The organism is Corynebacterium sp. HMSC22B11 (genome assembly GCF_001815965.1).
Classification (GTDB): Bacteria; Actinomycetota; Actinomycetes; order Mycobacteriales; family Mycobacteriaceae; genus Corynebacterium.
Map to the genome: position 1 here is coordinate 56635 of NZ_KV823516.1, position 43758 is coordinate 100392.

At 65.9% G+C, this 43758-nt stretch carries 37 protein-coding genes (1 of these 37 only partly in view); 18 read left to right on the forward strand and 19 right to left on the reverse strand.

Going from position 1 to position 43758, the window contains the following annotated elements:
* Together HMPREF3088_RS08695 and HMPREF3088_RS08700 are read right to left on the reverse strand one after the other, a co-directional pair.
* Positions 1 to 116 carry the start of a GNAT family N-acetyltransferase gene (locus HMPREF3088_RS08695; RefSeq protein ID WP_070759470.1) on the reverse strand. The gene continues 448 nt to the left of window position 1, outside the view, so 116 of the gene's 564 nt are visible here — the first part of the coding sequence; its start codon is at positions 114 to 116; its stop codon lies off the left edge, out of view.
* A gap of 175 nt (positions 117 to 291) precedes the next feature.
* Positions 292 to 1755, reverse strand: coding sequence for an FAD-dependent oxidoreductase (locus tag HMPREF3088_RS08700; protein WP_070759472.1), 1464 nt, complete (start codon positions 1753 to 1755; stop codon positions 292 to 294).
* Positions 1756 to 2044: 289 nt separating this feature from the next.
* Here HMPREF3088_RS08700 and HMPREF3088_RS08705 point away from each other — a divergent pair, with 289 nt between their 5' ends.
* The gene (locus HMPREF3088_RS08705) at positions 2045 to 3724 is read left to right on the forward strand and encodes a nitrite/sulfite reductase (RefSeq protein WP_070759474.1); all 1680 of its coding nucleotides are present in this window, start codon (positions 2045 to 2047) and stop codon (positions 3722 to 3724) included.
* Positions 3721 to 3930, forward strand: coding sequence for a hypothetical protein (locus HMPREF3088_RS08710; protein ID WP_015381947.1), 210 nt, complete (start codon positions 3721 to 3723; stop codon positions 3928 to 3930). The genes HMPREF3088_RS08705 and HMPREF3088_RS08710 overlap by 4 nt, the downstream gene beginning before the upstream one ends.
* 225 nt (positions 3931 to 4155) lie before the next feature.
* Here the strand turns inward: HMPREF3088_RS08710 and HMPREF3088_RS08715 are convergent, their stop codons facing one another.
* Positions 4156 to 5445 carry a D-serine ammonia-lyase gene (locus HMPREF3088_RS08715; protein WP_070759476.1) on the reverse strand — a complete coding sequence of 430 codons (1290 nt, stop codon included), beginning with the start codon at positions 5443 to 5445 and terminating at the stop codon, positions 4156 to 4158.
* Between the two features lie 10 nt (positions 5446 to 5455).
* A complete protein-coding gene (locus HMPREF3088_RS08720; RefSeq protein ID WP_083317381.1) occupies positions 5456 to 6529 on the reverse strand; it encodes an alpha/beta fold hydrolase in 1074 nt (357 codons plus the stop codon).
* A gap of 909 nt (positions 6530 to 7438) precedes the next feature.
* Between HMPREF3088_RS08720 and HMPREF3088_RS10515 the strand changes: the two genes are divergently transcribed.
* The 8 genes from HMPREF3088_RS10515 (at position 7439) to HMPREF3088_RS08755 (ending at position 15807) form a co-directional block, all read left to right on the forward strand.
* Positions 7439 to 7648 (forward strand): hypothetical protein, encoded by a 210-nt coding sequence (locus HMPREF3088_RS10515; RefSeq protein ID WP_168167049.1) that lies wholly within the window; start codon positions 7439 to 7441, stop codon positions 7646 to 7648.
* Positions 7649 to 7850: 202 nt separating this feature from the next.
* The gene (locus HMPREF3088_RS08725; RefSeq protein WP_210401517.1) at positions 7851 to 8702 is read left to right on the forward strand and encodes a phosphoadenylyl-sulfate reductase; all 852 of its coding nucleotides are present in this window, start codon (positions 7851 to 7853) and stop codon (positions 8700 to 8702) included.
* Complete coding sequence (cysD, locus tag HMPREF3088_RS08730; RefSeq protein WP_083317382.1) at positions 8699 to 9661, forward strand: sulfate adenylyltransferase subunit CysD; 963 nt, start codon at positions 8699 to 8701, stop codon at positions 9659 to 9661. Before HMPREF3088_RS08725 ends, cysD begins: the two co-directional genes overlap by 4 nt.
* Positions 9661 to 11010, forward strand: coding sequence for a sulfate adenylyltransferase subunit 1 (locus HMPREF3088_RS08735; RefSeq protein WP_070759478.1), 1350 nt, complete (start codon positions 9661 to 9663; stop codon positions 11008 to 11010). The genes cysD and HMPREF3088_RS08735 overlap by 1 nt, the downstream gene beginning before the upstream one ends.
* On the forward strand, positions 11010 to 11777 hold the full coding sequence (locus HMPREF3088_RS08740; RefSeq protein WP_070759480.1) for a sirohydrochlorin chelatase: 768 nt from the start codon (positions 11010 to 11012) through the stop codon (positions 11775 to 11777). The genes HMPREF3088_RS08735 and HMPREF3088_RS08740 overlap by 1 nt, the downstream gene beginning before the upstream one ends.
* A complete protein-coding gene (locus tag HMPREF3088_RS08745; protein WP_070759482.1) occupies positions 11774 to 12844 on the forward strand; it encodes a sulfite exporter TauE/SafE family protein in 1071 nt (356 codons plus the stop codon). The genes HMPREF3088_RS08740 and HMPREF3088_RS08745 overlap by 4 nt, the downstream gene beginning before the upstream one ends.
* Before the next feature lie 296 nt (positions 12845 to 13140).
* A complete protein-coding gene (gene pta / locus HMPREF3088_RS08750) occupies positions 13141 to 14502 on the forward strand; it encodes a phosphate acetyltransferase (protein ID WP_371441316.1) in 1362 nt (453 codons plus the stop codon).
* A gap of 63 nt (positions 14503 to 14565) precedes the next feature.
* Positions 14566 to 15807: an acetate kinase gene (locus HMPREF3088_RS08755; protein WP_070759486.1), complete on the forward strand. Its 1242-nt coding sequence runs from the start codon at positions 14566 to 14568 to the stop codon at positions 15805 to 15807.
* A 259-nt stretch (positions 15808 to 16066) separates the two neighbouring features.
* Here HMPREF3088_RS08755 and HMPREF3088_RS10895 read toward each other — a convergent pair whose 3' ends face one another.
* From HMPREF3088_RS10895 to HMPREF3088_RS08795, 7 genes are all read right to left on the reverse strand, one after another.
* Positions 16067 to 17362, reverse strand: coding sequence for a molybdenum cofactor biosynthesis protein MoaE (locus tag HMPREF3088_RS10895; protein ID WP_083317383.1), 1296 nt, complete (start codon positions 17360 to 17362; stop codon positions 16067 to 16069).
* Complete coding sequence (moaC, locus tag HMPREF3088_RS08770) at positions 17355 to 17867, reverse strand: cyclic pyranopterin monophosphate synthase MoaC (protein ID WP_070759488.1); 513 nt, start codon at positions 17865 to 17867, stop codon at positions 17355 to 17357. The genes HMPREF3088_RS10895 and moaC overlap by 8 nt, the downstream gene beginning before the upstream one ends.
* A 69-nt stretch (positions 17868 to 17936) precedes the next feature.
* Positions 17937 to 18743 carry an ABC transporter permease gene (locus HMPREF3088_RS08775; RefSeq protein ID WP_070759490.1) on the reverse strand — a complete coding sequence of 269 codons (807 nt, stop codon included), beginning with the start codon at positions 18741 to 18743 and terminating at the stop codon, positions 17937 to 17939.
* Positions 18740 to 19642 carry a molybdate ABC transporter substrate-binding protein gene (gene modA / locus HMPREF3088_RS08780; RefSeq protein ID WP_141759458.1) on the reverse strand — a complete coding sequence of 301 codons (903 nt, stop codon included), beginning with the start codon at positions 19640 to 19642 and terminating at the stop codon, positions 18740 to 18742. The genes HMPREF3088_RS08775 and modA overlap by 4 nt, the downstream gene beginning before the upstream one ends.
* A gap of 46 nt (positions 19643 to 19688) precedes the next feature.
* Complete coding sequence (locus tag HMPREF3088_RS08785; RefSeq protein ID WP_070759492.1) at positions 19689 to 22295, reverse strand: tetratricopeptide repeat protein; 2607 nt, start codon at positions 22293 to 22295, stop codon at positions 19689 to 19691.
* 3 nt (positions 22296 to 22298) lie between these two features.
* Positions 22299 to 23447: a transporter substrate-binding domain-containing protein gene (locus HMPREF3088_RS08790; RefSeq protein ID WP_070759494.1), complete on the reverse strand. Its 1149-nt coding sequence runs from the start codon at positions 23445 to 23447 to the stop codon at positions 22299 to 22301.
* Positions 23447 to 24868 (reverse strand): hypothetical protein, encoded by a 1422-nt coding sequence (locus tag HMPREF3088_RS08795; protein ID WP_246818138.1) that lies wholly within the window; start codon positions 24866 to 24868, stop codon positions 23447 to 23449. The genes HMPREF3088_RS08790 and HMPREF3088_RS08795 overlap by 1 nt, the downstream gene beginning before the upstream one ends.
* Positions 24869 to 25064: 196 nt before the next feature.
* On the opposite strand from HMPREF3088_RS08795, the gene HMPREF3088_RS08800 reads away from it, so the two are divergent.
* The 3 genes from HMPREF3088_RS08800 to HMPREF3088_RS08810 all read left to right on the forward strand — a co-directional run bounded on the left by HMPREF3088_RS08800 (position 25065) and on the right by HMPREF3088_RS08810 (position 28193).
* Positions 25065 to 26075 carry an ABC transporter ATP-binding protein gene (locus HMPREF3088_RS08800; RefSeq protein WP_070759498.1) on the forward strand — a complete coding sequence of 337 codons (1011 nt, stop codon included), beginning with the start codon at positions 25065 to 25067 and terminating at the stop codon, positions 26073 to 26075.
* A gap of 7 nt (positions 26076 to 26082) precedes the next feature.
* Positions 26083 to 26904, forward strand: coding sequence for an ABC transporter permease (locus HMPREF3088_RS08805; protein ID WP_070759500.1), 822 nt, complete (start codon positions 26083 to 26085; stop codon positions 26902 to 26904).
* A gap of 80 nt (positions 26905 to 26984) precedes the next feature.
* Positions 26985 to 28193: a multidrug effflux MFS transporter gene (locus tag HMPREF3088_RS08810; RefSeq protein ID WP_070759502.1), complete on the forward strand. Its 1209-nt coding sequence runs from the start codon at positions 26985 to 26987 to the stop codon at positions 28191 to 28193.
* A 117-nt stretch (positions 28194 to 28310) separates the two neighbouring features.
* Here HMPREF3088_RS08810 and HMPREF3088_RS08815 read toward each other — a convergent pair whose 3' ends face one another.
* The 5 genes from HMPREF3088_RS08815 to HMPREF3088_RS08835 all read right to left on the reverse strand — a co-directional run bounded on the left by HMPREF3088_RS08815 (position 28311) and on the right by HMPREF3088_RS08835 (position 33264).
* On the reverse strand, positions 28311 to 28856 hold the full coding sequence (locus tag HMPREF3088_RS08815) for a MarR family winged helix-turn-helix transcriptional regulator (RefSeq protein WP_070759504.1): 546 nt from the start codon (positions 28854 to 28856) through the stop codon (positions 28311 to 28313).
* A gap of 151 nt (positions 28857 to 29007) precedes the next feature.
* Positions 29008 to 30519, reverse strand: coding sequence for a cardiolipin synthase (cls, locus tag HMPREF3088_RS08820; protein WP_070759506.1), 1512 nt, complete (start codon positions 30517 to 30519; stop codon positions 29008 to 29010).
* Positions 30520 to 30540: 21 nt separating this feature from the next.
* Complete coding sequence (locus HMPREF3088_RS08825; RefSeq protein WP_070759508.1) at positions 30541 to 31317, reverse strand: exodeoxyribonuclease III; 777 nt, start codon at positions 31315 to 31317, stop codon at positions 30541 to 30543.
* A 91-nt stretch (positions 31318 to 31408) separates the two neighbouring features.
* A complete protein-coding gene (locus HMPREF3088_RS08830) occupies positions 31409 to 32575 on the reverse strand; it encodes an N-acetylglutamate synthase, CG3035 family (protein WP_070759510.1) in 1167 nt (388 codons plus the stop codon).
* Positions 32576 to 32586: 11 nt separating this feature from the next.
* The gene (locus HMPREF3088_RS08835) at positions 32587 to 33264 is read right to left on the reverse strand and encodes a peptide deformylase (RefSeq protein ID WP_070759542.1); all 678 of its coding nucleotides are present in this window, start codon (positions 33262 to 33264) and stop codon (positions 32587 to 32589) included.
* A 57-nt stretch (positions 33265 to 33321) separates the two neighbouring features.
* Here HMPREF3088_RS08835 and HMPREF3088_RS08840 point away from each other — a divergent pair, with 57 nt between their 5' ends.
* The 3 genes from HMPREF3088_RS08840 to HMPREF3088_RS08850 all read left to right on the forward strand — a co-directional run bounded on the left by HMPREF3088_RS08840 (position 33322) and on the right by HMPREF3088_RS08850 (position 36173).
* Positions 33322 to 33558, forward strand: a complete 237-nt coding sequence (locus tag HMPREF3088_RS08840; RefSeq protein WP_041628622.1) for a DUF3263 domain-containing protein — start codon at positions 33322 to 33324, stop codon at positions 33556 to 33558.
* A gap of 144 nt (positions 33559 to 33702) precedes the next feature.
* Positions 33703 to 34860: a LytR C-terminal domain-containing protein gene (locus HMPREF3088_RS08845; RefSeq protein ID WP_246818139.1), complete on the forward strand. Its 1158-nt coding sequence runs from the start codon at positions 33703 to 33705 to the stop codon at positions 34858 to 34860.
* 128 nt (positions 34861 to 34988) lie between these two features.
* A complete protein-coding gene (locus HMPREF3088_RS08850; RefSeq protein ID WP_070759513.1) occupies positions 34989 to 36173 on the forward strand; it encodes a glutamate--cysteine ligase in 1185 nt (394 codons plus the stop codon).
* 321 nt (positions 36174 to 36494) lie between these two features.
* Here HMPREF3088_RS08850 and HMPREF3088_RS08855 read toward each other — a convergent pair whose 3' ends face one another.
* The 3 genes from HMPREF3088_RS08855 to HMPREF3088_RS08865 all read right to left on the reverse strand — a co-directional run bounded on the left by HMPREF3088_RS08855 (position 36495) and on the right by HMPREF3088_RS08865 (position 40806).
* The gene (locus tag HMPREF3088_RS08855; RefSeq protein WP_070759515.1) at positions 36495 to 37094 is read right to left on the reverse strand and encodes a 2-isopropylmalate synthase; all 600 of its coding nucleotides are present in this window, start codon (positions 37092 to 37094) and stop codon (positions 36495 to 36497) included.
* A 366-nt stretch (positions 37095 to 37460) separates the two neighbouring features.
* Entirely contained in the window at positions 37461 to 39389 is a 1929-nt protein-coding gene (locus tag HMPREF3088_RS08860; RefSeq protein WP_070759517.1) for a carboxylesterase family protein, read from the reverse strand.
* Between the two features lie 4 nt (positions 39390 to 39393).
* A complete protein-coding gene (locus HMPREF3088_RS08865) occupies positions 39394 to 40806 on the reverse strand; it encodes a dipeptidase (protein ID WP_070759520.1) in 1413 nt (470 codons plus the stop codon).
* 219 nt (positions 40807 to 41025) lie between these two features.
* Between HMPREF3088_RS08865 and groL the strand changes: the two genes are divergently transcribed.
* Positions 41026 to 42669, forward strand: coding sequence for a chaperonin GroEL (gene groL / locus HMPREF3088_RS08870; protein ID WP_070759522.1), 1644 nt, complete (start codon positions 41026 to 41028; stop codon positions 42667 to 42669).
* Positions 42670 to 43129: 460 nt separating this feature from the next.
* Complete coding sequence (locus HMPREF3088_RS08875; RefSeq protein WP_070759524.1) at positions 43130 to 43360, forward strand: hypothetical protein; 231 nt, start codon at positions 43130 to 43132, stop codon at positions 43358 to 43360.
* Positions 43361 to 43758 lie beyond the last annotated feature (398 nt).

The window sequence follows — 43758 nt, forward strand, 5'->3', positions numbered from 1 at the left end:
CGCAGCTTGTAGAGGGCGTGGACCTGGTACGCAGGCATGGACAGCAGGGTTCGCCCGGTGATGTAGACCTTTGGGCCTTCTTCTACGGCGTCGTTTTCCAGAGTCATGAATCGCATGTTACCTAAGCCACACGGGCTCTGAGAGAGAAAAGAAACCCCCACGCAATACGGGGGTAGAGCTGTACCTTTGCAGTCAAAATGTTAGTTTTGACTAGCTACCGGAATTGAGCTTTCTCCGAAAGCGTGGGGGTAGCCGACGCGGGGTTTGGGGCCGCGCCGGCCGAGGGGGTGTTTACTCCCCGGTGTACTTGGAGTGGTGGTGCATCTCGTCCCACTCGCGGACCTTCTTGCGCTCGCGACCCTCGGCCTCGCCGAGTTCGCGCTCGTGCTTGTCCAGGGCGTACCAGCCCTCCCAGTCGGTCCAGGAGATGTTCTTGGATTGCAGCAGCTCCTCAACGCTCTCCAGCTCCGGCTTGGCTGGCTGGAAGCCGATGCCCTTTGCGACGTCGGTCAGCAGGTTGTCGACGGCCTCGTTGGCGTCACCCTTGGTGTTACCGATCAGGCCGACGGGGCCGCGGCGGATCCAGCCGGTGGCGTACACGCCCGGCAGGGTCTCGCGCTTCTCCGCCTCCGGGTCAGCGCTGCCCGGCACGCCCGCGATGCCGTCTGCGGTGGGGCCTTCGGCGAGGACGCGGCCGCCGACGTTCGGCAGGACGTTCTCGTTGGCGTCCCACGGCAGGTCGGCCTGCTGGTCAGACTTGTAGCCGACGGTGCGGTAGACCGCGCCGACTGGCCATTCGCGGGTCTCGCCGGTGGTGGAGACGGAGCCGTCGCCGTTGAGCTTCGTGCGCTCGGTGACCAAGGCGGTGACATTGCCCTGATCGTCGGTCTTGATCTCCTTCGGGGATTCGAAGAAGTGGATGTAGACGCGGTGCGGCTCCTCGCCTGGGTCGGCGATGGCGTACTGCTCCAGCAGGGAGCAGACCATGTCGGTGATCTTGGAGCCGCGGCGAGCTTCCTCGGAGGCAGCGTCGTACTGGATGTCCTCCGGGTCGACGATGACCTGGATGGTATCGGAGTAGCTGAGCTCCTTCAGTTCCAGCGGGGTGAACTTCGCCTGGGCGGGGCCGCGGCGGCCGAAGAGGTGGACCTCCTTGGCCTTGTTCTTCTTCAGGGATTCGTAGACGTTGTCCGGGATTTCGGTGGTGAGCAGTTCGTCGCCGGTCTTCGCGATGACGCGCGCGACGTCGAGGCCGACGTTGCCCACGCCGATGACGGCGACGGACTCGGCGTCCAGATTCCAGTCCTCGGAGAACTTCGGGTTGGCGTCGTAGAAGCCGACGAACTCCGCGCCGCCGTGGGAGGCCTCTGCTCCCGGCAGGTTGAGGTCGCGATCCTTGGTCGCGCCGGTGGCGTAGATGACGGAGTCGTAGTGCTGCTTGAGCTCCTCGAGGGTGACGTCCTCGCCGATGTTGACGTTGCCGAAAAGGCGGATCTGCGGCTGGTCGAGGACACGGTGCAGGGAGCGGATAATGCCCTTGATGCGGGGGTGGTCGGGTGCGACGCCGTAGCGGATGAGCCCGAATGGGGCTGGCATGCGCTCGAAGATGTCCACGCTCACGCCGTCGAAGGTGGTGCCGCCGTTGCCCTCCGGGATGGTGGCCTTGGCGAGGGCGTTGGATGCGTAAATGCCGGCTGGGCCAGAGCCGATGACCGCGATGCGGAGCGGACGAGTGTTCTTTGCTGCGTCTGACACTTTTATTCAGGGTCCAATCGTTGGTTCTAAGTGCATATTCTTTACCCACCAAGCTAATCCCACTGCGGGGGGATTGCGAGATTCTGGGGGGTGGATCACAACAGAGTGTAGACAGCATTGTCTATTTTACGCAATTGAATTCGCTGAAATTGCTTGCGACCTTGTGGTCCGGCGGTTTAGTGTGTGCAGTTATAGACCGCACGGTCTGTCTAGTGTAGGTTGATCTGCAGCCCGCGCTGCGGATCCAGACAAGACCGCCACAACGCACGATCAACTGGAGAAATTCACCATGACCGCAACCACCACCACCCGACCGAGGCCGAAGCGTAAGCCCCGGCCGCAAGGCCAGTGGCTCGTCGACGGCACTACTCCGCTCAACGACGACGAGAAAATTAAGCAGGAAGACGCCGGCCTCGGCGTCATCGACCGCATTCGCGAGACCTACGCGAAGCAGGGTTTCGATTCCATCCCGAAGGAGGACCTCGCGCCCCGCTTCAAATGGGTCGGTCTTTATACCCAGCGCCGTCCCGGCCTCGACGGCGTGGCCACCTCCACGCTGAGTACCGAAGAGCTGCAGGACAATTACTTCATGATGCGCATCCGCCTCGACGGCGGACTAGTCAGCAGCGAGCAGCTGCGCGTCATCGGCGAGATTTCTAGCGACTACGCCCGCGATACTGCGGACTTCACCGACCGCCAGAACGTCCAGCTGCACTGGATCCGCATCGAGGACGTCCCGACCATCTGGGACAAGCTCGAGGCCGTCGGGCTGGATACCAACTTCGGCTGCGGCGACGTCCCGCGCGTCATTCTGGGCTCCCCGGTCGCCGGTATCGCCGCCGACGAGATTATCGACGCCACCCCGGCCATTCACACCATCAAGGAAGAACTACTTACCAGCGGCGAGTTCGACAACCTGCCACGCAAGTTCAAGTCCGCGATCAGCGGCAATTCCCGCCAGGACGTCACTCACGAGATCCAGGACCTGGCGTTTATCGGCTCGAACCACCCGGAACACGGCCCCGGCTTCGACGTCTGGGTCGGCGGCGGGCTGTCCACCAACCCGATGCTTTCCCAGCGCCTCGGCGCTTGGGTGCCCCTGGAAGAGGTCCCGGAGGTGTGGGCCGGCGTGGTCCGCATCTTCCGCGACTACGGCTACCGCAAGGTCCGCAACCGCGCGCGTCTAAAGTTCCTCGTCGCCGACTGGGGTATCGAGAAGTTCCGCACGGTGCTGGAGGAGGACTACCTCGGCCGCAAGCTCGTCGACGGCCCGGACCCGGGCGAGTACCCCGGCTACCGCGACCACGTCGGCATCCACGAGCAGCGGGACGGCAAGGTCTACCTGGGGGTGAAGCCCACGGTGGGGCACACCGACGGCGCCCAGCTGCAGCGACTCGCGGAGCTCGCCGAATCCTATGGCTCCACGCGCCTGCGCACGACCCCCGATAAGGAGCTGCTCTTCCTGGACCTGGCCCCGGAGAATGCAGACAAGCTCGCCGCCGAGCTGGAGAAGGAGGGCCTGTCCGCGAAGCCTTCGGCCTTCCGCCGCGACATCATCAGCTGCACCGGCCTGGAGTTCTGCAAGCTCGCGCACGTCGTGACGAAGCAGCGTGCCATCCAGCTGGTCGACGAGCTGGAGGAGCGGGTCGGTGACCTCGACGTCCCGCTGAAGATCTCCCTGAACGGCTGTCCGAACTCCTGCGCCCGTTCCCAGGTCGCGGACATCGGTCTATCCGGCAAAGTGCTGACCGACGAGGACGGCAACCGCGTCGAGGGATTCCAGGTGCACCTGGGCGGCAAGGTCGGCCTCGAGCCGGGCTTCGGCCGCAAGCTGCGCGGCAACAACGTGTTCTCCGAGGACGTCGGCGACTACGTGGTCCGCGTCGTGGAGAACTTCAAGGAGCAGCGCGAGGCTGGCGAGGAGTTCAGCTCCTGGGTCGCCCGCGCTGAGGAGGAGGCCCTGCGATGAGTGTTCCCGATACTGATTCCCTGCCACCGGTGAACCAGGCCATCGGTGGGAAGTCCGGGCACAGCAACGGTCGGCGTGCGACCGTGAACTTCTGCCCCTACTGCATGGGGGAGAACTTGTTTCCGACCACGGAAACGGATAATTCCTGGCAGTGCCGCGAGTGCCGTCGTGAGTTTTCAGTGAAATTCCACGGCCTGCTGGCCTAAACCAAAGCGCTGGTTACACGGTGAATCCCTGGCCTGCGGTACTTATACCGCGGGCCGGGATTCTTGGCACCTGGTACGCCGAGCACGCCCACGAGCTCCTCTACCGGGTGTCTGACCAGTCGGGCGCAGGTCTTTCGCCAGCGCTGTAATGGATGAGTAAGAACTCAATAGCGCAGTGGCCGCGGGTTCTCCCCGCGGCCCTTGCTTTATTTGGACGGGGTAGCCCTAGAGCAATTCCTCGCCGCGGGCGATGTAGCTAGCCATCTCGTCTTCTGGCACCATCGCCCCGCCCGTGATCCAGGCCAGGTGAGTACCCGACCGGCCAATGGCGCCGGGACCGAAGAAGCTGGTCGCGGAGCTCGGCTCGCACTGCACATCCTCGGAGCGGTCGAAGAGCGCCACGCCGCGGAACATGTTCTCGTCGCTGACGGTGTAGTAGCCGTCGATGAGGTACTGCATCCGCTCGCCGACGAAGCCGGAGGGCCGCCCCACGGCAAGCCCATCGGCGGCGGTGACGTTGTCGATGCCGAAGTCCTGCACTGCCAGCTGGTCGTGGGCGCCGGTGTGCACCCCGATGAACATGGCGGGGGAGTGGGTGGGCTCGGCTAAGTAGCAGCGCGCCGCGTCTCCGAAGATGGCCTTGATACCGAATGCGACACCACCCGGGCCACCGCCAACCCCGCAGGGCAGGTAGACGTGGAGTGGTTCCTTCTCGGTGATCCGGACGTCCATGGCCTGCAGCTGGCCGGCCAGCCGCGCCCCGGCGACCGCGTAACCGAGGAAGAGGGAGACGGAGTTCTCGTCGTCGACGAAGTAGACGCGCTCGTCGTCCTCGGCGGCTCTGCGACCAGCGGCGACGGCGACGGAGTAGTCCTGCTCGTACTCCACGACCTCCACGCCGTGGGAGCGCAGCAGGTCTTTCTTCCACTGCCGGGCATCCGCGCTCATGTGGACCGCGGCCTGGAAGCCCAGCTTGGCGCTCATGATGCCGATGGACAGCCCCAGGTTGCCGGTGGACCCCACGGCCACGCGGTGCTGGCCGAAGAGCTCGCGGGCCTCGGCGGAGTCGAGGAGCCGGTAGTCGCTGTCTAGGGTGATCAGGCCGTGGTCCAGGGCGAGGGCTTCAGCGTGCTGGAGGACCTCGTAGATTCCGCCGCGGGCCTTGATGGACCCGGAGATCGGCAGGTGGGAGTCGAGCTTCGCCCACAGCTGCCCCTTGATCTGCTGCCCGGTGAGGTCCTCGATCGCTTCCTTCATCGCGGGCACGTGGCGCAGCGGAGATTCGATGACGCCAGCACTCGGCGCGGTCTCCGGGAAGACCTGCTGCAGGTAAGGGGCGAAGCGCTTCAGCCGGTCCGCGGCGTCCTGGATCTGGTCCGGGCCGATCCCGACGTGCGCCAGTCCCTCTTCGGCGCGGGGCAGGTCGGGCTTCAGCCACAGGGTCTCCTCGAGCGCGACGAGTCGCTCAAGGAGGGGGTAGTCGGTGATCCACTCTTGCGGGGTTCGGGTTGCCATGGCGCCCAGCTTAGTGAGCTTTGTTGCACATCTCTGCCAGTCGCGCGATCGCCGCGTTGACCTCCTTCGGTGCCTCCAGAGGGAGCATGTGGCCCGCGTTGCCGACCTCGACCAGCTCCGCGCCCGGCCACACATCGATGATCTTTTTGGCCTGTTCGCGTGAGGTGACGTCGTCGTTATCTCCGACAAGGACGACCCCGGGCAGACCGGAAAGATACGGGACGGCGTCGTACTCATCGTGCCCGCGCAGGTCATCGAGGAAACCCAGGTACGTGTCCAACGGCGTTTCGTTGATCATGTAGGCGTGCAGGTCGATGACCTGGCGGTTCGTGGGTCGGGAGAACACCGCGATCGCGAGCGCCGGGGCGATCAGGCCGGCGATCTTGTCGCGCACCCGGCGCACCCGCTTCGGCGAGGCCTTCAGCAGCCCGGCCAGCCAGCCGACGATGCGCAAGTTCAGCAGCTCTGGGATACCGTTCGCAGCGAAGCGGTCGATCGCGGTGGATACCTGCACGAGCCCAGCGATGCGCTGCCGCACGTCCTCCGGGGCATGTCGCAGCGCGGCGAACGCAATTTGCCCGCCGAGGGAGTGGCCGACGAGGATCAGCTTTCCGGCCGGCGCACGCTCGGCGAGAACGGCCAGGACGTCCTCCGCAGCCGTTTCCGTCGAACACAACGAGGGTGGCACCGCACCAGTCTTGCCGTGACCGCGCAGGTCGAGGGTGAGGAGACGCACGCCCGGCAGCTTCTTACGCAGTCCGCGGAACTGGCGGTACCAGGAGTCCGCGCCGAGGGTGAAGCCGTGGATGAACACGATCGTCAGCGGTTCCGCGTTGCCCGTCTCTGCAGTCGAGCCGTGGCCGGGGCCGACCTCGTACCAGTGCAAGGGGATGTCCGTGCCGTGGTCGGCGACGGTGAGGACGCCGGTGGCATCGAGGTCACGGATCCCCGGCCTGACCTGCCGCGGTGTGCTGGACTTCGGGAAGAGGCGGGCTTTCTTCTCCTCGACCCGGGAGCGGACCTCCGTGGCTAGGCTGCTCACGGAGTTGCGCGCGATGCGGGCGAGGTTTTTGGCGTGCTTCATGGGCCTTGAACCTTATGGTGAGCGGATTGACCGCTTCAAGAATAGCGTGTGAGATTTCTCTGCTTTTCAGCAAGCGCGATGAGCGAGCTTGCCGATAGTGGCGCGAAGAGACAGTTGTTAAGACCAAGAACCCCTCGGGTCTTGCTGGTAAATGCGTCGCACTTTACTTCCTCGGAGAAACCAGCCGGGTATGTTTTCGTCGATTGCGGCGAGCACGGTGATCATGTCGTTCAAGCGTCGATTGACTCGGACATCCAAAAGGTTTTCGTGATGTGCCACACGGTTCCTGAGATCAGTGACCCGTCGGTAGTTATCCCCTAAGCTGATGCCATCCTGGGGAATGGAATGTCCGTCTTGTTGAGGAGCAAGTCTTAAACGCGGAAATGCGACTGTGTACGCGTTGGACCATAGCGATGCAGCCGCTTCCTGTTTCTTTGGGCTCATCTGATGACGGGGGAATGCTCCGAGCAAGGCAGCCCAGTTTCCCAGTGTCAATTGGGCGACGACATCGTCGTGAATGGGTTTCGCATTTTTCCGTGGATGCCGAGGAGGCCGGTTTCGAGCCGCCTTAGCGGTATTTTTTCGGGCATCAGTTGGAGAGCCTCTTAACTGGTCATGGGGCAGTGTATTCTCAGTGATGAGCATAGGACTTGCTCCTCGCAAATACCCCGCAGCGCCTGCTGATTTTTCAGCAGGCGCTGTTGTCATCTGCAGAACCCATCACCTTTCGTTAGTCGTGCGGGTGGCCAGGGTGCGGGCCAGATTCTCGGCCTTGGATTCGAGGTTTCTGGCTGTGCCAACGATTGCGGTGTGGAGTGGTTCCGGGCGTTGGGTATCGCCCGCAGTAGTCCGCGGGCGATGGTGGTAGCGGCCTCGCCCGTGCTGAGCGCTCCCTTGAAGGAGTCCGGCATGACGGCAAACGTCATGGCTTCGAGTGAAAATCCTTCATCAGACATGGGCGGGAAAGTACTAAGCCGAAGCCCTGAAGGGCCTCGGCTTGGGGGAGCTTCGGTGGTGAGGAGGATATTTGTGGGGTTGATGCTATCGGACGGCGGATTGCTTCGTTATGGGGGCTATATTTTCGCCATTTTGAGCCGGGAAGTAGACCATGCGGTCTAAGTAAATGCGCAGGTAGTGGTCTTTTTCTCGGGCGTGCTTTTGCGCTTCTATTGCATGTGTCACAATTCCCGCCTAGTATGTGCCCTAATCCTAGACCGAGCGGTCTGTCTGGCTTTCTCCTCCTTCGAGGGGAGGCCGGGCTCACCACACGGCAGAACAAACGACGACAAGCACGACGACAAGAACCCACCGAGGAGCCGCAGTGCCGGAGCGCAATTCCCAGGCAGGCATCACTCAACAGTCTCAGCCCCTGTTGAGCCTCAACACCCACAACGAGAACTGGCGTGACCCCGAGATCAGCCCCGCCCAGGCAGATGGGCGGCCTGCCCAGACCACAACCACCCCGATCCCCGACGATCGCCGCCACTACCACGAGGAGCTGGTCGCCACCTGGAAGGATGAGCTGGAAAACGCCAGCGCCGCAGAGATCCTCTCCTGGGCAGCCGAGAAGCTCGACGGGCCCGTGGCCATCACCCTCAGCATGCAGGACACGATCCTCGCCGAGCTGACTCAGCGAGCCTTCGATGGCAAGCAGGCAGACGCTGAGCTCGTCTTCCTCGACACCGGGTACCACTTCCCGGAAACCCTCGACACCGCCGCCGCCGTCGAGGATCGTTACAACTTTCCGCTGCGCCGCATCACCCCAACCCTGAGCCGTGCGGAGCAGGACGACGTGTACGGGCCGAATCTGTACCAGCGCAACCCCACGGCTTGTTGCCGAATGCGCAAGGTCGAGCCACTGGCGAGGATGCTCGACCCCTTCGAGGCCTGGGTCTCCGGCGTCCGCCGCGTCGACTCCCCGCTGCGTGCCAACACCCCGGTCATCGAGGTGGACCGCACCGGCCGGTTGAAGCTCAACCCGATCGCGGCATGGACCGACGACGACGTCCAGCGCTTCATCGAAGACAACGACCTCATCATCAACCCACTGACTAAGCAGGGCTACCCGTCCATCGGCTGCGCCACCTGCACCCTGCCCGTTGCCGAGGGGGAGGACCCCCGCTCCGGACGCTGGGCAGGAACCAACAAAACAGAATGCGGACTACACGTATGAGCACCACGACTATCACCCCAGAACAGACCAACCCAGAAGAGACCAACGCACAACAGAACACCGAGCTCTCCAGCCCGCACCTCGCGGAGCTGGAGGCCGAATCCCTCCACATCCTTCGGGAGGTCGCCGGCCAGTTCGACCGACCGGCACTGCTTTTCTCCGGCGGCAAGGACTCCGTCGTCGTCCTGGAACTAGCCAAGCGGGCCTTCCACCCAGCACCGGTGCCCTTCGAGCTGCTGCACGTGGACACCGGCCACAACTTCCCGGAGGTTCTCGAGTTCCGCGACCGCATCGCTGCCGATCCGTGCATCAACCTGCACGTCGCGCACGTCCAGGACTGGATCGATAGCGGTGCGCTGCAGGAGCGCCCGGACGGTTCCCGCAACCCGCTGCAGACCGTCCCCCTCGTCGAGACCATCCAGCAGCGCGGTTACGACGCAGTCCTCGGCGGCGCTCGCCGTGACGAGGAGAAGGCACGCGCTAAGGAGCGCGTGTTCTCCATCCGCGATGGCTTCGGTGGCTGGAACCCCCGCCGTCAGCGCCCCGAGCTGTGGGGTCTGTACAACGGCAAGCTGCAGGCTGGCGAGAACATGCGCGTCTTCCCGATCTCCAACTGGACTGAGGCCGACGTGTGGCACTACATCCGCGACCGCAAGCTCGAGCTGCCGCCGATCTATTACTCCCACCAGCGGGAGGTCTTCAACCGTGGCGGCATGTGGCTCTCCGCCGGCGAGTGGGGTGGGCCCCGCGAGGGCGAGGAGACGGTCACCAAGACGGTCCGCTACCGCACCGTGGGCGACATGTCCTGCACCGGCGCGGTGCTTTCCGACGCCACCACCCCGCAAGAGGTGATCGAGGAAATCCTCACCTCCACCACCACCGAGCGCGGCGCGACCCGCGCCGACGACAAGCTCTCTGAATCCGCCATGGAAGACCGCAAGAAGGAAGGCTACTTCTGATGACCGCCCCGACCACCCTCACCGAATCCACCACGACCACCGGGGCCGAAAAGGCGAGCGCAACCACGGCGACGTCCTACGAGGAAGCTCCGACCCTGCGCCTGTGCACCGCCGGCTCCGTCGACGACGGCAAGTCCACCTTCGTGGGCCGCTTGCTGCACGACACCAAGTCCATCCTGGCCGACCAGTTGGAGTCCGTGGAGCGTGTCTCCGCCGCCCGTGGCCTGCAGAACCCCGACCTCTCGCTGCTGGTCGACGGCCTGCGCGCCGAGCGCGAACAGGGCATCACCATCGACGTGGCCTACCGCTACTTCGCCTCCGACCGCCGCAGCTTCATCCTCGCGGACACCCCGGGCCACGTTCAGTACACCCGCAACACCGTCACCGGCATGTCCACCTCCGACCTGGTGGTCATCCTCGTCGACGTACGTAACGGCGTGATCGAGCAGACCCGCCGCCACCTCACCGTCGCCGCCCTGCTGGACATCCCGCAGGTCGTCGTCGCCGTGAACAAGATCGACGCGGTGGACTACTCCCAGGAGGCCTTCGAAACCACCGCGGGCCAGGTGCGTGAGCTCGTCGACGAGCTGCGCGGCGCCTTCGGCGAGGAGAAGCTGCCGGTCGTGGACATCGTCCCGATCAGCGCGCTGGTGGGCGACAACGTCGTCTCCAAGTCCGAGAACACCCCGTGGTACGAGGGCGAATCCGTGCTGACGATCCTCGAGGACGCCCGTCCCGCCGCTGTGGCCACCGAGGAGTTTCGCTTTCCGGTGCAGTTCGTCATTCGGGACCACGCCACCGACTACCGGGGCTACGCCGGCCGCATCACCTCCGGCGAGGTCGCGGTCGGGGACGCGGTTCATGCTGGTTTCCGCAGCTCCCGCGTCGCTGGCATCGATACCCCGGACGGCCCGCAGCAGCGCGCCACCGCCGGGCAGTCCGTCACTCTCCGCCTGGAGGATGAGCTGGACATCTCCCGCGGCTCCATCCTTTCCGACGAGACCCTGCCCGAGCCGGTCACCCAGTTCTCCGCGCTGGCCTTCCACCTGGCGGACGCGCCGGTGCGCGTCGGTTCCAACCTGCTGCTGCGCTACGGTCCGGCAGAGGTCCGCGCCCGCGTGCTGGGCATCGACGAGCAGCTGAGCATCGCCGATGGCGCGGCTGCGGAGGCGGGGGCGGCCGGGGATCCTGCCACCGCCCTGGAGCAGAATGACGTCGCCCGCATCCGCGTGGCGGTGGCCGACCCGCTGCCAGTGGAGGCCTATGTCCGGGGCGGTCAGACGGGCTCCTTCCTGCTGATCAACCCCTCGACCGGGGATACATTGACCGCGGGCTTGGTGAGCAGCTGATGTTTGCCGAGTCTTTCGCCCAGCCTGAGCCGGTGATCGTGCTGGCTCATGGCTCGCGACGCCGCGGTGCTGAGGAGGTCGTGCACGCGATTGCCCGCGAGGTTGGCGCGCGTGCTGCTTTCCTGGACTTCTCCGAGTTCACCTTGGATGCCGTGGTCGGCGAGCTGCGAGCCGCTGGTCACCGTCGGGCTGTTGTCATGCCCTTGCTGTTCACCAGCGCCTTCCACCTGCGCAAGGACGTCCCCGCGGCGATCGCGGAGGCGGAGCGGAACCACGGGGTGGCCCTGCGCGCCACCGAGCCGATTGGCTTGGGCACTGATGTGGCTGGGCTCCTCGTGGGGCAGTGGCGAAAGGCTCACGGCCACCGCGCGGTGGCCGCTTCCGTGGGAGACGCGGTGGTGTACGCCGTCGGATCCTCTGTGCCGGGTGCCAACGAGGCGGTCGAGGATTTGGCCGCCGAGGTCGGCCGCTTGCTGGGGATTCCCGCCCGGGCGATCTTCGCCACCGGCGGGGGAATTAGCGTGGCCCAGCACCGCGAGGCGCTGGACCAGCGCGCTGGGGCGCAGGCCGCACCCACCGCGGTGCTGCCGCTGTTCTTCGCCCCGGGCCTGCTGCTGGATAAGGGAGTCGATGTGCCGGGCACCATCGCTGCGGGCCCACTCGGTACCGCGATCGCCCCGCTGGTGACCGCACGGGTGGCGTCCCTGACCGGCGTGGCTGATGGTGTCACTGCGAGCCACTGGACTGCGGAGAGGGTGCCGGCATGAGGAAGATCCTGCTTTTCGCCATCGCTGGTCTGGCTGCACAGCTCGTCGATGGCGCCCTGGGCATGGCCTTCGGAGTCACCGCCACGACGGTGCTGCTGATCACCGGCATTGGCCCTGCCGCGGCCAGCGCTGCCGTGCACCTCGCCGAGGTGGGCACGACCGCCTGCTCCGGTGCGGCCCACTGGAAGCTCGGCAATGTGCACTGGCCGGCCGTTTTTGCCCTCGGCGTGCCGGGCGCGATCGGCGCCTTCCTGGGCGCGACGGTGCTCTCCAAGATCTCCACCGCGGCCGCGGAACCCGTGGTGACGAGCTTCCTGCTGCTGCTCGGATTGTGGCTGCTTTTCCGCTCGCTCTTCCTCTCCAGCGCCACGCAGGCGTCGAAGACGAAGGAGGAAAAGCAGCGGGACACCGCGCGCCGGGCACCTCGCTCCCGCATCGGCCTGGGGGTTCTTGGCATCACCAGCGGCTTCCTGGACGCCAGCGGTGGCGGCGGTTGGGGGCCCATGACCACCTCTACGCTGCTGACGGTCGCTAAGACTCAGCCGCGGAAGGTGATTGGCACGGTCAACGCCGCGGAGTTCCTCGTTTCTATTGCAGCATCCGCGGGGTTCATCTTCGGGCTGGGCCCGCAGTTCCTGTCCCTGTGGCAGCCAGTGGCCGGCCTGCTGGTCGGTGGTGTGATCGCCGCGCCGATCGCGGCCTGGGCTGTCAGTCGCGCCAACTCTACCGTCCTCGGTGGCCTGGTGGGGCTCCTGCTCGTGCTGCTGAACTCTTCCCGCCTGGTCGCCGGGGGAACGGTGAGCCTGCGCGCGGTGGAGATCGGCCTGGCCGTCCTCGCCGTCATCGTTCTCTGGGGCCTGTGGCGAGGCAAGGCCGGGGCACGCGCTAAGTCGGTTGCCAAGGGCTCCGCTGAGACGGACATCGCGGGCGCTGGCGCAACGCCGACTGCCCAGGCGGACGCAGAAGGCTCCGCTGAGATGACGGCAGGCAAGCAGGGCGTGGATTCGGATGCGGGTCGTTACGCCGACCAGCGCTATAGCCGGGTGCACGCAGGGGAACGGCGCTAGCGCACTCGGGGGTGCTGCCGTTTTCGACCCCCTGAAGGCTCAATCATGGGGATAGATAGGGGTAGGAAAGGGGTGTAGAGGATCGCGAAGCGGACGTGCGTTGTGACGCGCGTTACGTTATGGTTTCACCTAGAAAGTGAAGCCGATCACAGTAATAGTGGCGGGCTGCGAGCCCACCACTGACATAAGAGAACTGTGGTCGGCTAACCGCTACGAAGCCCTGGAGGATGAACTAGGTGACCGTCCAAGCAGTCGTAAGCCCCCTGGCTAGCGCAGCAGCGCAGCGCCCCAAGATCATCGAGGCAGCTAACGCCGGTGGCGGCAACAGCGCCGACCTTTTCGAACACATCCGTCCGTCCCACCCGGACTTCCCCCAGGCCCTGGAATTCGGCAGCACCACCAGCGCCGACGTCCTCGTTGGTACGGGGTCCGTCTCCTTCGACGCCCGCCTCGCCGGCGCGCTGGGTGCCTCCCACATCCTCGTCGCAGGTTCCGACGCCGACCGCATCTCCGTGCAGCAGTCGCTCGGCCAGCTCGTCCGCATCGGTCGTGTCCCGGCGGGCATCGCCATGCTGGAGGGGCCAGCCAGCACCTCCTCCGCGCTGGAATGCGAGGGCGAGGCCATCAGCTACGTCGAGCTGGGCAACGTCCACAAGTCCGAGACCCGCGAGCCGATCGTCGGCCCGGAGCTCTTCGAGCGCAACCTCATCATCCAGGCCCGTGAGAAGAACGCACACATCGTCCTGCCGGAGGGCGACGACGACCGCATCCTGCAGGCAGCCCACCAGCTGCTGGAGCAGAACGTCTGCCGCCTGACCATCCTGGGCGACCCGAGCGCGATCGCGCACCGTGCCCGCGAGCTGCAGCTGGACCTCTCGGGCGCGACGCTGACGGACCCGAATAGCGGTACCCAGCTCGAGGAATTCGCCCAGGACTTCGCGGAGCTGCGCAAGGCCAAGGGCGTGACCCTCGACGAGGCGCGGGAGACCATGAAGGATATCTCCTACTACGCCACGATGATGGTTCACAAGGGCCTGGCTGACGGTCTGGTCTCCGGTGCGGCGCACACCACCGCGCACACCATCCGCCCGAGCTTCCAGATCATCAAGACCGCCCCGGGTGCGTCCGTGGTCAGCTCCATCTTTCTCATGGTCATGGACGGCTACCTGTGGGCCTTCGGTGACTGCGCGGTTAACCCGAACCCGACCTCCGAGCAGCTCGCCGAGATCGCCGCGGTGTCCGCGAAGACGGCCGCCCAGTTCGGCATCGACCCGAAGGTCGCGATGCTGTCCTACTCCACCGGAACCTCCGGTGCGGGCGAGGACGTCGAGGCCGTCGCCGCCGCCGTCGAGAAGGCGAAGGCAGACAACCCGGACCTGCAGCTGGACGGACCACTGCAGTTCGACGCGGCTGCCGTCGCCTCTGTCGGTAAGAAGAAGATGCCGGAATCGGACGTGGCGGGCAAGGCCAACGTCTTCATCTTCCCCGATCTGAACAGCGGAAACATCACCTACAAGGCGGTGCAGCGCACGGCGAACGCGTTGGCGGTCGGCCCGATTCTGCAGGGCCTGAACAAGCCAGTCAACGACCTGTCCCGTGGCGCGACCGTCCCGGACATCGTCAACACCGTGGCGATCACCGCGATCCAGGCCGGCTAAGCACCCGACTATAAAACCACCACTCACCCCTCACCACTGCCCCCCCCCGAAAGGACAATCATCATGGCACCCTCCGAGCACGATCCAGCAGCAGGCGAGATCGAATTCGTCCTAGTTCTGAACTCCGGTTCCTCCTCCATCAAGTTCCAGGTCTTGGACCCGAGCGCAGATGCGCACGAAGAGCCGTTCATCACCGGCATCGTCGAGAAGATCGGTGAGCCGAAGGGGCACATCAAGATCGCCACGGCCACCACGAAGATGGAGGACTCCCGCCCGATCCTGTCCCACTCGGTGGGCCTGGAGCGTGCATTCGGCATGATGTCCCTGCTGGGCTGCGGCCCGCAGGACCTGAACCTCATCGCGGTGGGTCACCGTGTCGTGCACGGTGGTGCCACCTTCTCTGAGCCCGTTCTCATCGACGACCAGGTCGTCGCCGAGATCGAAAAGCTCGTCCCGCTCGCGCCGCTGCACAACCCAGCCCACCTCGACGGCATTAAGAACGCCCGCGCACTGCTGGGCCACGTGCCGCACGTCGCGGTCTTCGATACCGCGTTCTTCTCCACCCTGCCGGAGTGTGCCTCCCACTACGGCCTCAACAAGCAGGTCGCAGACGAGTACAACATCCGCCGCTACGGCTTCCACGGCACCAGCCACGAGTTCGTCTCCCGTGCGATCCCGAAGATCATGGGCCGCGAGCCGGAGAAGGTCAACCAGATCACCCTGCACCTCGGCAATGGTGCTTCTGCGGCGGCCATCCGCGGCGGCAAGGCGGTCGATACCTCGATGGGATTGACGCCGCTGGCTGGTCTGGTCATGGGCACCCGTACCGGTGACATCGACCCGAGTGTGATCTTCCACCTCGCCCGTTCTGGCGGCATGAAGGTCGACGAGATCGATAACCTGTTCAACCGGAACTCCGGTCTGAAGGGCATCGCGGGGGTCAATGACTTCCGCGAGATCAAGGATCTGATGGATCAGGGCGATCACGACGCCCGCCTGGCCTACGAGGTCTACATTCACCAGCTGCGTCGCTTCATCGGCTCTTACATGCTGATCCTGGGCCACACGGATGCGATCACCTTCACCGCTGGTGTCGGCGAGAACGCTGCGTTCGTGCGTAAGGATGCGATGGCCGATCTGGAGGGCTTTGGCATCAAGATCGACGAGGACCGCAACCTCAACAAGGAGGGCGTGGAGGGCCCGCGTGTGATCTCCACGGATGACTCGACGATTAAGGTCTTCGTGGTTCCGACCAACGAGGAGCTGGCTATCGCGCGGTACGCGATGGAGCTCGCCGAGCAGTAGGCCTCGCCGAGCAGTGAGGGGGTAGCTGGTGGCTTGCGGGCCACCAGCTTTTTCCTTTGTTTTGCACTTCCGTGATGCGCTTTCCCTCAGCCGCGTTTTGCCCGCTCTCATATGCGTTTTGCAGAGATGAATGTCGCTTTTTGGGTGTTTTCCGACCTTAAACTCTGCAAAACGGGAGGGGCGAGGGGTGCGGGAGCGGAAACGGGGGAAGGGAGGTCGCGCGAGGGCGGAAACGGGGACGGGCGAGGGGCGCGGGGCTTTAGCTATCGAGGCCGACCCAGGTGGTGGCCCCGCTGCGGAGTTTTTGCTCCTTCCAGATCGGCACGCGGGCCTTGACCTGGTCCGCCATCTCCGCAGTGGCGGCAAACGCCGGACCCCGGTGGGCCGCAGCGATGACCACCAGGAACGCCATGTCGCCGACCTCCAGCGAGCCAGTGCGATGCGCCACCCAGGCGCGGACCTGGGGGTGCGCGGCCACGACCTCCTCAGCTACCTCGCGCAGCACGTGCGTCGCCGTGGGGTGGCAGGTGTACGTCAGGTGGTCCACAAGCTGCCCACCATCGTGGTCCCGGACTGTGCCCTCGAAGGTGCTGACCGCGCCCATCGCGGGCGTGATCGTCGCAAATTTTGCCGAGCTGAGCAGCGACTCCAGTGGCTGATCCGTGATCATGGTATTCACCACGACGCCCACCTGCTCGGCCACGTGCGGGGGATCCGCGATGAAGGAGCCGTCCGAGCTGTGGCAGCAACCCGACGGTGGGGTGATGGAGTAGACCTCGTGTTCAGCACCCGGCTTGTCGGTCACGCTTTCGACCTCCTGCGGCACCGAACCGGCAGTGTTCCGCGCGCGCTCGTGGTCGCCCTCGCCGGCGAGCTGCGCCAGTAGGTGCTCGAGGACGCCATCCAGCACTGTCAGCCCATCTTTCACACCGCCGCGAGAGCCCGGCAGGGTCATGACGAAAGCACGCTCGGTGTTGCCGCGATCTGCACCATGACGCCGATCTGCGCTATGACCCTGCCCGTCGGCACCACGCTCTGCCGCGCCATCCTGCGCAGCGGAGCCCGCGCCCTGTGCCACGCTCCCTGCGCCACAGGCGGGGCGATCGACCACACCAGCGACGCAGCGCGAGAGCGCAGCGGTGGGGATCTTCTCCGCACCCACCCGGAAGAATTCCGCGGCAATGCCGGGCAATGGTCGGGTGATGTAGCGCTCCACGGCCTCCACGGTCACGTCCGTGGGGGAGACCCCGGTGCCCCCGGAGGTGAGCACCACGTCGGGCAGCGTGCCGAACTCGGGGATCGCGGCCCCGGTACCAGCAGCACCAGCGCCACCGTTCCCGGTGAAGAGCTGCTCGATGACCGCGGGAACGTCTGCGTCCGCGACGATCAGCGCATCCGGGGTCTCGATCCCGCGCTCCCGCAGCCAGCTGACGGCCAGTGCGCCGGAGCGGTCCTTGTACTCGCCGGCGGCCGCCCGCGTCGAGGCCACGATCACCAGGCCCGTGCGCCCCGCATTCCTCGCGCGCAGGTCCTGCGCCGATCCTGCACTAGTCATCGACGCTCCAATCCCCGGACTTCCCGCCGGCCTTCGCCAGCACCCGCAGGCCCGTGATCTCGGCATGCTTATCCACGGCCTTGATCATGTCGTACACCGTCAGAGCTGCGCTACTCACCGCCGTGAGCGCTTCCATCTCTACGCCGGTGACACCACGGGTCTTCACCGTCGCGATGATCCGCACGGCAGGGGAGGGCTCGGTGACTTTCTCGAAGTCGATGGTGATCTTGCCCAGGGGCAGCGGGTGGCATAGTGGAATGATCTCCGGGGTCTTCTTCGCGCCCATGATCCCGGCAACGCGCGCTACCGGCAGCGCATCCCCCTTCGGGAGGCCGGCCTGGTCGCCGTCCCCATCCTGGAAGATCATGGCCAGGACGTCCTCCCGGGTCCGCAGGAAGCCCTCCGCCGTCGCGGTGCGGGTGGTCTCGGACTTGCCGGTGACGTCCACCATGTGGGCGGAGCCATCACCGCGCACATGCGTCAGCTGCGGCTGCGGGTCGGACATATTCTCCACGCTCCTTGGGGCCAAGAACTAGCTTTCGCTACACAGCTTAACTTTCGGGGCAGACACGCCTTAGCTGCGGCGGCCCCGCTGCACCAGGCGAAGCCCAGCGATACCGCCTACGACCAGGACGTATATCGCCAGCAACACCAGGCAGGCGCCCAGCGCGCGGTCCATGTCGTTGGAGCTCAACCCCAGCTCGATGAGCAGCGGCAGGGTGCGGGTTCGGCCCGCGACGTTGCCGGCGAAGGTCAACGTCGCTCCGTACTCACCCAGCGAGCGGGCGAAGGCCAGGACCAAACCCACCGCGATCCCTGGCCACGCGATCGGCAGAATGACCAAGCGTAACGCCTCGGACCTGCTCGCCCCGTCGACGGCGGCGGCGTCTTGAACGGAATCCGGAACCGAACGCAGCGCGGTCACCGCGGTCGCGACGACGAAGGGCAGGGCGACGAAAACCTGCACCACGACGACCCCCAACGTCGTGTAGGCGACCGACCACCCCGCGCGCTCTAGCAGGGGTCCAAGCAGACCGGGACGTCCCCAGAAAAACACCAACGCCAGGCCGCTGACCACGGGGGAGAGCACCAGCGGGGCGTAGACCGCGAGCTGGATGAGCTGCGATAACCCCGGGCGGTGGCGCTGGAGGCGGGCGAGCCACAGCGCCAGGGGGACGCCGAAGACCCCGGAGAGCGCGGTGGCGACCGCGGCGGTGGATAGCGAAAGCCCAAGCGAGGTCAGCACCTCAGGGGCGGTGACGAGTTGCAGCGCCTTAGTCCACGGGATATTCAGCAGCAGCCCCAGCATCGGGCCCGCGATGAGCGCGAAGCCTGGGATTGCGAGCGCGAGCGTCCAGAGAGGGAAGGCGCGTGCGCTCACTTTTCGGTCTCTCCCATTTCGATCTCCCCAGGGCCGAAGCCGTGCTCGGCGAGGATACGCTGGGCGGTCGGGGTGGCGAGCCAGCGGACGAACTCGGCGGCGGGCGTGGTGGTGGCACGGTTATCGGCCCCTGCATCCGTGCTGGCAGCGGGGTACTTATTCGGCGCGACGTGTGCGAGCGGCAGGGTGGTGATCTTGGTGCCTTGGCGCTGGATGGCGGCGGCGTCGGAGGCGTAAATGAAGCCCGCGTCCACCTGGCCGGTGGCGATCTTGGTCGCGACGTCTGAGACGTTGGCCTCCTCGGAGGGGTTCTGCAGCTTAATCGGGCGGCCGGCCTTCTCGAGCGCCTCGTGGGCGAGCGTGCCGCACGGGACCTCCGGGGCGCAGATGGCGACGCGCGCTCCCTTTCCCAGGTCTTCCAGAGACGTGATCGGGGTTGTGGGGTTTTCTGCGACGGCCAGGACCAGCTGGTTGGTGGCGACGATGCGCGGTTCCTCACGGTCGGTGACGTTGCTGAACTCCGGCAGCTGGAGGGCCTTGTCCATGTTCTTCTCGTCAGCGGAGATGAACGCATCCGCGGGGGAGCCCTGCTCGATCTGGCGGACGAGGGCGGAGGAGCCTGCGAAGTTCCATTCGATCTGCTGGCCGTCGTGTTCGGCGGCGAAGGCCTGCTGCAGGTCATCGCCGGCAACGCTGAGGGAGGCGGCCGCGAAGACGCGCAGGGTCCCGTTCGAAGCGTCTTCCGACGAGCAAGCGGCGAGGGCGAGCATCCCCGCGAGTGCAGCGGCGAGCGCGGCCACGAAGCGCGACGTGCGGCGCGTGGTGCGACGTGGCGCGCGACGGGTGGCGCCGCGTGCGAGGCCGCGACCGGTGGCGCGGCGTGCCGAGCGGATCATCATGGGTCTGATCCTAGGCGAGCGCCTCGGTGGGAGCGCGCTAAGCGCATCAGAACCACGTGCGCGGGCGGATCATATTCGCCATATCCACCAGCCGGAAGCGGTGCAGATCGAATTGCGCCTGTCGCGCCAGCATCCGCAGCCCCTGCTCCAGTCCCCGCCGCAGCCCACGCTCCGTGAAGGGCACGTCGAAGAGCGGGCTTTCGCTGCTCACGTCGTTGCCCTTCTTCTTGTTCAGATAAATCCAGTTCAGCCCAGCCAGCATCACCGCCAGACGCACCTGCTGCATCCGGGGCTCGTTCGTCGGCATGATCTCCAACCGTCGCGCGGCACGCCGGATCCGGGACTCCGAGAGCCTACTCCGGTCGCTGATCAGCATGAGAATGCTGGTCAGCCGCGCCAGCCGGTGGTGCCGCGAAGCCACCGGCACCCGGTCCAGCACGCCGACCGCGGCATCCACCAGGCCTTCCGCGACGAGCTGCCGCGCAAGACCAAAGGCAGAGGACACGGTCGTGGGGTTCGTCGCCCACACAAGCCCGTACAACCGCATCGTCTGCATCCGCAGCGTCGCGGGTTCCTGCGACAAGTGCCGCGCCGGCGGCACCTTCACATCCTCGGTGACCGGCGTGCGGTAGGCGTAGGACAGCATCGCGCCGAGCTGGGCAGTCTCGTCGTCCAGCAGCTTGGTGGTATTGACCCCCTGCTGCTGCATGAGCAGCTCGTTCGTCGCCGCGAGCGCCAGCTTCGGCGCCGGCTCGCCGGGCAGCAGATGCAACACCTCGTTGAAGTGGTACTGCGCGGTGACGAAATCACTGCGCAGGAGTGCTGCGACACCGGAGAGCCACCGGAAGCGCCAGTCGCCACCCAGCCAATCCTGCACCTCGTCGAGCTTGTCCTGCGCCTCCTGGGCCTGCCCCATGTCCAGCCGCGCCCGCACCATCGTCAGCGGGATCTCCACGGAGCTGGACATCTGTGGTTGCTTGGCCGCGGACTCCAGCGTGTCCAGCACTTCCCCGGGCTCCGTGTACCGCGCGGCCGAGAGCAGCGACGCGCCGGGGTCGGCTGGGTCGGTCAACGGCAGCGGGAGTGCCGCGATGACCTCCGAGGCTGCGATCTGCACGGACCGCGGGATGCCGTCGATGAGCTGGTCGGTGCGGAAAAGCATGTGCTTCGTGCCATAGGTGGATCGCTGCGCGGTGAAGCGCGTGTCCAGGTGTGCGTGCTGCACCCGGTCTCGGATCGCCAGCACCTCGCGCAGCACGCCGACCATCTGGTTTGCGAGCGTGACCGCGGAGCTGAAGCGCTTATTCGGATCCGGGTCGGTGGCCCGCAGAATCAGCCGATAGAGGGACATGTACCGCTGGAACAGCGGTTCCTCCTCCGGCGTGGGCAGCTCGGGGTCGTAGGCGCCGTCGGTGATGGGCAGGTTCACGACCAGCGAGGCCAACGTCCGTCCCACGGTGTAAATATCGCTGGCCACGGTCGGCCCGGTGCTGGCGATCTCGGGTGCCTGGAAGCCTTTGGTGCCGAAGATGTGCCCGTACGCCCCGATTCCGCTGACCGCGCCGAGGTCGATGAGCTTGACCTGGTCTTCGGTGATGATGATGTTGTCGGGCTTGAGGTCGTTGTAGACCACCCCGCGGGAGTGCAGGTAGTCCAGGGCGGGCAGGACCTCCAGCATGTAGCCGATGGCGATGTCCACCGGCAGCGTGTTGTTGGGGGATTCGCGGCGCCGTTCGCGCAGGGAGGGCCCGCCCACGAACTCCATGACGATGAATCCGCCGGGGGAGCGGGGGTCGTCGATGAAGTTGAAAATCTTCACGATGCCGGGGTGGGTGATGTCCGCGAGGAAGGCGCGTTCGGAGTCGGCGACGGCCCGTTCGTGCTCGTTCTTGGTCGCCATCAGGCCTTTGAGGACGACGTAGCGGTTCGCGACGTTGTGGTCGGTCGCGATGTAGATCCATCCCAGGCCGCCGTGGGCGATGGGGCCCAGGATTTCGTATTGTCCTGCGATGAGGTCCCCGGCCTTCAAGGTGGGCGGGTCGATGCCCTTGGCGATCGCGTCGCTGGGGTCAATGATCGCTTCTTCGGGGACGGTGGGTGTGATGAACGGCAGGTGGACCATGCCGTCGGCGACGTTCTTGCCCTCGCGCGCCGCGCCACGCAGTTCGCGGAAGGTGGAGAGCGCCTCCCGGCGGGAGCGTTCCCCGGAGTCGACTTTGACGGGGTCGGTGGTCGCCCCGCTGGTGCTGCCGCCGACTTCGGTGGCGGAGGTGGGGACGTCGGCCTGGCTGCGCCCTTGGGCGGTGCTGCCGGGTTCGATGAGGTCGGAGAGGTCGCCGAGGTCCGCGAGGTCGAATTCTTCTTCGTCATCGTCGTCGGCGAAGGGGTCGAAGACGACGGCCTCGGTGCCGTTCTCGCCGTCGTCCTCGTCCTTCCTCGCGGCGCCGGGTTCGGTCGCCGGGCCGGTGGGCATGTCCGGTTCGGGGTGCTCCGCGGTGCCACCGGTGACGACGTCTGGCCCGGTCGCTGCGTCCGGCCCAGTTGCTGCCTCCGGTTCGGTGCGGTCCACTGCCTCAGTTGGTGGTCCAGCATCCGGTTCTGGGGTGCGGCCCTGCTCCTGGATGTTCTGCTCCGCTGCGTCCTTTTCGCTCATCTTCTACTCGCCTCCCTTCGCTTCCTCGATGCCGGGAATCTGCTCCCTGTTGTATTCTTCGCGTTCCTTGGTCAGCGCGGCGGATTCCGCTGGCGTGCGGTAGTGGGCGGGCAACTCCCTCGCTGGCCCCAGGTACTCCTCGAGCCAGTTTTTATACATCCGGTCCAGCTCGCCGGTATCCCGCAGCCGCTCGAGCGTGCGGTTGACTTGCCGGGTGAGTCCCTCGCTCTGCCAGCTCACGTGCTCGTCGTCCTCGTCGAGGGACTCCGCGCCGGGCCCCACGACCCTGCCGGGTGGGGCCATGGCCACGCCGTAGTAGCCCTCGCCTAGGGATGCTCCGATGAGGTGGGTGTCCGGGTCCTGGGCGGCGAGCCCGGAGAGGATCGCGTCGTCGGAGTAGATGGCGTCCACGTTCCCCTGCTGCATGGCCATGAGGCAGTCGGTCCACGTGCGGGTCTGCAGGATGCGCTTGGGGTGAAGGAGGTGTGCCACCACACCGGGAGGGAAGTCCTGGGAGGCGCAGACGGTCTTGTTTTTGAGGTCGGCGATGGATTCGATGCCGGAGCCCTTGAGCGTCAGCAGGCGTTCCTCGATGTGGAGGTAGGGGATGGAAAACTCCAGTGACTTCTGGCGTTCCCGCGTGGTGGTCATGGTGCGCAGCACGAGGTCCACGTCGCCGGTGCGGAGGGCGTCCTCGCGGTGGCGGGATTCCACGTAGCGGAACTCCACCTTGTTGGGGTCGCCGAAGATATCGCGGGCAATCTCGCGGGCGAGGTCGACTTCGAAGCCGATGAGGTCGGAGCTCTCCGGGTCCCGGTATCCGAGCCGGTAGAGGGACTGGGCAACACCCACGATGAGGCGGCCGCGTTTGGAGATATTCGGTACATTCTCCTTCACGCTGGCTGCGGTGGGGGCCAGGGAGCCGAGGGGTTCCGCGGGTTCGGTGTGGACGGGCTCGAGGTCTGCGGTGTCGTAGATACGCGCCTGGGCGGGCAGGTCGGCGTCGGGCTCGCGGGCCACGATCGGCCAGGACGGGCTGGTCGGCGTGGTGGCACAGCCGGTGAGCAGGGTCGCGGCGCCGAGGAGCGCAGCGGTGCCCCGGAGCAGGTGGGAGCGACCTGCGCGGGTGGTGCGGTGGTTGGCGTCGATCATCACAGGTACTCCCTCACCCTCGGCCTGGTACCGACCAGCGTGGCGATTGCGGCGACGGCGGTCATGATGGCGACGATCGTCGCGGTGCGTTGCGCTGCCGACTGTCCTGCGGTGAGCACGTCGCGCAGCTGCTCGCGGGACTCGCTGATCAGCTCCTGGAGCTCTTCGTCGAAGAGTGTGTAGCTGGTGCGTAGGTCGAGTCGGACGTCCTTGGGGGAGCGGTTGGAGTTCGCGACGACGGCGTGCTGGTCGTCGTCGGAGGGGGAGCCCAGGGCGGCGGCGGAGGCAGCCTTGAAGTTGCCGTGCTGCAGTTCGTAGACCATGTCGGCGTGGGCGGCGTCCCATTTCTGGAGGTGCTCGCGGGCCAGGACGATGCGGTGTGGGGAGACCACGGAGTCGCGGATGGATTCGAGCTCGTTGTCGATCCGGGCGATCGTCGCGGAGAACTTCTCTTGGTTGTCGTCGCCGTAGCTGCGCTGCACCAGCCCCAGGGCTTCGCCGGTGCGGGCCTGCTGGGCGGCGATGCGCTGCTGGGTGAGCGTTTCGAGCGGCCCCATGGAGGACTGGATCCAGTTGGTGCCGGCTTTCCAGGTCCAGCCCGCGCTGATGGACGCCACGAGTAGGGCGATGACCATGAGCATCGTGGCGGTCAGGTAGCCGATGTTGAATACGCGGTTGGTGTTGGCCGAGAGCCACAGCTGCGCGATGGTCAGCAGGACGACGGCGGCGATGAGTCCGGAAAGCGGGAACCACATCGGCGAGATCACGTTGCGCTGCTGCTCGCTGACCTGCTTGGAGGTGATGGTGTAGAGCTCCTCGGCGGCGGGCAGCATCGTCTGCTGCATCAGGTGGGAGGCCTGCGTCAGGTAGGACGCTCCGACGGGGTTGCGGAAGCGGTCGTTCGCGCTTGCTTCGGAGACGAGCTCGACGTAGCGGGGCAGGTTCGTCTGCAGCTGGAGGACGAGCTCCATCTCGCGGGAGCCGACATTGTCGATGCCGGCGGAGGCCTTGATGATCTCTTGGCTGGCGTTGGCGATGTGTCGGTCGTAGCTCTGCGACTGGGCGGAGTTTTGCTCTTTGGTTTCGAGGAACTCCGTGGTGGCGGCGGAGTCCGCGACGGAGAGGGAATTGAAGAGTTCCTGGGCCGCGTTGGAGAGCGGTTCGGTGCGGCTCACCAGGGTGTTGAGGTCGTCTTGCCGCCAGGTGGAGCTCAGCGCCATCGCGCCACCGGCGGCGAGGATCGCGGCGACGAGTAGGAAGGAGATGATCGTCAGGATCCCGGGCGTGGTGGAGATGAAGTTGAGGAAGCGCTTGGGCAGCGCCATGGCTGGGGCAATGAGGCCGCGGACCGTGCGACTGCCCGCAGGCGAGTCGTCACGATCCATCCACCGATCGGCATCGGCATAGAGCGGCGCAGACATGGCCTGATTATAACGCAGGGCACAATTCACTATTGCCACTCCCGTCACAAACGGTGCGCGGGGTTCTGCGGGCTAGTCAAGCCGCACTGTGTGGGGACTCTGCAGGGGGGGACTGTGGGGGATGGAGGGGGTATGCAGCGGAAAGGCAGGCCGCTGATCTGTCGGGATGTCTGCTTGCTATGGCACACTGGTGCCCATGATCAAAGTGAACTCGCTGTCCAAGGCATACGGTGGCACCACCGTTGTCGACAACTTGGATTTTGAGGTCAAACCCGGGATTGTCACCGGGTTCCTCGGTCCCAACGGCGCCGGAAAGTCGACGACGATGCGAATGATCGTCGGGCTGGACACGCCGACCAGCGGGTCCGCCCTGATCGACGGTAAGCGTTACGCGGACTTCGACCGCCCCCTGACCAAGGTAGGCACCCTCCTGGATGCGAAGTGGGTTCACCCCAACCGCTCCGCCGTCAACCACTTGCGCTGGATCGCCGCGGCGAATGGTTTTTCCCGCAAGCGGGTGGACGAGGTGCTGGACATCGTTGGCCTGTCCAACGTCGCCGGTCGCAAGGCAGGCAAGTTCTCCCTCGGTATGGGGCAGCGCCTGGGGCTCGCCGCCGCACTCCTGGGCGACCCGGAGGTCCTGATCCTGGACGAGCCGGTCAACGGCCTCGACCCGGAGGGCATTCGTTGGGTGCGTGACTTTGTCCGCCAGCTCGCTCGCGAGGGACGCACGGTGCTGATCAGTTCCCACCTGCTCTCCGAGATGGCGCAGACCGCCGACCACCTGGTCGTGATCGGTAAGGGCAAGCTGGTAGCGGATCAGTCCGTCCACGACTTCATCAAGAGCTCCTCCCAGACCACCACGATCGTGCGTTCCGAGCACCTGGCCGAGATGGAAAACGCGCTGCGTGAGGAGGCCGTGAACTTCGAGAAGAGTAAGGACGCCGAGGGGCGCGACATTCTCGTCGTCCCGGATCACGACACCGACTGGGTGGGCGGCCTGGCCTACACCTACGGGCTGCGCCTGAACGAGCTGAGCCAGAAGTCCGCCTCCCTGGAGGAGGCTTTCATGCAGCAGACCGGGCATTCCGTCGAGTACCAGGCCAAGGCCGGGCTGGGCGCCCCGGGGATTCCGGCCACCCCATCCACCGCCGAGCTGGGTGTTCCGGTCGACGGTGCAGACAACCGCATCGAGAAGGGGGAGTAAAGAACCCATGAACCTGATTAAGTCTGAATGGCTCAAGCTCTCCACGACCAAGGCGGTGTGGTGGACCTCCGGGCTGATCCTCTTCTTTTCTATTGCCTTCGCTGCGCTGAACGGTGTCGGCGCAGGCCTGATCTACCAAACGGCGACCGAGGGCGATGGCCCGGCTGATATCGCCGGGGTCGTCGACGCGAAGAACGCCCTGGACGCAACGGGTGCGCTGGGCGGCATGCTCGTCTTCGGCATGATGATCATCATCATCCAGGCTGTGCTCAACGTGACCAACGAGTACGCCAATGGCACCGCGAAAAACACGCTGCTCGCCACGCCGAAGCGCCTCCCGGTGCCTTTTGCGAAGGTCCTGGTCTATGGCGTGCTCGCCATGGTGTTGACCTTCGTCAGCGCGGTGCTGTCCGTGTGGACCAGCAAGTTCGCCGCCTCCCGCATCATCACCGATAATGACACGATCCTGGAGTCCGCCGGCTTCGGGGCAGACGACCTGTGGACCGCGATCGGTCGCCTGGTGCTGTACGCACTGCTCTCCGTCGTGATTTCCACGGGCGTGGGGTACCTGCTCCGCTCGACCGCGGCCAGCATCGCGGCCCTGCTGCTGTGGAAGCTTGTTGTCGAGGGTGCCGTCGTGCCACTGGTCCCGAAGATTCGCGACTGGCTGCCGCCGTACATGCCCTTCAACAACATCGACATGGCGACGATGATGATGGACACCCAGGACGCCCCGTGGGGCCAGGTCGGGTCCATCCTCTACTTCGCGGCCTTCTGTGTGATCTTCTTCCTCGCCGGCCTGGTCGCCCTGAAGAAGCGCGACGCTTAAAGTCCCCGCTAGTTCTTGGTACGCCTAGCGCCGCGGTGCCCGTGAGCACCGCGGCGCTCGGTTGGAGTAAAAAATAAAAAATGGATTCGAAGAAGCAGCAGCTCGGTGTGCTGACGTTGGCGGGCTTCGCGCTGCTCTCCGCGGGCGGGCCGCTGGGGACGGACATGTACCTGCCCGCCCTGCCGCTGATCGGTCGGAACCTGGGGGCGAGCCCCGCCGTGGTGCAGCTCTCCATTACCGCCTACATGGTGGGTATGGCTCTGGGGCAGCTGCTGATTGGGCCGCTCTCGGACGGCCGGGGCCGCCGTGGCCTGTTGTGCTTCGGGATGGTGCTAGGGCTGATTGCCTCCGTCGTGTGCGCGACCGCCCCCACGGCGGCGGTGTTGATTGCCGCTCGCTTTTTCCAGGGCGTTGCCGGAGGCACGGGCGTGGTGCTTACTCGAGCGATGATCGCCGATAAGCTGCGCGGCTCGGCCGCCGCCCGGGCGCTGTCGGTGATGATGCTCATCATCGGGGTGGCTCCGATCCTTGCGCCGCTGCTGGGCGGGGTCATCAACGAGGCCGCGGGCTGGCGGGCGATCTTCTTCACACTGGCGCTGATCGCCCTGGCCCAGATCCTCGTGGCCTGGCGCCAGCCGGAAACGTTGCCGGTGGAGCGGCGCCATGGTGGTGGGCCGGTGCGGATGTACCGGAACATGCTGGGGCTATTCCGCCGCCCGGCGTTCGTGGGCTATGCGATGGCTTTCGCCTTCGGCTTCGGTACGATGTTCGCCTTCATCGCCGGTTCCTCCTTCGTCTACCAGGAGGTCTTCGGGCTGAGCTCAGTGGGCTTCTCCGCGATGTTTGCTCTCAACGCGGTCGCGCTCCTGAGCGCGAACTCTTTGAATATCCGCCTGGTGAGCCGCATCGGCGCGCGGCGCCTGCAGCGCGTGGCGGTGTGCTTGATCGCCGTCGGGGCGGTGGCGGTGCTGTTGTGCGCTCTCGTTCTTCCCCGGGACGTCGACGCCGCGATGTACGCTCTGGCGGCTGCGGTTTTCGTGGCCACCTTCGGGGTGGGGCTGAACATGTCTAACTCCACCGCGCTGGCCCAGGGCTTGGCGGCGGATCGCGCGGGCGCTGGCTCGGCGGTCCTGGGTGCGGGGCAGTTCGTGGTGGCCGGGGTGATGAGCCCGCTGGTGGGCCTGGGCTCCGACCGGCTGCTGGCCCTGGGGCTGTGCATGGTGGCCTCGGTGGCGGTGGCCATCGCGGGTACGCTGCTGGCAGCGAAGTTCGCCCCGCACGCGGAGTAGCGGCACAGCTTTAGCGTCGCGGCCGTCATTACTCGCCGGTTGCCACTCCTGTGGCCCCGAGTTGCCTGCCGGTTGCCCCTGGGAGTGGCCCCTCCCGTAGCCCCGGGGCGGCCCCGGCTAGATCACGCGTTCGCGTTCGCGCTGGAGGTTATCGATGATCGCCTCCGCGGCGTCCGAGAGTCCACGCAGGGCGGGGACACCGTCGCGCAGCTTGCGGACATCGGAGCGCTCCATCCGGGAGGTGGCCTGGGCGATGAACATCGCCCACTCGTCGGTGATGGTGTTCATGATGTCCACCCCCTTGTCGGTGAGGTAGAGGTCCTGGGCACGGCGGTCGTAGTCATTGGCCTGCCGGTCCACGAGGCCGTCGTTAATGAGGCGGCGGACGGTGGCGGAGACGTTGGAGGCGCGGAGGAAGCGCAGCCGGGCGATCTCGGAGACACCGCAACCCGGGTGCTGGGAGATGAACTGCAGCACCTCGATCTCGGACTGGGAGATCTTCATGTCCGCGCTGGGGCGACTCATCAGGCGGCGCGTGGCGGAGAGGAAGTCGAAGACACTGGACGCGATTTCGGCGACGTCGACGTCCGGGAGGACTTCCTTCGCCTTGTGCCCGCTGACGTTGGGCTTGGGGCGCTGGGGGGAGGTCGCTGTGCTGCTCATTACTGTTCCTCGCTCTTTGTCCTTGGATAGCTACGTGCGTCAGGGGCAATTCGGTGGGCCGAAACATTTCTTTATGTAGCTAGCCAGTGTAGGCGCGGGCGAGGCTTTTCCGTGGCATTTTGCGGGAGAAAAGTAATTGCCCTGGGCTGGGCTACTGCAGCGCGCTGGTCAGCCGGAAGACATTATCGAGGTACTGCTTGTACCACGGGCGGTTCTTCCACTCCTTCGGGTCGAGGCGGAGGGAGGCTTCGCGGTAGGCGTCGATGATCTCCTGGAGGCTGTCCATGACCGCGCCCTCGAAGGTCATGAGGGTGATCTCGTAGTTCAGCCCGAAGGAGCGCATGTCCATGTTGGAGCTGCCCATGACGGCCACCTCGCCGTCGGCGATGGCGCACTTGGTGTGCAGCACGGCGGGAGCGGGGTACTGGTAGATCTCCACGCCGGATTCCATGAGTTCCTCGTAGTAGGAGGCCTGCGCGTGCCCGACCATCATCTGGTCGGATTCCTCGGAGACGTACAGCGATACCTTCACCCCGCGGTAGGCTGCGGTGGTGACGGCCTCCAGGAGGGACTCGTCGGGGATGAAGTAGGGGCTGACGATCTGCAGTCTCTCCTTGGCGTGGTGCGCCATGGAGACGAACAGTCGCAGGTTCGGCTCGGTGGTGAAGCCAGGCCCGGAGGGGACGAGCTGCATGAGCTCGGCGCCGGTGTCCTTCTTGGCGGTGGCGAGCTGCTCCGCGTGGACGGAGGGGTCGATGAGGTCCAGCGTTTCCCCGGATTCGGAGTACCAGTCGACGGCGAACACAGAGTTGATGATCGACACGATCGGCCCGGTGAACTCGCCCATGATGTCCACCCACTGCCGGCCCAGCTTGAGGTTGCCGGAGTTGAGGTAGCTGGCGTCGATCATGTTCTGGGAGCCCATGAAGGCGCGCTCCCCGTCGATGATGACGAGCTTGCGGTGATTGCGCAGGTCGGGCCGGCGGAACTTCCAGCGCCAGGGTTTCAGCGGCAGCATGGCGTACCACTCGATGCCCAGCCGGTCGAGCTTGCGACCGAGCAGGTGGGATTCCGGGTACTTCATGGAGCCCACGTGGTCGTACATGAGGCGCACTTCCACGCCCCGGTCGGCGGCCCGTGCCAGTGCCTGGAAGAAGGGGTCGGTGGTTTCGTCCCAGGCCATGATGTAGATCTCGACGTTGACGTAGCGCTGGGCCTCGTCAATGGCGTTAGCGATCTCGCGGATGGATTCCGCGTAGTCGGAGTACAGCTTCCGCAGGGTTCCGCCCACCGCGGGCATCGCGGTCAGTTCGCGGTTGAGCTGCACCATGGAGAGCTGCTCTTCGGTGACGTCCAGGCCTTCGGGGACGTCCGGCTCTCCGCTGGACATGTCGCGGATCAGCGTGTTGGCCTGCACCTGGATCTTGTGGCGGCGCCGGTTGACCACCGGCGAGCCGATCATGAGGAACAGCAGGATGCCGATGAAGGGGATGAGGAAGATCGCCAGCAGCCATGCCATGGCCGAGGAGGGGCGGCGCTTCTGCGGCACCCACCCCAGGGCCACGAACTTCAGGACGTAGTCCAGCCCGACGATGAGGAAGTGGTACCACTCCAGTTGGTCCACTACTCCCACCGCCATGTCGACGGGCTCTAGCCACCACATCTGCTTGTTCCTCTTGGCTGTTTAGACGGCGTAGTCGATGATGACGGGGGCGTGGTCGGAGGCGCCCTTGCCCTTGCGCTCGTCGCGGTCCACGCGCCCGGCCTCGGGCTTGAGCCCGCGGGCGTACTGCAGGTCGATGCGGATGCCCTCGTTCTTCTGGAAGCGCATGGCCTGGTAGTCCCAGTAGGTGTACTGGTCGGCGATGAGCTCCGTGGCCTGGGTCAGGCCGGCGTCCTCCAGCGCGGTGAGCCGCTTGCGCTCATTCGGAGTGACGTGGGTTTTGCCCTCGAACCAGCTGCGGTCCCACACGTCTTCGTCGCGGGGCGCGATGTTGAAGTCGCCGGTCAGCACCAACTTCTCCTCGGTGCTGTCCTCCCCGGTGGTTTTCGCGTGAGCTGCCAACGCGTCCAGCCAGGCCAGCTTGTAGCTGTAGTGCGGGTCGCGGATTTCCCGGCCGTTGGGCACGTACAGGCTCCACACCCGAACGCCGTTGCAGACCGCGCCGATGGCGCGGGCTTCCTGCTCTTGCGGCGCGTTGAGGTCCTTATCGAAGCCGGGCTGGCCGAAGTCGGTCTGCACATCCTCCAGGCCCACCCGGGAGAGGATGGCAACCCCGTTGAAGGAGTGCAGGCCGTGGTGTGCCTGCTCGTAGCCGGTGTCGCTGAAGTCCGGGAACTGCTTATCCGTGCACTTGGTTTCCTGCAGGCAGAGCACGTCCACGTCGGAGCGTTCCAGGAAGGCTCGGACCCGGTCTTCGCGGGTGCGGACGGAGTTGATGTTCCACGTGGCGATACGCATAGATGACAGCCTACTGAAGCCTGCGGACACGCCCTGCACGGCGGGGCAGTCTGTTCGCTCTGCGGCGACTGCCTGCCCAGCGCGCCCGGTTTTAGTCCAGCTGCAGGCTGCGGTGCCGGTGGTGCTCGGAGAAACCCAGGTCGTGGTACAGCCCCCGCCCGGCGGTGTTGGTCTCGATGACCTCCAGGTAGGCCTCCGTGGCGCCGTGCTGCGCGCCCCAGTGCAGCAGCACGTGCCCCAGGTGGGTGGCCAACCCGTGGCGTCGGTACTCCGGCAGAACCTCCACCGCGGAATAACCCAGGAAGGAGCGCCCGGCCTCGGTGGTGGTGATCGTCGCGCGGGTGATCGCGGCGAGGGTCCCACCGATGCGGACCTGCGCGAAGCCCAGTGTCCCGTCGATGCGCGTGCGCAGCAGCTCCAGGGCGTGTTCGGGCAGTGGTTGGCCGCGGAAGTGGTAGCGGGAGAGCCACTCCTCGGTGGGCTGGTCCAGCACCTCGATCTCCAGGGTCTGGCCCGCGAAGTTGGGGTGCACCAGGCCCGCGTCGCCGGTGAGCGCTGGGGGCTCGCCGAGGTCTTCCAGCTCCCGGGTCATCACGAGGATCTCCGGCCCGCGCGTGCCCTCCAGGTTCTCCGCGGTCCGCCCGATCCGGTCCGGCACCATGAGCGCTGCGGGCAGCTCGTGTTGGGCATAGAAGGCCTTGATACCTTCCACCGGCACGGGCTGCAGCGCCGCATTGGGACCCAGCGGCACGGCGGTGTTGGAGCGTTCGGTGATCCCGTCGCCCGCGCGGCACAGCCAGCCCTCCACCCAGGAGTTCTCGATGCCGGGGAAGGCCTGGGCGATGGCCTCTTCGACCGCGCGGATGTCGCTGTTGCGCACCGGCTTGGTGCTCAAGGTTTTCAGGACGACGACGCTGCCCGCCGCGATCTCTACCGGTTCCTGTGCGGTTGTGCCGGGCTCCCGCTTCCTCGGCGCGGGGCGCACGACCAGCGGATCCACGCTGAGCAGCGTGCCGATCACGTCGCTGACCTCCGGTCGGCCGGACTCCGCGAGCCGGCCGGTCACCCGGCGCACCACGACCCGCACCCCCGGGCGCACGGAGACGGGATCAGTGCGGCGGGAGAGCGGGAAGCCCAGGCCGGGGACGCGCCGGGCGCCAGCGGCCGCGGCGACGAGGTCGGTATCCATCTCGTGGGGCGCGGTGGCCTTGCCTGCGGTAGTACCCGTCCCTGGTTGCTGTGCGGAGTGATCCTTCATAGGGCGGTGAGTTAGTCCTGTGCTTCGGCCGAACCGACGTCGTCGTGCCCGAAGGGATCCTTATCGACCCCCGGCAGCCAGGTCCGGTTGCCCTCGACGTTCCAACCCTCGGCCTTGAAGGTCTTCTTCGCGGCGCGCTTGTTCCGGCCGATGAGGGTGTCGGTGTAGAGGAAGCCATCTAGGTGGCCGACCTCGTGCTGCAGGCAGCGGGCGAAGAAGCCGTAGCCCTCGACGGTCACCGGCTCACCGTTCTCGTCGATGCCGGTCACGCGTGCCCAGTCGGCCCGCCCGGTGGGGAAGGAGTAGCCGGGGACGGAGAGGCAGCCCTCCTCGTCCTCGTACTCATCGGGCATGGTTTCCGGGATCTCGCTGGTTTCCAGCACCGGGTTGATGACGGTGCCGCGGCGCATCGGGCCACCCTGGGCAGCGATTTCTTCCTCGGTGCGCTGCTCGCCGTTGGGGCCGTCGATGTCCGGGCAGTGGTAGACGAAGAGCCGCTTGGCGACCCCCACCTGGTTGCCTGCCAGGCCAACGCCGTGGGCGCGGTCCATGGTTTCGTGCATGTCCGCGATGAACTTCTTGAATTCCTCGGTGGGCACACCGTTGGCGTCGAGGTCTGGTTCCCCGACCTTGTTGGTGGGGTTGTGCAGGACGGGATCGCCAGCGATGACGATGGGCAGAACAGTCATGGCGACCATTTTAGGGTGCGTGGCGTTCAAGGGCCGAAGTGCACTAGCTTTATGAGCATGCCAGCCTCCGTGAATCCCGAAAACTCTGCTCTGAGTGAGCGGGAGCGCGCCATGCTGGAGTTCGAGCGGCAATGGTGGCGGCACCCGGGGGCGAAGGGGGAGGCGATCCAGGATCGTTTCGGGGTGAAGCCGGTGCGCTATTTCCAGCAGTTGAATCGGCTGATTGAGAAGCCGGAGGCCCTGGACTTCGATCCGGTGCTGGTGCGCACCCTGCTGCGCCGCCGGGAGGAGTGAGTGCTGGGGTGGCGCGGCCCGTGGCTGCGGTGGCGGGCCTGACGTACCGGCTCGGTGAAGCGGGGGAGTGAGTGCCCCGGAATAGCGTGGGATTCTCGGCGCGTCGCTGCCGTGGCGGGTGTGACTGTAGTTAAGATTTGTGTCGTGACTGATTCGAATCGACCACGCCATTCCCTCGACGAGAACTTCGACGACGACCGCCCCCTCAACCTGGAGCCGCAGCACGGCGCCCATGAGGACCCGGTCGACGCCGAGTTCGAGGACGCGGAATACTCCGACTACGACGCCGACGGCTACGACGACGGCTACGACGGTAGCTACGACGATGGCTACGGCGAGCATGAGGACTATGCCGCTGGCTACGCGGGCTACCACGACGGTGACTACGCCGAGCATGGCGACTACGCCGAGTACGACGACGAGTACGCAGAGTACGAGGATGAGTACGGCGACGGCGAGTACGAGGACTACGAGGACTACGACGACGAGTCCGCCGCCGCGGCCCAGCGCCACCACGAGGCAGGCCGCCGCCGCATCGGCGGAGCCGCGGTCGCTGGCGCAGCTGGTGCAACGGCCGGAGGCGCTGGTGAGGCCGGCGCCAGTGCCGCCGCCGGCGAGCCCGGTGGCCAGGTAGGTGCGGAAGCCCGCTCCGGCCAGGGTCTGCCGCTGCGTGGCCTGGCCATGGTTCTCATCGCTGTCGCCATCGCCCTGATCGCCTGGGGCGCGGTCAGCTTCGTCAACGGCGGTGACTCCGAGGACGGCAACGTCCAGGCCGGCCAGGAGGGCGAGGACACCAGCAACCTGAGCCCTGCCGAGCAGGCGCGCCTGGCCAAGGAGAAGGAAAACGCCGAGCGCCAGGCTGCCCGCGACAAGGCCGCCGACGACGCAAAGGCTGAGGCCGAAAAGAAGGCGGAGGCCGAGAAGAAGGATAACGAGAACACCGTGAACCAGGGGGCGCTGAGCGACAAGGACCGCGAGGCCACCCACGTCACCGTCCTGAATAACTCCCCGATCGAAGGCCTGGCCGGACGCACCGCCGACGGCCTGCGCGGCGAGAAGTGGGATGCGAAGTCGATCGGTAACCTGCCGGATTCCGCATACGTCTTCCGCGAGTCCGTCGTGCTGTACCCGGCCGGCGACGCGAAGGCGAAGGCCGCCGCCGAGCAGATCGCCAAGGAGCACGGCCTCGAGACCCGCGAGCGCAACCGTGAGATCGACGATTCCCTCCGCGACGTCCAGCTGCTGGACGGCCCGGCACCGGGCGCGGTGATTGTTGTCACGGTGAATGACATGCCTCGCTAGGCGATCTGCAAGGATAGGGGGATAGAACGCGCCGGGGTTCCGCGCCCCGGCTTCAAGTGATAGCCGCGCCAAGCAGCACCGCCGAATATGGCCGCCGTGCTGTGCCGAGCGAAGGGATGATTGGGCCGATGGACTTTCCCGGATCTGAACCCACCGTTGGACTCGAGTGGGAGGTCGCCCTCATCGACCCGGAGACCCTGGACCTGGTGCCCCGGGCTGGTGAGCTGCTCGCCGTCATGGATGAGGTCTACCCGGGCCACCGCGTGACCCGCGAGTTCATGGCCAACACCGTGGAGATGGTCACCACCGTTCACGAGGATATCCCCTCCGCCGTGGAGGACCTGCGCGAGCAGCTGCTGCAGCTTCTGGACTGCGCCGATCGCATCGGCGTGCTGTTGTTCTCCGCGGGCACCCACCCGTTCACTAACTGGGGTGACCAGGAGATGAGCGACAAGGAAAGCTATCGGGAGATCATCGAGCGCACCCAGTACTGGGGGCGGCAGATGATCATCTGGGGCATCCACGTGCACGTGGGCGTGGGCTCGAAGGAGAAGGTCTGGCCGATCATCAACGCGGTGATGACTCACTACCCGCACGTGCTGGCGATGTCGGCTTCCTCCCCGGCATGGGAGGGGCTGGACACCGGCTATGCCTCGAACCGCACCCTGCTGTATCAGCAGCTGCCGACCGCGGGCATTCCTTATCAATTCGCCTCCTGGGATGAGTGGGAGGAGTTCAACCGCGATCAGGATCGTTCCGGCGTGATTAACCACACCGGTTCTATGCATTTCGACGTCCGCCCGTCCAAGTACGGCACCATCGAGGTTCGCTTTGCGGATTCCACGATGGCGATCTGGGAGGTCGCGGCTATCAGCGCGTACCTGCACTGCCTGGTCGTGTACTTCGAGCGGATGTACGACGCGGGCGAGGCGCTGCCGAGCCTGCAGCAGTGGCACGTGGCGGAGAATAAGTGGCGCGCCGCGCGCTATGGGCTGGATGCGTTGATCATCACTGACCGGGAGACCACGGAGCGGATGGTCACCGACGAGCTGCGCCGGTGGGTGGCGGAGCTCTCCCCGCTGGCCGAGGAGCTGGGCTGCAAGGCTGAGCTGCTGGACGTGCTGCGCCTGATCGAGACGGGTGGGGATTATGCCCGCCAGCGTGCGGCGGCCCGCGCCGCCGGTGCCGCGCTGGAGCCGGGGGTGCGTACCCGGGGGGATGTGGGTGCCGAGGAGGGCTTCACCCAGCCACGGGCGTGGCGCGCGGCGGTGGAGCTGACGGCCCGCACGCTGCGGGAGACCGCCCGCGACTAGTTCGCAGCTGCCGATAGCTGCCGCCGGGGCGCCGGGGGCTTGCTCCGCCCTGGATGCTCGCTCATGCCACGCCCCCGGCTCCGCGCCCCGGACCCGGCTCCGCGCCCGGCATCGCACAACCCCGCTCCCCGGACGCTCCCTCTGCCCCACGTGCCCATTCTCCACGCGCCCACACGCCCTCACCCCGCATTCGGCACGCACAGCACAGCGCCCGCGGCTGCCACTGAGTAGTGGCAACCACGGGCGCTGAAAGCACTGGTGAGGCGCTGGAGTTTGGAGTTTTTTGCGGCCGTCGCGTGGCCTTGTTGGTTTCGCTGCTTTCTAGCGGCGGTGCAGCAGCGCTGCGGCGGAGCACAGCGCGTTGGCGATCGAGGTATCGCGATCCGAGCCGAAGCCCACGGCCCAGGTTCGCTTCCCGTTGTGGGTGGCGAAGATGAAGGTCGCGGTGGCTTCGAAGATCTCGTACTGGTGGAACTTCAGGATCTCCACGGCCAGGTCGTGATCAGCCAGGATCTCGGACATCGCGGAGGATGCGCCCATCGCGGTGATGGACACCCGGGTGCCCTGCTGGTCGGCGCGCAGGCCGCGGATGCTGATCTCGTACTGGCGCTTGCCCGCGGACTTCCGCTGGGAGCGCAGCTGCTCCACCTGGATGTCGTTGGGGGAGTAGGAGCGCCGGAAGGTCTTCCAGTCCATGCCGCGGGCCTCGCCGCGCATCGCCTTGGGCAGTCGCTGTCCGAAGCGGGAGCGGAATGGGTCCTCGGCGAAGGTGCGGGTGCGCTGGCGGCGCTTCTGGATGCGCGTCTGGGTTTGCGCGTTGAAGGTGATGGAGTTGGAGCGCAGCGCCGGGGTGGTGGTGTAGCTCTTGTGCTCTCGGCGGCTGGTCTCCGGCTTCGCGAAGCGAATCATTGTGGTGCTCATGGTCACTCTTCCTCGTTGTGGTCGGTCCTGGTGGCGCTTGGCGGTTGTGCTTGTGCGCCGGTTGTTCGGTTCATGGACCGACTCTTAAGCGTGTGCGCTTGTTACCCCGGTGGTGGAGGGGTCAGTCCGCGCCTCCACCCGGGTTGGGTACTCGCTTAAGAAGAATTGTGATCATGGGCATGAATATATCCCTTTCTTTTTACCCCCGCGAGTTGTTCAACAGTTTTTAGGCCCAAATGGGGGTGCAGTAGGTGGGATAGATTGTCCCATAATCTGAGACGCGGCCCGGGGTGTGTTCCCACGGACCGCGTTCCTGTTCCCCGCCCGTCCTTATATTTAGGACGTCACCAGCCTCACGCCTGACGCTCAGCCCTGCGGGATATGCAGTTTCTCCCAGGCCTTCCATCGCGGGGAGGGCTCCAGGAGCTGGTTTTCCTCGCCGCTATCGAAGCGTTTGCCGTCGAAGACCTGGATGTGGCGGGCTGGGTCAGCCCCCTCCGCGGAGTTCGACACAGTGCTGCTCTGTGCAGCGGCGCCTGCGGTACCCGGCGCAGTGGCGCCTTCTGCATCCGCATCACCCCGGTAGCGCTCGAAGCCCGGGTCGAGGTCATGGAGGAACGCCCGCCAGCGGCGCAGCATCGCCTCGCTGGTGCGGTTCATCTGCTTCGCCCCGCCGAGCGCGAGGGCGAGCTTGCCGCGGCTGGTATCCACCCGGCGGAACAGCAGCGGCAGGTCGAGGGCGTGGGTCGCGCCCATGCCGCTGAGCTCCAGGGAAGGGGTGGTCATGTCCAGCCGGTAGAACCACACCTTGCCCGTGGGGTGCTGTTCGGCCAGCAGATAGGCCGGGGCCACGAAGATCGCGTGCCCGGTGAACTCGCCCACCGCGGAGCGGCGCTGAATGCCCTTGTAGTGCTGGAGCAGTTCCTCGACATCCGTGCTCACGTGTTCGGCGAGCGCGACGGTGCGCGACCACTGATGCTTGGTGCGCAGCGGCTCCCAGCGCATGAGCCGGTACTCGTCGCGGTTATAGCCCACCAGCAGCGGCAGATCGCGCTGCGCGCCCTTGGCCAGCGGGTGTTTGGGCAGCAGGTCGCCGTCCACGATGGGGGCGAAGGGCCCGGAGACCCCCGGTGCGTAGCGGAGGTTGTGGGCAACGAGGGCCTCGGTGATCTCGCCCAGCTCGGTGGCGGTGGCGTCGAAGAGGTCATCGACGCTGAGGCCGCCGGTCGCGGTGGCGGGTTCGGCGCCAGTGCCGGCGTCCTTGTCCTTGTCTGTGTCCTTGCCCTTAGCCTCAGCCTTAGCTTTTTCATTATCGACGAGCCCGCGGATCCGGGCGAGCTCTGCCACTGCCTGCTCGCGCCAGTACGTGGCGTTCTCCGAGGTGTGCACCATGGCTCCCGCGGGGGACTGGGCGATCGCGCCGGCGATCACGCCCTCCAGGGCAGGGCTGGTCATCAGCGCGGTGACCATCGCCCCGCCCGAGGACTCGCCGAAGATCGTGATGCGCTCCGGGTCGCCACCGAAGGCGCGCGCGTTGGCCTGGATCCACTTCAGGGCCTCGATGATGTCGGAGAGCCCGGCGTTGGTGTCGATGCGCTCGTCGTCGAAGCCTTCACCGAAGAAAAGCTGGCCGAACATGCCGAGCCGGTAGTTCACGCCCACGTAGATGGAGTCGGTGGCCTGCGCGAAGTGCTCGCCGGAGCGCTGCGGATCGGCCGCAGAGCCGTGGACGTTGCTGCCACCATGGAGGTGAACCGCGATGGGTCGGCGCGCCGTGGCGTCGATCGCGTGCTCCTTATTAATAAGGGCTGGTGCGTTGTCCGCGCCTGTGGCAGGTTCCGCGTCCGTAGCAGTGTCCACGTCCGTGGCGCTGTCCGCGTTCGTCGTGTTGTTGCCCCGTGCCGTACCGCGCGGCACGACGACGCTCAGCCACAGGCAGTCCTCGGAACCGATCCAACCGGTGGCCTTGTTGCGGAATTGGTAGCAGTACTCGCCGTCCGCGCGGGCCTCGAAGGTTCCCTCCCAGGGTTCGATGGGCTCGGCGCGGCGGAAGCGGCGGGACCCGATGGGTGGCTGGGCGTAGGGGATGCCGCGGAATGCGGCAGTACCGGTTTCCGCGTGCCCCTTCACCGCGCCGGTGGTGGTCTGGACGGTCCAGAAGTCACCGGGCGCGGGGGAGCGCTGTGTCGCGCCCGCCTGTCCGGTACTTTCCTTCTTTTCAGCGCCGCCCATCTTTCCTGCACCACCCGCGTTCGCGGGCGCCTTCTTCGCCCCGCCTGCTACCGATTCCGCCATTGCGCTAGTTCACCTCAGCTGCCGTGCGGGCGAGGAAGAGCAGCTGTGCGGCACCCACGGAGTGGATCTCGGTCGGGTCCACGGACTCGTCGGCGGAGTGGATGCGGGCCTGCGGCTCGGCCAGGCCGTAGAGCGCCAGCTCCGCGCCCGGGTGGGCGGAGAGCAGCTTATTGGTCAGCGGGATGGAACCGCCGGAGGCGACCTCCGCGATGTCCATGTGCTCCTTGCCGGAAGCCGCGGCGTAGGAGTCACCCAGTGCGCCAGCCAGGCGCTGCAGGGCCGGGCCGGTCAGGTCCGCGCTGAAGGGCTCGGCCAGGGACTCACGCTCGATGCTCATCTTCGCGTTCGGGGCGTGCTTCTCCAGGTGGGCGACCAGCAAGTCTTGGCACTCCTTCGGCTCCATTCCCGGCGGCACGCGCAGGCTCACCACGGCCGCGGACTCGGCCGGCACGGCGTTGACCGCGTCCTTGACCGGCAGGGCGTCGATGGCGGTGACGGTGATCGCCGGGCGGGCGACGGTGAGGTCATTGGGCTTCAGGCCCTGGTCCGCGCCGTAGACGTCCACGCCGTCCAGCACGCCGGCGTCGCGGCGGAAGGTGGCCTCGTCCGGGCCCACGCCCTCCCAGGTGGTGCTCGGCGCCAGGCCCTCGACGGCGACCAGGCCCTTCTCGTCGTGCAGGGTGCTGAGCAGCTTGATCAGCTCCACGGTCGCGTCCGGGGCGGCACCGCCGAACTGGCCGGAGTGCAGCGGCTGCTCCAGGGTCTGCAGGCGGACGGTGACCGCCGCGGAGCCGCGCAGGGCGGTGCAGAGGCTCGGCACGCCCACGGAGTCGTTGCCGGAGTCCGCGATGAGGAACACGTCTGCGGCGAAGAGCTCCGGGCGCTCGGCCAGCAGGTTCTCCAAGCCGTAGCCGCCACGCTCCTCGGATCCCTCCACGACAACCCGGATGCCGACCTTGTTCAGCACCGGGTACTGCTCGGCGAGCTCGTTGAGGGCGCGAAGGGTGCCCAGGTGCATGCTCACGGAGCCCTTGCAGTCCGCGGTGCCGCGGCCGTACCAGCGGCCGTCGCGCTCGGTCAGGGTCCATGGGTCGGAGCTCCAGGCATCCATGTTGCCGGCGGGCTGGACGTCGAAGTGGCTGTACAGCAGGACGGTGGGGTAGCCGTCCTCCGGTTCCCGCAGGCCGATGACGGACTTCGATCCGTCGGAGGTGGGGTAGGCCTCGACGGGGACGCCGACCTCCCGGAACTGGCGGACGACCCAGTCGGCGGCGCCGTCGTTGTGCTCGTCGAGCTCGGGGACGGAGTGGATGGACTGGAAAGCGATGAGTTCGGTCAGCGCGTCCTTAATAAAAGGCAGTTGTGCCTCGAGGGCTGCGCGGGCCTCGTTCGGGGTAGGGATTGCGTTATTTGTCATGGGATCTAGGGTAACGCTTTTCCCAAAGTTGCGAACCTTGCACTCAAGGGGTGTGAGTGCTAAAAACGGTGTTAGCACTTGCACTGGTTGAGTGCCAGATAAAAGAACGATCGAGTTCAGTGAGGACGGGTGGAGCGGCACTTACCTGTCCGTGCCGTCGCGGGCGCTGGATTCGACCCGCATGTGTCGCACCAACTCTAACGGAGGATCTGAAGCCTAATGGCGAAGATGATTGCATTCGACGAAGAGGCCCGCCGCGGCCTTGAGACCGGCCTGAACACCCTGGCTGATGCCGTCAAGGTCACCCTGGGTCCGAAGGGCCGCAACGTTGTCCTCGAGCGCAAGTGGGGCGCACCGACGATCACCAACGACGGTGTGACCATCGCTCGCGAGATCGAGCTGGAGGATCCGTACGAGAAGATCGGTGCCGAGCTGGTCAAGGAGGTCGCGAAGAAGACCGACGACGTCGCCGGTGACGGCACGACCACCGCTACCGTTCTGGCTCAGTCTCTGGTCCGTGAGGGCCTGCGCAACGTGGCTGCCGGCTCCAACCCGATGGGCATCAAGCGCGGCATCCAGGCTGGCGTCGCGAAGGTGACCGAGCACCTGTTGGCTAACGCCAAGGAGATCGAGACCCAGGAGCAGATCGCCTCCACCGCTGGCATCTCCGCTGCGGATGAGGAGATCGGCAAGCTGATCGCCGAGGCTATGTACAAGGTCGGCGATGGTGAGCTGAACAAGGACGGCGTGATCACCGTCGAAGAGTCCAACGCTTTCGGCGTGAACCTCTCCGTCACCGAGGGCATGCGCTTCGATAAGGGTTACATCTCCGGCTACTTCGCTACCGACATCGAGCGCGGCGAGGCTGTCCTGGAGGACCCGTACATCCTGCTGGTGAGCTCCAAGATCTCCAACGTCAAGGATCTGCTGCCACTGCTGGAGAAGGTCATGCAGTCCGGCAAGCCGCTGCTGATTGTGGCCGAGGATATCGAGGGCGAGGCGCTGTCCACCCTCGTTGTGAACAAGATCCGCGGCACCTTCAAGTCCGTTGCTGTTAAGGCTCCAGGCTTCGGCGACCGCCGTAAGGCTCAGCTGCAGGACATCGCGATCCTGACCGGCGGCCAGGTTATCGCCGAGGAGGTCGGCCTGAACCTGGAGACCGCTGACCTGCCGCTGCTGGGTACCGCCCGGAAGGTCGTTGTCACCAAGGACGACACCACCATCGTCGATGGCGCTGGCTCCAAGGAGCAGCTGGAGGGTCGCATCAAGCAGATCCGCCAGGAGATCGAGAACGCTGACTCCGACTACGACCGCGAGAAGCTGCAGGAACGCCTGGCGAAGCTCTCCGGCGGCGTGGCCGTCCTGCAGGTCGGTGCCGCCACCGAGGTGGAGCTGAAGGAGCGCAAGCACCGCATCGAGGATGCCGTGCGTAACGCGAAGGCGGCTGCCGAGGAGGGTATCGTCCCGGGCGGCGGCGCTGCACTGGTGCAGGCCGCGCACGTCCTGGAGGACAACCTGGGCCTGGAGGGCGACGAGGCAACCGGCGTGCAGATCGTGCGCGCTGCCCTGGCCGGCCCGCTGAAGCAGATCGCCCGCAACGCTGGCCTGGAGCCGGGCGTTGTCGAGGATAAGGTCAACAACCTGCCTGCCGGCGAGGGTCTGAACGCTGCCACCGGCGAGTACGTGGACCTGCTGGCTGCTGGCATCTCCGACCCGGTGAAGGTCACCCGATCTGCACTGCAGAACGCTGCCTCCATCGCTGGTCTGTTCCTGACCACCGAGGCTGTGGTTGCGGATAAGCCGGAGCTGGACGCTCCAGCTATGCCGGACGCAGACGCCATGGGCGGCATGGGCGGCTTCTAAAACCCGTTACTGAGCCCCGCTGTTTAAGCCCTAGGGCTCGCGTTCTGGGCTCCTCGCGCCCCGCTGGGGTGTGGGGAGCCTTTCTGTGCTTTAAGGGGACTCCCCGTGGATGCTTCGCTGGGGAGGGACGGCCTGCCAGACATCGTCATTCAGGCAATTCTCAGGAGTGTCAAAAAGTAAGCTCAATCTCCTATTGGGAACGTTTTTCAAGTGCGCGAACTAGGGATAGCCTGTGTGGATTTTTTGGGGTTAATTGCGTGTTAACCAGCGGTGATGCTTAATTACCGCAAGCGGTGAATGCTTATATATGTGATTCTTTTCACATGTTGGCAGGAAAATGTTATCCTCTCTTGACATAAGTGTTTCCTGTGCCATAATCAGTAGCCGTAACGCGCTCAGCGTTGAAACACTGTAGGTCCCGTGAAAGTGGCGGGGCTGTCATATTTTTCGAGGAGTTCATATGAACGTCGACATGATCACCACCTTCCTGAACGACTTCTCCACCTTCTGGAAGAACATCTGGGAGTTCCTGAAGCCGATCTTCAACATCGTCCAGGGTAAGGACAACTTCGGCCCGGTCGGCAAGGAGAACGACCTGAACAACCTGAACGAGCTGGCTAAGGCTTTCGGTAAGGACCCAGAGGTTGGCAAGGGCTACACCCCGGTTGAGCCAACGGGTTCCTCCAAGTAATTCACTGGAAACCGCGCCGGTTTCCGCTTGCCGCTAGTGCTCTGGCGGCGCACCCTGCCCCGCCCGGCGGGTCCCTCTAAAAACAGTTTCCCCACTCGCCTGCGGGCGAGCGGACCTACACTCTAGGAGTTTCCATAATGGAGAACGCAACCTTCTTCTTCGAGTCCATGGCCAACGTCGCTAAGTGGATCGACGCTCTGTCCAGCCTGATCGGCCTGCTGCCGAACTTCCTCCAGGCACTGGGCTTCTAATTTAAGCCTCGCCTAGAGCGACCAAACCCCGCCACCATCACGGTGGCGGGGTTTTGCTTTGCCTAGAACTTCCCCGCAGCCTTCGTGGGGGTTAAGTAGCAAAAAGTGTGTCCGCTCGGCGTGTCGCCGGGTGGGCCCTTTTTATCT

What these genes read in the sequence shown, in the direction of transcription:
- modA (WP_141759458.1), bottom strand. Translation starts at nt 19,642, where the DNA reads ATGATGATCCGCTCGGCACGCCGCGCCACCGGTCGCGGCCTCGCACGC.
- HMPREF3088_RS08745 (WP_070759482.1), top strand. Translation starts at nt 11,774, where the DNA reads ATGAGGAAGATCCTGCTTTTCGCCATCGCTGGTCTGGCTGCACAGCTC.
- HMPREF3088_RS08720 (WP_083317381.1), bottom strand. Translation starts at nt 6,529, where the DNA reads ATGAAGCACGCCAAAAACCTCGCCCGCATCGCGCGCAACTCCGTGAGC.
- HMPREF3088_RS08790 (WP_070759494.1), bottom strand. Translation starts at nt 23,447, where the DNA reads ATGATCGACGCCAACCACCGCACCACCCGCGCAGGTCGCTCCCACCTG.
- HMPREF3088_RS08795 (WP_246818138.1), bottom strand. Translation starts at nt 24,868, where the DNA reads ATGTCTGCGCCGCTCTATGCCGATGCCGATCGGTGGATGGATCGTGAC.
- cysD (WP_083317382.1), top strand. Translation starts at nt 8,699, where the DNA reads ATGAGCACCACGACTATCACCCCAGAACAGACCAACCCAGAAGAGACC.
- HMPREF3088_RS08855 (WP_070759515.1), bottom strand. Translation starts at nt 37,094, where the DNA reads ATGAGCACCACAATGATTCGCTTCGCGAAGCCGGAGACCAGCCGCCGA.
- HMPREF3088_RS08800 (WP_070759498.1), top strand. Translation starts at nt 25,065, where the DNA reads ATGATCAAAGTGAACTCGCTGTCCAAGGCATACGGTGGCACCACCGTT.
- HMPREF3088_RS08830 (WP_070759510.1), bottom strand. Translation starts at nt 32,575, where the DNA reads ATGAAGGATCACTCCGCACAGCAACCAGGGACGGGTACTACCGCAGGC.
- HMPREF3088_RS08810 (WP_070759502.1), top strand. Translation starts at nt 26,985, where the DNA reads ATGGATTCGAAGAAGCAGCAGCTCGGTGTGCTGACGTTGGCGGGCTTC.
- HMPREF3088_RS10515 (WP_168167049.1), top strand. Translation starts at nt 7,439, where the DNA reads ATGACGGCAAACGTCATGGCTTCGAGTGAAAATCCTTCATCAGACATG.
- HMPREF3088_RS08805 (WP_070759500.1), top strand. Translation starts at nt 26,083, where the DNA reads ATGAACCTGATTAAGTCTGAATGGCTCAAGCTCTCCACGACCAAGGCG.
- HMPREF3088_RS08705 (WP_070759474.1), top strand. Translation starts at nt 2,045, where the DNA reads ATGACCGCAACCACCACCACCCGACCGAGGCCGAAGCGTAAGCCCCGG.
- moaC (WP_070759488.1), bottom strand. Translation starts at nt 17,867, where the DNA reads ATGTCCGACCCGCAGCCGCAGCTGACGCATGTGCGCGGTGATGGCTCC.
- groL (WP_070759522.1), top strand. Translation starts at nt 41,026, where the DNA reads ATGGCGAAGATGATTGCATTCGACGAAGAGGCCCGCCGCGGCCTTGAG.
- HMPREF3088_RS08710 (WP_015381947.1), top strand. Translation starts at nt 3,721, where the DNA reads ATGAGTGTTCCCGATACTGATTCCCTGCCACCGGTGAACCAGGCCATC.
- HMPREF3088_RS08825 (WP_070759508.1), bottom strand. Translation starts at nt 31,317, where the DNA reads ATGCGTATCGCCACGTGGAACATCAACTCCGTCCGCACCCGCGAAGAC.
- HMPREF3088_RS08835 (WP_070759542.1), bottom strand. Translation starts at nt 33,264, where the DNA reads ATGACTGTTCTGCCCATCGTCATCGCTGGCGATCCCGTCCTGCACAAC.
- HMPREF3088_RS08755 (WP_070759486.1), top strand. Translation starts at nt 14,566, where the DNA reads ATGGCACCCTCCGAGCACGATCCAGCAGCAGGCGAGATCGAATTCGTC.
- HMPREF3088_RS10895 (WP_083317383.1), bottom strand. Translation starts at nt 17,362, where the DNA reads ATGACTAGTGCAGGATCGGCGCAGGACCTGCGCGCGAGGAATGCGGGG.
- HMPREF3088_RS08740 (WP_070759480.1), top strand. Translation starts at nt 11,010, where the DNA reads ATGTTTGCCGAGTCTTTCGCCCAGCCTGAGCCGGTGATCGTGCTGGCT.
- cls (WP_070759506.1), bottom strand. Translation starts at nt 30,519, where the DNA reads ATGTGGTGGCTAGAGCCCGTCGACATGGCGGTGGGAGTAGTGGACCAA.
- HMPREF3088_RS08875 (WP_070759524.1), top strand. Translation starts at nt 43,130, where the DNA reads ATGAACGTCGACATGATCACCACCTTCCTGAACGACTTCTCCACCTTC.
- HMPREF3088_RS08785 (WP_070759492.1), bottom strand. Translation starts at nt 22,295, where the DNA reads ATGAGCGAAAAGGACGCAGCGGAGCAGAACATCCAGGAGCAGGGCCGC.
- HMPREF3088_RS08860 (WP_070759517.1), bottom strand. Translation starts at nt 39,389, where the DNA reads ATGGCGGAATCGGTAGCAGGCGGGGCGAAGAAGGCGCCCGCGAACGCG.
- HMPREF3088_RS08715 (WP_070759476.1), bottom strand. Translation starts at nt 5,445, where the DNA reads ATGGCAACCCGAACCCCGCAAGAGTGGATCACCGACTACCCCCTCCTT.
- HMPREF3088_RS08815 (WP_070759504.1), bottom strand. Translation starts at nt 28,856, where the DNA reads ATGAGCAGCACAGCGACCTCCCCCCAGCGCCCCAAGCCCAACGTCAGC.
- HMPREF3088_RS08840 (WP_041628622.1), top strand. Translation starts at nt 33,322, where the DNA reads ATGCCAGCCTCCGTGAATCCCGAAAACTCTGCTCTGAGTGAGCGGGAG.
- HMPREF3088_RS08865 (WP_070759520.1), bottom strand. Translation starts at nt 40,806, where the DNA reads ATGACAAATAACGCAATCCCTACCCCGAACGAGGCCCGCGCAGCCCTC.
- HMPREF3088_RS08850 (WP_070759513.1), top strand. Translation starts at nt 34,989, where the DNA reads ATGGACTTTCCCGGATCTGAACCCACCGTTGGACTCGAGTGGGAGGTC.
- HMPREF3088_RS08735 (WP_070759478.1), top strand. Translation starts at nt 9,661, where the DNA reads ATGACCGCCCCGACCACCCTCACCGAATCCACCACGACCACCGGGGCC.